The sequence below is a fragment of the Roseateles sp. FW301-B2 genome (assembly GCF_058788955.1).
This window is the reverse complement of sequence record NZ_JBYTBE010000004.1, coordinates 1-53,785: the sequence shown is the minus strand read 5'-3', so window position 1 is coordinate 53,785 and position 53,785 is coordinate 1. Positions and strand designations below refer to the sequence as shown.

Genomic DNA, 53,785 nt, shown 5'->3' with positions numbered 1-53,785 from the left:
TCAACACCGCCGCATCGGCCGGCATCAGGCTGTAGGCGGCATAGCCGCAGGCCGAGTCCAGCGCCGTGGACACGATGCCGGCATGCAGGAAGCCGTGCTGCTGGCACAACTCGGGCTTGTGCGCCATGGTGATCAACACCCTGCCAGCCTCCACCGCGCCCAACTCCGCGCCCAGCGTCTTCATCACCGCCTGCAGGGCGAAGGAATCGCGCACCCGCTGGGCGTAATGCTGATCCGCTGCTTGCATGGGTCGGCTCCTGCTTGGGTTGACTTACGTTTACGTAAACGTCAATTGTAAGGGCTCAGCAGCGTCCGGCGCCCCCTGCAGAATTACCTAAGCACTTATCAGAGGAAGCGTTCCAGCAGCTTCTTGGAGCCACGATCCAGCGCGAAGCGATCCTGCACCATGAACTGCAGGCCGTGGCTGGTGGTGATGAGCAGACGCCCCTCGCCCAGGCGGCGGATGTCTTCCTCGGTCTTGAGGATGAAGCTGGCCTCGCCGCGGTCGGTCTCCACCGTCCAGAGGCTGGGGGTGGAGAAGGTCGAGACCTTTTTCAGCCGCGTCACCGTGGGGGTGAACTCACGGGCGGCAAATTCGCTCTCCAGCAGCTCGCGCTCGGGCCTGGGCAGGGCCGAGAGTCGGTCAATCCAGGCCAGCTCATGGCCGTCCGGCCCGACCAGGGAGACGCCCTCGTCGGGCGCCGAGATCGGGTGGGCGCGCACCGGGTTCACGCCCACATGCTCGACACCCTCGGCATCGATCAGCACCAGGCGCCCATAGGCGTTGCGGGCGAGTTGCTGGTAAGGGGGAGTCGTCGTCATGCTCATGCGGCCTCCGCCGTGTGGGCGCTGGGGTTGGGCAGGGTGATAGGCTCGGGCTCGCCCTCGTCCATGCGGCGCGCCTGTGCCTCGTAGAGGCGCCAGTAGGCACCCTGCTTGGCCATCAACTCGTCGTGCGGGCCCACTTCCACCACCTGGCCGCGGTCCATCACCACCAGGCGATCGGCCTTGCGCAGCGTCGAGAGGCGGTGGGCAATGGCGATGGTGGTGCGGCCCTGCACCAGATTGTCCAGCGCCTTCTGGATCTCCTTCTCGGTCTCGGTGTCCACCGAGGAGGTGGCTTCGTCGAGGATCAGCAGGCGCGGGTTGATCAGCAGCGCGCGCGCAATCGAGATGCGCTGGCGCTCGCCGCCCGAGAGGCCCTGGCCGCGCTCGCCCACCAGCGAGTCGTAGCCCTGCGGCAGGCGCAGGATGAATTCATGCGCATGGGCAGCGCGCGCCGCGGCCACGATCTCCTCGCGCGTGGCCTCGGGCTTGCCGTAGGCGATGTTCTCGGCAATCGTGCCGAAGAACAGGAAGGGCTCCTGCAGCACCAGGCCGATGTGCTGGCGGTAGTCGGCCACGCCGATGCGGCGCAGGTCCACGCCGTCCACCTTGATGGAACCCTCGGTGACGTCGTAGAAGCGGCAGATCAGGTTCACCAGCGTGCTCTTGCCCGAGCCGCTGTGGCCCACCAGGCCGATCATCTCGCCGGGCTGGATGTCCAGGCTCAGGCCGCGGATGACGGCACGGTTGCCATAGCGGAAACCGATGTCCTGCATCTGGATGCCGCCCCTGACCTGCTCCAGCTTGGTCGGGTTGACGGGCTCCGGCACATTCGATTGATGGTCGAGGATGTCGAAGATGCGCTTGGCGCCGGCGGCGGCCTTCTGCGTCACCGAGACGATGCGGCTCATCGAATCCATGCGGCCATAGAAGCGGCCGATATAGGCCAGGAAGGAGGTCAGCACACCGACCGTGATGTCCTGCTTGGAGACCAGGTAGATGCCGAAGGCCCAGACCACCAGCAGGCCCATCTCGGTGAGCAGCGAGACGGTGGGGCCGAACAGGCTCCAGGTCTTGTTGAGCCGGTCATTGACCTGCAGATTGTTCTGGTTGGCGTCCTTGAAGCGCTTGGCCTCGCGCCGCTCCTGGGCAAAGGCCTTGACCACGCGGATGCCGGGAATGGTGTCGGCCAGCACGCTGGTGACCTCGCCCCAGACCCGATCGATCTTCTCGAAGCCGGTGCGCAGGCGGTCGCGCACCAGGTGGATCATCCAGGCGATGAAGGGCAGCGGCACCAGGGTGGCCAGCGCCAACCAATGGTTGATGGAGAACAGGATGATGGCCGTCATCGCCAGCATCAGCACGTCGGTGATGAAGTCCAGCGCATGCAGGGAGAGGAACACGCTGATGCGGTCGGTCTCGGAGCCGATACGCGACATCAGGTCGCCGGTGCGCTTGTTGCTGAAGTACTCCAGCGAGAGGCTCAGCAGGTGCTCGAAGGTGTTGGTGCGCAGATCGGCGGCGATGCGCTCGGAGACCAGCGCCAGGATATAGGTCTTGGCCCAGCCCAGGATCCAGGACACCAGGCCCGCGCCCAGCAGGCCGCTCAGGTACAGGGCCACCAGCCAGGGGTCGATCTTGTGGCCCTGCTGGAAGGGGATCAGCACCTCGTCCATCAGCGGCCGGTACAGATAGGGGCCGACCAGGGTGGCGCCGGTGGCGCCCAGCATGAGCAGAAAACCCAGCAAGAGCTGACCCTGGTAGGGGCGCGCAAAGCGCCACAGGCGCAGCAACACCCAGGTGGAGGGCGGCGTATGCAGCTCGCGCGCGCAGGTGGGGCATTCCTCGTTGTCGGGCGGCGGCGGCAAGGGGGCGTGGCAGCTGGGGCAGAACTCCAGCTCCTCGGCCTGGGCGCGCTCGGGCTCGTCGCGGCGCTCGAAGGCCTCCTGCCAGCGCTGCGCCTGCAAATTGATCTGCAAGGTGAAGCGCCACTGGGCCAGGCGTTGCGTTTGATCCACAAGTTCCAGGCAACCGACCCCGGCATGGTCCGAAATCTTCATCGCCAGGCCCGGATGCAGCGCCCATTCCGACCATTGCCGCGTGCCCGCATCCCAGGCCAGCAGGCGTTTGTTGGTGAGCACCAACAAGCTGCGCGCAAAGCGCAGCTGCGCGTCCAGGTCAACCTCCAGCGGGGCTACAACGTTCTCGTCTCTCGTGAGACGCGCCTGCAAGGTAGCCAATTCCGGATGCTGGTCCGGCGCGCCGTCGGGATGGTGATGCTGCATTTTGTGTTGTGCCAACTTCGCCCCGAGAGGGCCATGTTGCTGTGTTTGAGCGCTGATTTTCACTCAGAAGGACGCCGGCCAGCACCGGCGCGTATCAGAAGCAGGCGCTAACACCCCCGCCGCCAAACTCACCCCCGGTTGAGCGCACAATTACGCCTTGCCTTTTTCCCAGCCCTTGCAAAGACCCGACCCAGGCCCCTCACCCATGAGCAGACACGACGACATCAAGCTTTTGCGCGTCAACTATTTGCGGGGTCCCAATATGTGGACCTACCGCCCGGTCCTCGAAGTCTGGTTGGATCTGGGCAAGCTGGAGGACTTCCCCTCCAACCTGCTGCCGGGTTTCAACGATCGCCTCACCCATCAGCTGCCGGCCCTGATCGAGCACCATTGCGGCGTGGGCGAGCGCGGCGGCTTCATGCAGCGCCTCACCGAGGGCACCTGGATGGGCCATGTGCTGGAGCATGTGGTGATCGAGTTGCTGAACCTGTCGGGCATGCCCACCGGCTTCGGCCAGACCCGCAGCACCTCCGCCACCGGCGTCTACCGCATGGTGTTCCGCGCCCGCGACGAGCAGGTGGCGCGTGCCGCCCTGGCCGAGGGCCATGCGCTGCTGATGGCCGCCATCAACGCCGAGGCCTTTGACGTGAGCGCCGCTGTCGCCCGCGTGCGCGACAAGGTGGACGATTGCTACCTCGGCCCCAGCACCGCGGCGATCGTCGCTGCGGCGACGGATCGCCGCATCCCCCATATCCGCCTGAACGACGGCAACCTCGTGCAGCTGGGCCATGGCGCGCGCCAGCGCCGCATCTGGACGGCCGAGACCGACATGACCAGCGCGATCGCCGAAGGCATTGCGCGCGACAAGGACCTCACCAAGAGCCTGCTCAAGTCGGTGGGCGTGCCGGTGCCCGAGGGCCAGGCGGTGAAGAACGCCGACGAGGCCTGGGAAGCCGCCCAGGACCTGGGTCTGCCGGTGGTGGTGAAGCCCTCCGACGGCAACCACGGCCGCGGCGTCACCCTGGACCTGAAACGCGAGGCCGATGTGCGCGCCGCCTTCGAGCTGGCCGAGCGCAATGGCTCCGAGGTGCTGGTGGAGCGCAACATCCCCGGCAACGAGCACCGCCTGTTGGTGGTGGGCGGATCGGTGGTGGCCGCCGCGCGCGGCGACGAGGCCTGGATCACCGGCGACGGCAAGCACACGGTCGTGCAACTGGTGGATCAGCAGATCAACACCGACCCGCGCCGTGGCCTCACCGAAGACTTCCCGCTGAATCGCATCGACGTGCCCGAAGACGCCGTCATCCTGCTGGATCTGCAGCGTCAAGACCTGACCCCCGATGCCGTGCCGGCGGCCGGACAGCGCGTGCTGATCCAGCGCAACGGCAATGTGGCGATCGACTGCACCGCCCAGGTCCACCCCGAGGTGGCCCATGTGGTCTCGCTGGCCGCGCGCACCATCGGGCTGGACATCGCCGGCGTCGATCTGGTGAGCGAAGACATCTCCAGGCCGCTCTCGGAAACCGGCGGCGCCATCGTCGAGGTGAACGCCGGCCCCGGCCTCCTGATGCACCTGAAGCCCGCCGAGGGCATGCCCCAGCCGGTCGGTCAGGCCATCATCGACCACCTCTTCGCCGAGGACGAGAACGGTCGCATCCCCATCGTCGGCGTAACCGCCTCTGCAGGCGGCCAGCACATTACCCGCCTGGTGGCCTGGCTGCTGCACCTGAACGGCCGCCATGTGGGCCTGGCCTGCAACGACGGCCTCTTCCTCGGCACCCGCCGGGTCGAGAAGAAGCCCAGCGCGCGCTGGGATGCCGCGCACCGCCTGCTGATGAACCGCGGCGTGGACGCCGTGGTGGTGCAGAACAGCGCCGCCACCATCCTCACCGACGGCCTCGCCTATGACCGCTGCCAGGTCGGCGTGGTGACCGACACCGCCGCGCTGGGCCAGCTGGACGAGCACGACATCCGCACCCACGACCAGCTCTTCAAGGTGTTGCGCACCCAGATCGACGTGGTGCTGTCCGACGGCGCCGCGGTGCTGAATGCCGCCGACCCGCAGCTGGTGGAAATGGCCGAGCTCTGCGATGGCGAGGTGGTGTTCTACGCGCTCGACAGCGACGCCCTTGCCGCCCACCGCGACAAGGGCGGCCGCGCGGTCTTCCTGCAGGGCGGCGCCGCGGTGCTGGCGCAGGGCGCTTCCGAAACCTCGGGCGCCAATATCGAGGCCCTGATGAAGCGCTTCGCCGCTGCCGGCCAGGCCACCGATGCGGCCACCCTGCTGGCCGCGGTGGCCACCGCCTGGGCCCTCAACATCTCCCCCGAACTGATCTCGGCCGGCCTGGACACCTTCGTGCCCGAACTCGCCCAATAAGCAACCCACATAGAAGACCGAGCACCATGGAAGTCTCTCGCACCCGAGCCCTGCGTGGCCCCAATATGTGGAGCCGTCACACCGCCATCGAGGCGGTGGTGATGTGCAACGAAGCCGAACGCTCCATCACCGACATGGCCGGCTTCGAGGCCCGCCTGCGCGCCCTCTTCCCCAGCATCGGCGCCCTGCGGCCGGCCAGCGCCCAGCGCGTCGCGATCTCGCTGGCCCATGTGCTGGAGCAGGCCACCCTGGCCCTGCAGGCCCAAGCCGGCTGCCCGGTGACCTTCAGCCACACCCATGTGACCTCGGAAGAGGGCACCTACCAGGTGGTGGTCGAGTACAGCGAGGAAGACGTGGGCCGCCTGGCCTTCGAGCAGGCCGTGCGCCTGGTCAGCGCCGCCATGGACGGCGGCACGTTTGACAGCGAGGCCGTGCTGGCCAAGCTGCGCGAGCTGGACGAAGACGTGCGCCTGGGCCCTTCCACCGGCTCCATCGTCGATGCCGCGGTGAAGCGCGGCGTGCCCTTCCGCCGCCTCACCCAGGGCAGCCTGGTGCAGTTCGGCTGGGGCGCCAAGCAGCGCCGCATCTGGGCCGCCGAGGTCGACGCCACCAGCGCGGTGAGCGAGTCGATCGCCCAGGACAAGGATCTCTCCAAGCGCCTGCTGCAATCCGCCGGCGTGCCGGTTCCCATCGGTGCGCCGGTGGACACGCCCGACGAGGCCTGGGCCGTGGCCGAAGAGATCGGCCTGCCGGTGGTGGTGAAGCCGGTGGACGGCAACCAGGGCAAGGGCGTGACCGTCAACGTGACGACGCGCCAGCAACTGGATGAGGCCTACAAGGCCGCCGACGAGATCGGCCAGGTGATGGTGGAGAAGTTCCTGCCCGGCAGCGACTACCGCCTGCTGGTGATCGGCGACAAGTTGATCGCCGCCGCGCGCCGCGATCCCCCGCATGTGATCGGCGACGGCGTGCACACTGTCAAGCAGCTGGTCGACAAGGTCAACGCCGACCCCAAGCGCGGCGACGGCCATGCCACCTCGCTCACCAAGATCCGCTTCGACGACATCGCCGTGGCGCGCCTGGTGCAGCAAGACCTGACCCCGGAATCGGTGCCCGAGAAGGGCCGCCGCGTGATCCTGCGCAACAACGCCAACCTCTCCACCGGCGGCACCGCCACCGATGTGACGGACGATGTGCATCCCGATGTGGCGGCACGCGCCGTGGCCGCCGCCCAGGTGGTGGGCCTGCATGTCTGCGGCGTCGACGTGGTGGCCGAGAGCGTGCTGCGCCCGCTGGAAGAGCAGAGCGGCGGTATCGTCGAGGTGAACGCCGCGCCCGGCCTGCGCATGCATCTCTCGCCCAGCTATGGCAAGGGCCGCAATGTCGGCGAGGCCATCATCAGCCACCTCTACGGCCATGGCCAGAAGAGCGAAGACGGCCGCATCCCGGTGGTGGCCGTCACCGGCACCAATGGCAAGACCACCACCTCGCGCCTGATCGCCCATCTGTTCGCCACCATGGGCCTGCGCGTGGGCATGACGAATACCGACGGCGTCTATGTGGACGGCCGCCAGATCGACAGCGGCGATTGCTCGGGCCCCAAGAGCGCGCGCAATGTGCTGATGCACCCCGATGTGGAAGCGGCCGTGTTCGAGACCGCGCGCGGCGGCGTGCTGCGCGAGGGCCTGGGTTTTGACCGCTGCCAGGTGGCCGTGGTCACCAACCTCGGCGAGGGCGACCACCTCGGCATGAACTTCCTCAACACCGTGGAAGAGCTGGCCCTGGTGAAGCGCGTGATCGTGCAGAACGTGGCGCCCAGCGGCTATGCGGTGCTGAACGCCGCCGACCCGGTGGTGGCCAATATGGCCAGCGTGTGCCCGGGCCAGATCATCTATTTCGCGGCCGACCGCCACCACCCGCTGATGGCCACCCACCGTGCCCAGGGCAAGCGCTGCGTCTATGTGGACGGCGACCAGCTGGTGGCCGCGCAAGGCTCCTGGCGCGAAAGCATCCCGCTGCGCGACATCCCCATCACCCGCCACGGCAGCATCGGCTTCCAGGTCGAGAACGCCATGGCCTCGGTGGCGGCGGCCTGGGGCGTGGGCTTGGACTGGGACACCATCCGCCGCGGCGTCGGCAGCTTTGCCAATGATGCCGACAACGCGCCCGGCCGCTTCAATGTGATGGACTACCGCGGCGCCACCGTGATCGCCGACTACGGCCACAACGGCGATGCGATGCGCGCCCTGGTCGCCGCCGTGCAGGCCATGCCGGCCAAGAAGCGCTCGGTGGTGATCTCGGGTGCCGGCGACCGCCGCGACGAGGACATCCGCATCCAGACCCAGATCCTCGGCGATGCCTTCGACGACGTGCTGCTGTTCCAGGATGCCTGCCAGCGCGGCCGCGAGGACGGCGAGGTGCTGGCGCTGCTGCGCCAGGGCCTGGAAGGCGCCAAGCGCGTGAGCCACGTCGACGAGATCCGCGGCGAGTTCATCGCCATCGACACCGCGCTGGCGCGCCTGCAGCCGGGCGACCTCTGCCTGGTGCTGGTGGACCAGGTGGAAGAGGCGCTGGCGCATCTGGCGCAGCGCATCAGCGCGGGCTGAGCAGGTCCAGGTCCAGGCTGCGCTCCAGCAGCCAGACCAGGGCCAGCAGGGCAATCAGCAGCGAGCCGCCGCCCAGCACCCAACGCGGGTAGCCGGGCCGGCGCCGCAGGCCCCATACCAGGCCCATGAAGCCCGCCACCACAGCGAGCTGGCCGAGTTCCACGCCCAGGTTGAACATCAGCAACGGCCCGGCCAGGGCCTCGCGCTGCAGGCCCAGCTCCCTGAGCGCGCTGGCGAAGCCGAAGCCGTGCACCAGGCCGAAGGCAAAGGTCAGGCGCCAACGGCCATGCAACAGCAGCGGCCAGAGATTGTTCAGCGCCGCCAGCAGCACCGAGGCGGCGATCAGCGACTCGACCCAGCGCGAGGGCGGGCTCAGGATCTCGAAGGCGGCCAGCGCCAGCGTGATGCTGTGCGCCAGCGTGAAGGCGCTCACCACCCCCAGCACATCCAGCAGCACGGGCCGCAGCGGCGTAGCGGGCCGCCAATGATTCCCCTCCCGCACCAGCACCGCCGGCAGCAGCAGCGCGAGCAGGAAGAGGATGTGGTCCAGGCCGATCCAGATATGGTGCACGCCATCGCGCAGCACGCTCAGCAGGCTGTGCGCTGCACCCAGGCGCAGCGGCGTGGCGTGGCCATCGGGGGCCAGCACCAGGGTCTGCGCCGCCCCGGCGGGCCCGCGCAGGATCAGCACGCCACGGTGCGTGGGGTCGCTGGCGGCAAAGAGGCGGTAGCTGAGGGTCAGGTCTTGCGCGGGGGCGCGGCATTGCCAGCGCCGCTGCAGCACCGCGTAGCGGCCATCGCTGCGGGTTTCGATCTGCAGCGGGGCCAGGGCTTGCGGCACGCAGCGGCCGCCATCGGCATCCGTCAGCGTCATGTCCAGGCCCTGCCGGGCCAGCTGGTCGATCTCCCCGGCGCGCGCCCTCAGCTCGCCCCAGCTCAGCTGGCCGTTGTCATCCGCGTCCAGCTGCAGCTCGCGGTCCAGATCGCGCAGCGCGATGTCGACGCGCTCGCTGAGCCCCGTGGCATCGGCCTCCAAGATCAGATAGGCATCGCTGGCCTTGTGGGCCTGGGCAGCGCCGGCGCACAGCAGCAGCAACCACACCATCAGCGCCCGCTTCATGAGGCAGCGCTCCAGCGCGCATCCTGCATGCCGCTCTCGCGCCGGAACTGCTCGAACGCCTGCCGCGCCTGCGCCACCAATGGCTTGGGCGCGGCCGGCAACTGCGCCGCGCGCCGCAGCAGCCAGGCATCGGCCGGCTCGCGCTGCAGAGCCCAGTTGGCGATCGCCTGTTGCAGGGCTGCGCCGGCATCGGGCCGCACATCGAGGGCGTAGCGCGCCCGCTCGCGCGCATGGGCGCTGCCGTCGCCGCGCAGGGCGGCGGCCTCGAAGCGCTCTTGGAGCTGCGCGGCCGCCTCGCTGGCGCGCGCATCGCCGCCGGCACGCCAGGCAATCGCCAGGCGCAGCAGCAGGGCATCGGGCAGGCGCATCAGCTCGGCCTGGTCGGACTGGTGGGCCAGCACCAGCGCGGCGGCCTCGGCCCAGCGCTTGCGCGCCAGCAGCCAGTCGGCCAGCGCGGCGCGCGTGTAGATGGAAGGTTCGGCCTGCAGGGCCTGGCGGTACAGCGCCTCCGCTTCGGCCAGGCCACGGCGCTCGGCCAGTTCGGCGCGCAACAAAAGGATCCAGGCCGCGGGCGCCTGCGGGTAGCGGGCCAGTTGGGCCAGGGCCGCGGCAGCGCTCTCGTTGCGGCCTTGCAGGCTGTCCAGCTCGGCCAGGCAGGCGCGGCCATGCACCTGCACAGCTGCGCCCAGGGCCGCATAGCTGAGCCCGGCCAGGCGCGTGCAGGCGCTGCGCGCCTCGGGCCAACGGCCGCGCAGCTGCAGCAGGGCGGCGCGCGTCAGCTCGGCCTGGGCCCGCAGCGCCAGCGGCGTGGAAGCACTCGCCAGCAGCGCATCCAGATCCTGCAGGGCGGCATCGAAGCGATGTTGGGTCTGCAGCATGCTGGCACGCAGCAGGCGCACCGCCGGCGGCGGCGCGGGCAGGTGCCACCAGGGTGCCAGCAGCGCCTGGGCCCGGCCCAGTTCGCGCGGGTCGCCCTCCTGCCGCGCGCGCTGCAGGGCGGCCTGCGCCAGGCCCAGCGCCTGCGGCAGCGCCAGGCCCTGGCGCGGCACGGCCGCCAGGCGCCGCGGCAACTGCTCCAGCACCTCCTCATCCGCCTGCGGCGTGTAGGGGCTGGCCAGGCCGCGCAGACTGAGAAGCAGCAGGACGAGGAGGCTCGGCAGTCTGCGCATCGCCACCTCAGCTGACCGTCAGGGGTTCGTCGCTTTCGCTGGCGGGCGGCATGCTCAGCTTGTCGGTCGTCAGCGGCTCATCGCTCTCGCTCGCCGCCTGGCTCTGGCCCAGCGTGAACTGGGTGTAGGCGCCGGGGGAGACCAGCGCGCTCTCAGGCACCTCGGTGAGCAGCACCGGTGGCGGCGGTGGGGGCGGCGGTGCTGCCGCTTCGTCGCTGCCGCCACAGGCGGCCAGCAGGCCGCTTGCGAGCAGGGCCAGGGCGTGAATGGATTGCTGCTTCATGGCGCCCTCCTCAGTTGGTGCCGCCAACCGGCGTGTAGAGGTAGGGGAAGCTGCCCAGCAGCGGCACCGTGGCCTGGTCCACCGCATCGTGCAGCTTCAGCGAGGTTGCGCCCAGCGGCACATTGGCAGGTTTGCAGCTGGCGCCGAAGCCGAGCGCATCGTTGTCGCCATTGGCCATGCAGAGCCCACCCATCACCGCCACCAGGGCCACGTCCACCACATCGTCCTTGGGGCGGCGGCCGTTCGGGAAGCCGGCGTTGTCCTTGCCGCCGGCCAGGAGGTTGCCGACGATGCCCAACCGGTTCTGCTGCGCGAACGGCACCGGCGCGATCTGGGTGTTGAGGCGCAGCATCTCCGAGGCCACCACATGGGCGGGCTGGTTGACGCCCTTGATGCCGGTGAGGAAGGCCGTCACCAGATCGGTACGCGGTAGGTTCTTGGGCGCCGTGCCGGGGATGGCGAGCACCGTCTCGATCAGGGCCGACAGGGTCGGGTTGGTAACGTAATTGGCGAACTGCGCGTCATCTTTGGGCTTGGAGCTGTTGAAGCGGTCCTTGTCCGGCAGGCCGATCACCACCTCGTTCACCAGGGGCATGCCCAGCCGCGAGACCTGCACCCAGGCGCCGCCGGCCTTGTCGGTGTTCTGGTGGCCGGGCTTGGGCGCGGGGTCGAGCACGCGTGCCTGGCGCAGGCTGGCGGTGGTCCAGCCGCCGATCACCGGCTCGTTGGCGCTGGCCAAACAGCTCTTGTGCACTTCCAGGGCCAGGGTGGTGACGTTCTTGTCGTCCAGCTGGTTGGGCACCGCGCCGATCAGGGTCGGGTCGGTGATCACCGAGACCGGCGCATTCACCAGGTCGAAGATGGTGCCGAGGTTGACGGCGAAAGGATCCTTGCGCTGGCCCACGAAGACCTTGCCGGGCATGGCGCAGCCGGGGATGTTGACGCTGTAAATGTGCTTGGCCGCATAGGCCTCGTAGTTGGCGATGGTCTTCTTGCCGATGTTGTCCACCGGCTTGTCGAAGCTGCTCGCGCCGCTGCTGGCATTGGTGACCGACTGGCGCTGGCCGCTGCGACGGTCGCCACGCACGATGTCCAGCGTGAAGCTCTCGTTCACGTTCAGCGCCGCGGCACGCGGCTCGCTGATGGTGCCGGCCTGTATCAGCGGGATCGCCACGCTCTTGTCGCCAATCGTCAGCGCGATGCTGTTGAGCTTGTTCTTGAAGCGGAACTGGAAGGTGATGTCTTCCTTGGCGTCGCCATTGGTGTCGAGATGGATCTCGTAGAGCGCGTTCGGGTCCAGCGAGAAGTAGTTGGGGCCGCCATAGGCATCCTGCAGCGGCAGGTAGTTGGCGATCAGGGTCACGTAGTCGCCACGGCCCTGTTCATAGCTCATGAACATATAGAAATCGCTGGCATCCACCTTGGGCACGGTGGTGATGAAGGGCGCCTCGCGGTGGCTGGAGGCCAGGGCCGCGGTGGCGGCCAGCATGGCGGCGCTGAAGCTCAGCAAACGCAGGGTGGGAAGTGCTTGTTGCATCTGGGTCTCCTTGATGGGGTGGGCGACTGCTTCGCCCACTGCAGGCCTTTACGCCGGCGCTGCCCGAGCGGACGCAGCCCACCCTGCGCATTGGTCGGGCTTGCATCCAAGTGGCGCCGGCCTGCGTAGCCCATTCCATGAGCACCACCACCCCCACCGCGCGCAGCCAGGAGCTTGCCGCCCTGCTCGCCCGCATCGCCCTGGGCGACCGCGCCGCCTTCGAGGCCCTCTACCGCGCCACCAGCGGCCCGCTGTTCGGCGTGGTGCTGCGCGTCAACAGCGACCGCGGCCAGGCCGAGGAGGTGTTGCAGGAGGTCTATGTGAACATCTGGCGCGCCGCCGCGGGCTACCAGGCCCAGCAAAGCCAGCCGCTCACCTGGCTCACCAGCATCGCGCGCAACCGCGCCATCGACAGCCTGCGCCGCCGCGCCACTGAGCCCGCCACCGTGAGCCGCTACGGCAGCCCGGGCACGGGCGATGAGGGCGACGAAGCAGAGGATCTGCTGGAGAAGCTGGCCTCGGAGCAGGCCGGCCCGCTGGACCTGCTGGAGCAGGCCACGCGCTCGCATGCGCTGGAGCGCTGCATGCAGGGGCTCAGCGGCGAGCAACGCTCCAGCCTGGCGCTGGCCTATTACCAGGGCTTCAGCCATGCCGAGGTGGCCGAGCATCTGGCCCAGCCCCTGGGCACGGTGAAGAGCTGGGTACGCCGCGGCCTGCAAAGCCTCAAGCTGTGCCTGGACCGCGCTGCCGGCTTGCTCGGCACGGGTGCCGCCGGGGAGTCCGCCTGATGGATTACAGCCGCCCCCGCCTGGCCGAGAAGCTCGCCGCCGAATACGCGCTGGGCACGCTGCGCGGCCCCGCACGCCGCCGTTTCGAACAGCTGTTGCCGGCCCACCCCGCGCTGGCCCGCGAAGTGGCGCGCTGGCAGCTGCGCCTGCAGGCCCTGGCCAGCCCGGTGGCCGCGGTGCAGCCGCCCGCGCATCTCTGGCCCGCCATCCAGCGCCGCCTGTTTGGCGCGCCGCAACCCGCGCCGCGCTGGTGGCAGCGCCTGAGCCTGTGGCAGGGCTTCAGCGGCGCCGCCAGCGCGCTGGCGCTCACCGCCCTGCTGTTGCTGAACCAGCCCCAGCCGGTACAGCCGCCGCTGGTGATCGTGATGAACAGCACCGCCGAGGGGGCGGCGCTGGTGAAGGCCGGCTTCGTGGCCATTGTCAGCGCCGATGGCCGGGCCCTGGTGCTCAAGCCGCTGGGCCCGCTCACGCTCGCGCAGGGCCGCGCGCTGGAACTCTGGGCCGTGCCGGCGCAGGGCGCACCGCGCTCGCTGGGCCTGGTGGCCGACGACCGCGCCACCACCGTGCTGCGCGCCAAGCTGCTGCAGAACACCGCCGCCTTTGCCGTCAGCCTGGAGCCCGGCGGTGGCTCGCCCACCGGCGCGCCCACCGGGCCCATCGTCTCGGCGGGCAGGGTCTGAGCCTCAGCGCCCGACCTTGCCGGGCAGGCTCAGCTGCCCCGACGCCACCTTGAACACATCCACCACGCACAGCAGCGGGTTGTGCACGCTGGCGTTCACGCGCAGCGCCGCCGTCACACCGTCGAAGCCGGCGGACTCCAGCACGCCGATGTCGTCGAAGGGCACACGCACCTCCAGGCTCTGCCCCTTGAAGATCGGGCTCCAGCCCGGGCTGTCGATCAGGATGGGCAGGCCGGGCCAGGTCTTGGGCAGGCGCGGCTTGGCGCCTGCGGGAATGTCCACCACCTTCAGCGCGCCCTCCTGGCCACAGGCGGCGTCGGGCTGCAGCACCACCCAATGCGAATGCCACAGCCTGCCATCGTTGCCGGCCTTGCCATCGCCGTCCTCATCGAAGAGTGGCGTGTCATCGAAATCGGGGTGCGCGGTCACCGCCAGGGCCAGGATGCCCGCCTTGGGCTCGAAGCCCACCAGCGCCGGGTCGAGCGTGGTGGGCCAGACATAGGAGAACACCGTGCTGCCGGCCAGCTTGCCGCTGGCGGCGGGTTTGCTGGCGCCCGCCCGGCCGGACACGGCCATATGAAACACCGCCACCCGACCCTCGGTTGTGATTCGGGTGTGGACGATGTCGAAGCTCGGCTTGACGGCCGGGCCGGGCTCGCTCCGGATGCCACCGGCATGCGTGTCGTCATGCGCCATGACATGGGCGGCCGCCACGGTGAGGGACAGGGCGAGGCTGAGGGCGGGGAAGCGCTGCATATGGAAGTTCCTTTTGAGTTCGGCCTTGTGGGATGCCCCTGCATCCCGGCACCCGCCCAGTGTCTCGGCCCAAACGCTACGATGCGTATCGCAAAATCTTCAAAACAAACCTAATCGTCCAGATGAATGAAGCCATCGACCGCCTCTCAGCCCTGCTGGAACGCTTCAGGGTGCGCGCCCATCTGTTCCACAACGGCCCCTTGTGCGGCGTGACGCACTTCGCCGCCGAGCCGGGGCGAGGCTTTCTGCATGTGATGCGGCGCGGCGAGATGGTGGTGACGCACCGCCGCGGCAGCGGGGCGCCGGCAAGGCTGCGGCTGCGCGAGCCCAGCCTGCTGTTCTATCCGCGCCCGCTGGCGCATGACTTTCATAACGCGCCCATGGAGGGTGCGGATTTCGTCTGCGCCACGCTGGATTTCGAGGGCGGCGAATCGCATCCGCTGGTGCGCGCCCTGCCCGCCTGCATCGCCCTGCCGCTGGCCGGCGTCGACGGGCTGGAGCACACCCTGGCCCTGCTGTTTGCCGAGACCGAGCGGCTGCGCTGCGGCCAGCGCCTGCTGGCCGACCGCTTGTTCGAGGTGCTGCTGCTGCAGCTGCTGCGCTGGCTGCTGGACCACCCCGAGCAGGGGGGCATCTCGCTGGGTCTGCTCAGCGGCCTGGCCGAGCCACGCCTGGCGCGCGCCCTCACCGCCCTGCACGAGGCACCCGGCCAGGCCTGGTCGCTCGAGCGCATGGCGCAGCAGGCCGGCATGTCGCGCAGCGCCTTTGCCCTGCGCTTCAAGGCGGTGGTGGGCGAGGCGCCGGCCGAGTACCTGGCCCACTGGCGGCTCGGCATTGCCCAGGCGCAGCTCCGGCAGGGCCGCTCGATCAAGGCGATCGCGGCCGAGCTGGGCTACGCCAACGCCTCGGCACTCTCGCGCCTGTTTGCACAAAAGACCGGCCAGGCACCGCGCGCCTGGCTGCAGGCTCAGGCTTGATCGAGCGACGAGGGCAGCGCCCCGAGGCCGACGCGCACACGCAGCCAGGCCCAAAACCGCGCGAGCAGGCCCGCCGGCGGTGCTGCCGGCACGGGCAGCACCGGCAACTGCGGCTGCCGCGCCTGCAACGCCCGCTCCAGGCGCGCAAAGAAGTCGCCGATGATCTTCTGCGCCGCGGCGTCCACCACGCGCGAGCCGATCTGGGCCAGCTTGCCGCCGATCTGCACATCGGCGCTGTAGTGCAGCAGGCAGCGCTGCTCGTCGATGACGCTCAGCCTCACCTGGGCCAGGCCCTTGCCGAAGCCGGCCACGCCGCCCTGCCCCTCGAAGCGCATGGCGTAGGACACCGGCGCCACCACGTCCTGCATCTGCAGCTGGCCCTTGAAGCGCGCACGCACCGGCCCCACCGCGGCCATCACCAGCAGCTGCAGCTGCTCGCCCTCGCGCGTGAGCGATTCGCAGCCGGGGATACAGGCCTGCAGCATGGCCTCGTCGTTGAGCGCCGCCCAGGCTTCGGCCTGCGAGCAGGGCAGCTCGCGTTGATTCTCGATCTTCATGCTCAGGCCTCCGGTGTGGCAGGCAACGGCGCCACCGGCACGGCGGCATGGCCATGCTTGGCCGCCAGCACCGCGTGCCAGTCGCGCCAGGCCCGGCCCGGATGCACCTCGCCGCAGTTGGTGCAGCGGCGCTCGGCCTCGGGGCTGGCGTAGAACCGCTTGTACAGCGGCGGCAGGTCGCCCACGATGCTTTGCAGCTGCACCTCGTGGCGCTGGATCAGCGTGCCGCAATGGGCGCAGTACCACTGGAAGGCATCGGTCACGCCGGCGGCGCGCTGGCGTTCGATCACGGTGCACAGGCTGCCCGGCTCGGGGCGCTGCGGCGAATGCTGCACATGGGCGGGCAGCAGAAAGATGTCGCCCTCGCGCAGGTCCACGCGCTCGAACTGGCCGCGGTCCCACAGGATCAGGTGGGCATTGCCCTTGAGCTGGTGGAAGAACTCCTCGTGCGGGTCGTCGTGGAAATCGCTGCGGTGGTTGGGGCCGCCCACCACGGTGCAGATGAAATCGGCGTTCTGCCAGATCTGCTGGTTGCCTACCGGCGGCTTGAGATCGGCGGCATGGTCGGCGATCCATTGGGCGAAGTTGAGGGGGCGTCCGTAGCTCAGCATGATGATGGTGATCTTTCTAGGCTGGGGTGATTGTGGTGGGTAAGATGCGGCCGCCCATGACCAAGAAGCCGAGCGATCCGCAGGATGAGTTGCTGATGAAGCTGCCGCGCCGCAGCGCGCGGCCGGTGAACGTGTCGCTGAAGCAGCTGCGCGGCTTCGATGCGGTGGCGCGCGAGGGCAGCTTCACGCGTGCGGCGCAGCAGCTGTTCCTGAGCCAGTCGGCGCTTTCGGCGCTGATCCGCGCGCTGGAGAGCGAGCTGGGCCTGCGCCTGCTGGACCGCACCACACGCCGCAGCGAACTCACCGAGGCCGGCCGCGAGCTGATGCCCGCGGTGCAGCGCCTGCTGGCCGATCTGGACCGCGTGGCTGGTGATCTGCGCGATGTGGCGGAACGCCGCCGCGGCCGTGTGCGCCTGGGCACCACGCCGCTGCTGGCGGCCAGCCTGATGCCGGGCCTGCTGCGCAGCTTTGCCGAGCGCTACCCCGAGATCGAGCTGAGCCTGCTGGACGCCAGCGCCGACCAGTTGCTGACCCAGCTGCGCCTGGGCGAGCTGGACCTGGCCCTGGCCACCTTCGACGCCGCCGAGCCCGACATCACGGCCGAGCCGCTGCTGCGCGACGCGATGGTGGCGATCTGCAATCGCGAGCACCCGCTGGCCGCTGCCAAGGCCTTGCGCTGGAAGGATCTGCTGGACCAGCCGCTGCTGCTGCTGCGCGAGGGCAGCGGCCTGCGCGCCCTGGTGGAGCGCCATTTCGCACCGCTGGGCGGTTGCCCCAAGCCGGCGCAGGAGGTGACGCACATCGCCACCGCCATGGCCATGGCCGCCGCCGGCCTGGGCGTGGCCATCCTGCCGGCCTATGCGCTCAAGGTCTCGGCCCTGGCCGAGTTGGTGGGCGTGCCGCTGAAGGAGCCCGCCGTGGCCCGCGAAGTCTCGTTGGCACAGCTGCAGCAGCGCTCGCTCTCGCCCGCCGCGCGCGCGATGGCCGAGCATCTGCGCGAGCACCTGAGCGTGGCCGAAGCGGCGCATGGCAAGCGGCCTAAACGCTCAGCACGGCGCGCCGCGCCATGATGCTGCGCATCACGCTGTAGGGCGTGACCAGCGAGGTCTTGGGGTTGTCGGGCGAGGCGGTGTTGCGCAGCGTCAGGTGCAGCTCGCCCACCGCGCCGCTGGCCTCGATCTCATGCTCGTTGCCGCTGATGGTCGGGTCGGCCACCAGCTCCACCAGGGTCTCGTCCAGCCCCAAGGTGCACAGGGCCAGGGTGGCGGCCACATTGGCATTCTTGGGATAGCTGCGCGCGGCATCGCGCCCGCTGCCGCGGAAGAACACCACCGGCTCGCTGAGCTTGGCCAGATCGAGCAGCAGCTCGGCCGGTGTGTCGCGCCAGGCCAGCGGTGGCTTGCGCGAACGCAGGCAGACACGGTTCAGCCCCGCCAGCTTGGCGGCCTGCAGATAGTCCAGGCCCGCCAGCGCGCCGGAGGGCAGCAGCAGCTGGCGGCCCGAGGCGCGTGCCGCCGCTTCCAGCTCGGCCAGCAGCGCCGCATCGGAGAGCACGCCCACGGAGACCAGCAGCAGATCGCGCCCCGCGCGCAGCACCTCGGGCCCGTAGGCCTTGACCGCACCATGGCCGGCCGCCTCCACCACCAGATCGGGTTGCAAGGCCAGCAAGGCCGCCAACGTGGTGACGACCGGCAAGCCCAGCCCGGCGCCCTCGCTCTCGTGCTGGCACAGCGCACCCAGCAGCTGCACGCCCTCGCCCTGGCGGGCCAGCAGCTCCTTGGCGATCACGCGGCCGATGGCGCCCAGTCCGATCAGGGCCACGCGCAGTGGCGCAGCGGTTTCATGTGTCGTGTGTACGGTCATGTCGATTCCAAAGTCAAAGCGTCTTGCACCACCCGGGCAGCGAGCACGCCGGCCAGGTGGGCGCGGTAGTCGGCCTCGCCATGCACATCGCTGGACATCAGCGCGGCATCGACCTTGAGGCCTTGCAAGGCCTCGGCGGCAAAGCGCCGGCCCAGGGCCTGCTCGAAGGCAGGCAGGCGCTGCACGCCGTGCGCGCCGCCGGTGAGCGCCACGCGCACCGCACCGTCGTCGAACTGCGCCAGCGCCACGCCCACCAGGGCAAAGCGCGAGGCCGCCTGCTCGAACTTGCGGTAGGCAAAGCGGCGCGGGCGGCGCAGGCGCACGCTGCACAGCAGCTCGTCGGCCTCCAGCGCGGTGCTGAAGAAGCCGGTGAAGAACTCGTCGGCCGGCAGCTCGCGGCGGTCGGTCACCAGGGTGGCGCCCAGCGCCAGCATGCCGGCCGGCCAGCAGGCGGCCGGGTCGGCATTCGCCAGCGAGCCGCCCAAGGTGCCCTGGCTGCGCACCTGCTCGTCGGCAATGTGCGAGGCCAGCCGGGCAAGACCTGGCACCAGGCCGCGCAGCAGCGCATGGCGCGCCAGGCTGGCATGGCTTTGCATGGCGCCCAGCTGCAACTCGCCCCCCGCGGTGGCGGCGCAGCCGCGCAGCTCGGCCAGCCCTTGCAGATCGATCAGGCGCTCGGGCGCCATCAGGCCCAGCTTCATCGCCCCCAAGAGGCTCTGGCCGCCGGCCAGCAGCTTGCTGTCCGTGCCATCGCGCAGCCAGCGCAAGACCTCGTCCACCGAGCGGGCGCGGCAGTATTCGAACTCACGCATGCTGTGAGCCCAGCCATTCGCAGATCGCCGCCACGATGCCTTCGTAGCCGGTGCAGCGGCAGAGATTGCCGGCCAGGGCCTGGCGCACCGCCGCGGGCTCGGCCGGCACGCCCTCGGCCTTCATGACCACGGCACGCATCAGCATGCCGGGCGTGCAGAAGCCGCATTGCAGGGCATGGTGGCGCGAGAAGGCGAGCTGCAGCGCATGCCATTCGCCCGGCGCCGCCAGGCCTTCGATGGTGGTGACCTCCGCACCCTCGGCCTGGCGCGCCAGCACATTGCAGCTCTTCACCGCGCGGCCGTTCAGCAGCACGGTGCAGGCGCCGCATTGCGCGGTGTCGCAGCCCTGATGGGTGCCGGTGAGCCCGAGTGGCTCGCGCAGCGCGTCCACCAGCAGGCTGGCATTGCCGAGCTCGAGCTGGCAGGGGCGGCCGTTGATGCGAAGTTGCACCATGATCAGCCCAGCTTCAAGCCGCTCTTGGCGAACTGCTCACGCGTGAGCGCCTTCTCGGCCTCGCTGAGTTGCAGCAGCGGGCGGCGCACCGGGCCGCCCACCTGCCCCAGCAGCTCCAGCCAGTACTTGCTGTGGGCCTGCGGCTTGCCCTTGGGGCGGCTGAGGCGGAAGGCGTCGCGCGCCGGCTCCAGGCTGTCGCGCACGCGGCGGGCCTCGCTGAAGCGGCCTTCGAAGGCCAGGCGCGTGTACTCGTTGATGCGCTGGTCGGCCGCGGTCTGCAGCAGCAGCGGCGGCGTGGAGCAGAGGTAGAGGCGCCAGCCCAGTTCCTCGATATTGTCCAGCCACTCTTCCTCGCTGGCGGTGCTGACCTGGATCTTGTCGCCCACCAGGCGGCTGAGCTCGCTGTACATGGGGCGCGGCACGCTGTACTTGATGGCCACGATATTGGGCAGCTCGGCGATGCGGGCGCACAGCTCAGGGCTCATCAGGTAGCCGCAATCGGGGTGGTTCCACATCGCGATACCAATGTCCAGCTGCTCGCTGATGTGGCGGTAGTACTCATAGATGGTCTCGTCGGTGTCGGCGCCGAAATGCAGCACCGGGCTGTGCACCACGATCCAGTCGGCGCCCACGGCCTGGGCGTAGCGGCCGAGTTCCAGCACGGTGTCGAGGTTGGTGTCGGAGCAGGACATCACGGTGCGCGAGCCGCAGGCCTTGGCGACCTCGGCGGCCAGCTCAAAGCTGCGCTTGCGCTCGGCCAGCGACATCGAGAAGAACTCGCCCTGCTTGCCGCACACGAACAGGCCGCCCAGCTTCAGCGTGCCGCACCAATGCGCGAGGTTGGCCTGAAAGCCGGCTTCGTCCACCGAGCCATCGGCGTTGAAGGGCGTGAGCGTGGCGGCCCAGACGCCGGTGAAATGCGCCTTGGCATAGGCCTTGGCGTCTTGCTTGCTGTAGTCCATGGGGATTGATCTCGGTTCGGTCAAGAAGAAAAAGAAGAGGTGGAGGAATTCATCGCGCGCCAGAGCGCGGCGGCGCTCAAGGGGAAGTCCAGATGCCTCACCCCCAGCGGCGCGAGCGCGTCATGCGCGGCGTTGAGCAGGGCCGCCGGCAGGCCGATGCAGCCGGCCTCGCCCACGCCCTTGGCGCCCAGCCCGTTGGCGGCGCTGCGGGTGGGCAGGCTCTCCAGGGTGATGCGCGGCGGCATGTCCTCGGCGCGCGGCAGGGCGTAGTCCATCAGCGAGCCGGTGAGCAACTGGCCGTTGGCGTCATAGACGATGCGCTCCATCAGCGCCTGGCCCAGGCCCTGCGCCAGGCCGCCCACCAGCTGGCCATGCACCAGCTCGGGCGAGACCAGCACGCCGGCGTCGTCCACCCACACCAGCTCGGTGATGCGCGGCTGGCCGGTGGCGCGTGCTATCTGCAGCTCCAGCATCACGCAGCCCGAGGCCCAGGCCTCCTCGGCCGTGTGGTGGAAGAGCTCCACCGTGCAGGGCAAGGCCGCGCCCTCGGCCAGGCGTTGCTGCAATTGCTCGGCCGCCTTCAGCACCGCCGAGCCGCCGATGGCGGTGCTGCGGCTGGCCAGGGCTCCGATGCCGGCCGGGCAGCGCGCGGTGTCGCCATGCAGCACCTCGATCTGTGCGGGCGCGCAGCCCAGCGCCCCGGCCAGCAATTTGGCGTAGCTGGTCTCGCGGCCCTGGCCTTGTGCGGTGGCGCCGGTGGCAAGCTGGTAGCGCCCATCGGCCAGGGCGGTGAGGCGCGCGCTCTCGCCGCCCTGCCCGCAGGGTTCCACATACAGGGCCATGCCGATGCCGGTGAGGAATTCGCCGTCCGACGCCTGGCGCTGCCGGGCGCGGCGCTGCGCGTAGTCGAACAGCGTGGCGGCGCGCTTCAGCAAGGCCGGCAGGTCACAGCGGTCCAGCCACACCTCGCTGGCCAGGCGGCGCGGCAGCGCATCGGCCGGCCAGACATTGGCCAGGCGCAGGGCGAGCGGATCGATGCCCTGCTGCCGCGCGGCCTCGTCCACCAGGCGCTCCATCAGGATGCAGGCCTCGGGCCGGCCGGCACCGCGGTAGATGCCCACCGCGGCCGCATGGCTCAGGCGGCCCTCGCCCTGCACCTGCCAACTGGGCAAGCGGTAGGGGCCGGGCAGGATGCGGCAGGTATTGCGCAGCGGCGCGGCGGCGCTGAAGGGCAGCCAATGGCCCAGCGCGAACTCCAGCTGCGCGTCCAGCGCCTGCATCCGGCCCTCGGCGTCCAGCCAGAGGCGGCCCTGCAGGCGAGAGGCGCGACCATGGGTGCCGGCGAGCAGGTCTTCGCCGCGCGTGGCCAGCCAGCGCAGTGGCCGCTGCAGGCGGCGCGCGGCCTCGGCCAGCAAGAGGTCTTCGGCGAACACCGAGGCCTTGCCGCCAAAGGCGCCGCCCACATCGGTGGCGATCACCTGCACCTGCTCGGGCGCGATGCCAAGCGCATGCGCCAGGTCTTCGCGCGCTCGGCTGGGCGTCTGGGTGGACAGCCAGGCCTGCAGGGTTTGCGTGGCCTCGTCCCAGCGCATCAAAGCCGCACGTGGCTCCAGCGGCGCGGCGGCCACACGCGGCAACTCGATCTGCGCGGCACTGCTGGCCTCCCCAGCAGGCAGGCTGCCCACGCGGGTCTCGCTGCGCAGCGCCACATTGCCGGGCACCTCGGCGTAGAGGTCGGCGCCGGCGCGATCGAAGTCCGCCACCGGGGGCAGGTCTTGATAGTCGACCCAGATCAGGTCGGCCGCGTCCTGGGCCTGCTGGCGCGTCTCGGCCAGCACCAGGGCCACCGGCGCACCCACGGCGAGCACGCGGTCCACGGGCATCAGGGCCGCCTGCGGCAGCTTCATGCCGGGCAGCAGGCCGTTCACGCGCGGCTGCCGCAGCCCCGCGAAGTCCGCCGGCCCCAGCACCGCCAGCACGCCGGGCTCGGCGCGTGCCGCATCCAGCTCCATGCCGAGGATGCTCGCATGGGCATGCGGGCTGCGCAGGAACACCGCATGGGCCAGGCCCGCCATCTGCGCTGTGGGCTGGTTGGCGACAAAACCGCCCTGCCCGCGCAGCAAGCGGGCGTCTTCACGGCGCAGCAGGTCGGGCTGCGGCTCGGTGTGGGGGTCTGTGTGGATCTCTGTGCTTGCCATGGGCGCCATTGGAGCCATGGCCACGAATGAATGCAAACGCAAAGAATTGATTGATTGTGCTGTTCTATTTCTAAATGAAGGATTGCATGCGGCATTTGCAGGGGAGTCACGACTTTCACGCAATGAATTCACAATTCGTATTGTGTATACATACAATCTTTTCCAAATACACAAGGAAGCATCATGCGCCGCTCGGTTTTCTCTGGCCTGGCCCTGGCAACTGCCCTGCTCACCATCAACGCGGCCCATGCACAAGCGCCCGCACCCGGCGCCAGCGTCAGCCTCTACGGCTTTCTGAAGGCCGACGTCGAGCAAGTCAGCGCGAGCGGCCTGCACGGGCCGCTGCGGCGCCTGTCCAACAACCTCTCGGTGCTGGGCTTCCGCGCCAGCGAAGACCTGGGCGCAGGCTGGAGCGCCTGGGCCCAGATCGAGACGAATGTGAAGGTCGATACCGGCGAGGGCCCCTGGGGCGGCCGCAACACCGGCGTGGGCCTGCGCGGGCCCTGGGGCGAGCTGCTGCTGGGGCAATGGGAGACGCCGCTGCGCTTTGTGTCGGTCTACGCCATCGACCCCTTCACCGCCGGCATCTTTGCCTCCAACAGCATCCTGGGCAATGGCTTTGCCACCGCTGCCAACGGCCTCGCGCCCGCCTCCTTCGATCGCCGCCAGCCCAATCTTGTGCAATACAGCAGCCCGATGCTGCAGGGCTTCAACGCACGCCTGGCCTACGCCATGCCCGAGGAGAAGACCGCCACGCTGGCGCCCGATCTGATCTCCGCGCTGCTCAGCTACAACGAGGGGCCGCTCTATCTCGCCTGGGGCCATGAGCGGCATCGTGACTACCTGGCCGCCGGCAGCCTCGACACCGCCCATCGTCTGGGCGCCGCCCTCACCCTGGGCAACACGCGCTTGCGCGCTACCTGGGAGCGCCTGCACTACGAACCCGCACCGGGCCGGGTGCTGAACCGCCATGCCTGGCAACTGGCGCTCACGCACGAGATGGGTACCGGCCAGTGGCGTGCCAGCCTGGTGCGCGGCCAGGCCGCCAGCGGCAACGCCAGCCAGGGCCTGGGCGGCATCGGCGCGCCAGGCACCGACTCGGGCGCGCGCCAGCTCTCACTGGGCTATGGCCACAGCCTCTCCAGGCGCAGCGAACTCTGGGCCGCCTGGACCTCGCTGCACAACGGCGCCACGGCCGCCTACAAGCTCTCCGCCAACCCGATCGACGGCCTCAAACCCGGCAGCAGCCAGCGCGGGCTGGGCCTGGGCCTCACCCACAAGTTCTGAACAGCACCACCATGCAGCTCACCGTCTCTCGCAAACTCTGGCTTGCCAGCCTGGCCGCCCTGAGCCTCATGATGGCCGCCGCCATGCTGAGCCAGCGCTCGGCAGCAAGGGCGATGCAAAACGCCATGGATGAAGTGGCCGTCTTCGAGGAGCGCATCGCCCTCTCCACCCGCTGGGCCGGCGCGCTGGAAGCGAATGTGCAGCGCGTCATCGCGATGGCCTTGAGCCAGGAGCCGCTGCTGACCCAGACCTTCGGCCGGGGCCGCAAGCAGGCCACCGGGCTGATCAACGAGTTGCAGGAGCGCATCGCCAAGGAAGCCGGCACGCCGCGCGAGCGCGAAGCGCTGGCGCGCATCGCCGATCGGCGCCAGCCGGTGGTGGCCTTGATGAAGCAGGTGGACGCCTTGAAGCAGCGCGGCGAATCCGCCGGCGCGCTGGTTGAAAAGGACTTGCTGCCTGCCGTGGCCAATTACCTCGCGGCGCTTGAACAGCTGGTGGAGGTGCAGAGCCAGTTGCGCGACGAGGCCAAGGCCGGCGCCCTGCTGGCCAGCGAACGCGCGCAATGCCTGGGACTGCTGATGATGGGCCTGGTGTACGCGTTCGCCCTCGCCGGGGTGGCGCTGCTGGTGCGCGCCATCAGCGCGCCGCTGCGCCAGGCGGTGCAGTTGGCCGAGCGCATCGCCGAGGGCGACCTCAGACAGCCACCAGCGCTCGGCGACCGCCAGGACGAATTCGGCCAGCTCATGCAGGCCATGGAGGCGATGGCGCGGCGCCTGCGTGCGCTGGTGGCCGAGGTGCTGAAGGGCGTGGACTCAGTGAGCACGGCCTCCAGCGAGATCGCCGAGGGCAACCAGGATCTGAGCATGCGCACCGAGCAGGCAGCGGCCAATTTGCAGCAGACCGCCAGCTCGATGGAGCAACTCACCGGCACGCTGCGGCAGTCCGCTGACACCGCGCGCCAGGCCAATCAGCTGGCCGCCGGCGCGGCCCAGGCGGCCGGCCGCGGCGGCCAGGTGGTGAACGAGGTGGTCGGCACCATGGCGCAGATCAGCCAGAGCTCGGCGCGCATGGCCGACATCATCGGCGTGATCGACGGCATTGCGTTCCAGACCAATATCCTCGCCCTCAATGCGGCGGTGGAAGCGGCGCGCGCCGGCGAGCAGGGCCGCGGCTTCGCGGTGGTGGCCGCCGAGGTGCGCAGCTTGGCGCAGCGTTCGGCCGCGGCCGCCAAGGAGATCAAGGGCCTGATACAGGCCAGCAGCAACACGGTGGCCTCGGGCGCCCAGCTGGTGGATCAGACCGGCAGCTCCATGCAGCACATCGTGGCCAGCGTGCACCAGGTGGCGGCCCTCCTCCATGAGATCGCCGTCGGCGCCAGCGAACAGGGTGAGGGCATTGCGCAGGTGAACCAGGCGGTGGCCCGGCTGGATCAGATGACCCAGCAGAACGCCGCGTTGGTGGAGCAATCCGCCGCCGCTGCAAGCTCGCTGCGCGACCAGGCCCGGCGCCTGCGCAGCGTGGTGGGCATATTCAAGCTCGACGCTTGAGCGCGGCCTTGGCCGCAGGCTTGGCGGGCAACTTGCCAGCCGTCTTCGGCGCGCTCTTGCTGCGCGCCTTCGGCGCGGCCGGCGCGTCCGCCGCGGTACGCGCTGCCGCGTCGCCACCCTGCTGCGCCTTCAGCAGGTCCAGCACATTGATGCTCAGCCGCGCGGTGTGGTTGCGCATGGCCTCGTAGGAGGCTTCGGCGTCCGAGGCCAGGATGGCGTTGAGGATGGCCTGGTGCTCGTCGTGCGAGACCGGCAGGCGCCGCTCCACATGGGTCTGCGCGGCGCGGAAGGGCGCCAGGCGCTCGCGCAGATTGCTCAGCATCGCCGCCAGGCTGCGGTTCTGCGCGCCAGCGCTGATGAGCTGGTGAAACTGGTGGTTCAGCTGCAGATAGCCGGCCTCGTCGCCGCGCGCCACGCAGTCCTCGCTCTGCTGCTGCACCATCTGCAGCTGCTTCTTCTGCACCGCGCTCATGCGCTCGGCGCTGATGCGGCAGCACAGCGCGTCCAGCTCGACCATCGCCTCCAGCATGTCGGAAAGATCGTCCAGCCCGATGCTGCGCACGATGCCGCCCTTGCGCGGCTGCAGATCGATCAGGCCGCGCGCATGTAGCTCGCGCAGCGCCTCGCGGATGGGCGTGCGCGAGACCTGAAAGCGCTCGGCCAGCACCAGCTCCTCCAGCTTCTGCCCGGGCGGCAGCTTGCCGCTGACGATGTCTTCGGTGAGGCTGCGGCAGATGCTGGCGGAAGCGTTACCCATGGGTGATCCAGGCAGGAAAGTGGCAGGTTGGGGCGATTCTAGCGATGGCGTGCACAACTGCATTGCGGTTCCGCCTCTTTGCATGCGCAATACTTTTCATGTATACATATGAATGTTTTTGGATTCATTGAATCCTGAGCCGATCCATCTACCTCTGGAGACCCCCATGGCTGGCAAGCTGCGTCACATCGCTATTTCCGTTCCCGATCCCTGGGCCGTCGCGCCCTTCTACGAGCAATCCTTCGGCATGACCAAGGTCGGCGAGACCGATTCCTCGCTGGCGCGTGGCGTCTACCTCAGCGATGGCGTGATGTGCCTGGCGCTGCTCAACTTCAAGAACGATGCCCATGCCGGGCCGCTGGGCCGCGCGCATGTCGGCCTGCACCACATCGGTTTCTGGGTGGACGACATCGCCGCCTCGCGCCAGGACTGCGAGGCCGCCGGCGGCACCTACTTCCTCGGCGAGGTGCCGGTGAAGGGCAACAGCTTCTACGAGGTGAAGTACTTCGACCCCAACGGCGTGATGATAGACATGACCGACCGCGGCTGGGGCGGCGCCGCCAAGGACGTGGTGGGCGTGTCGGAGGCGCCGGCATTGCGCCACCCCGACCTCAAGGCCGCGCGCTGAAGCTCAGCCCGGCACCGGGTTGGGCAAGGCCCGCCCGGCGCAGAAGGCCTGCAGGTTCTCCAGCAGGCAGGCCAGCTGGGCACGCTGGGCTTCGGGCGAGCGGCCCGAGATATGCGGCGTGAGCAGCACCTGGTCCAGGCGGCGCAGTTCGGCCGGCACGGCGGGCTCGTCTTCCAGCACGTCCAGGCCCGCGCCGGCAATCTCGCCGGCCTGCAGCGCGGCGATCAGATCGCCGCTGTGCAGCACGCTGCCGCGCGCCACATTCACCACGAAGCCGCTCGGCCCCAGCGCGCGCAGAACCTCGCGATTCACCAGATGGCGTGTGGCCGGCCCGCCCGGGCAGGCCAGCACCAGATAGTCGCTGGCCGTGGCCAGGCTCAGCACCGAGGCGTGGTGTTGATAGGGCAGCTCGGGCCGGGGCTGGCGTGTGCAGTAGGCCACGCTCATCTCGAAGCCGAGCGCGCGGCGTGCGATTTGCTGGCCTATGTTGCCCATGCCCAGCAGGCCGAGCCGGCGCCGGTGCAAGGTCGGCCGCTCGGCGCGGCTGTGCTGCCACAGGCCCGCCTTGACCGCGCGGTCCAGCGGCGCCAGGCCGCGCGCCAGCGCCAGCATCAGGGCCAGCGCGTGGTCGGCCACGGTGGCGTTGTTGACGCCGGGCGCATGCGTGACGGCGATGCCCAGCTCGCGTGCCGCCGCCAGATCGATGGCTTCGAAGCCCGCACCGAAGGCACACACCAGGCCCAGGCCGGGCAGGGCCTGCATCTGCGCGCGGCTGAGCCCGGTCGTGCCATTGGTGAGCACCGCGCGCACGCCGCGCCGCGCCATGGCGGGCCAGTCCAGGCCCGCCGGGCCCTGCGGTTCGTAGCTGAGCTCGCAGTGCTCGCCCAGCACCTGCACAAGGGCGGGCTGCAGCGGGATCAGCGCCAGCAGCGATGGTCGGATTTCGTTCATGTCTTGGACCCGGTGGCAACAAACATCAAACACAGGGAATTACCCTGCATCACTTGTCATGTATACATAGCGATGTTATTGTATTCACATATTTCAGCGCGCTGCATCGGAACGACAAGCAAAGGACAACCCGTGATCTGGTACGCACTCGCCTCTTACGACAACGGCCACGGCCCCCGCCCCGCCCTGGTGCTGGACGACCAGCTCTATGACGCCGCCGCCGCGGCACGCGCCTGCGGCATGGAGCAGCAGCCGCAGTTGGCCGCCTTCCTGAACAGCACCCAGCTGGCGATCGCCGACTGGCCGCACAGCGCCGGCGCGATCGCCGCACTGGCCCGGCAAGTGCAGGAGCTGGCCGCCGCCGGCGCGCTGCATGCGCTGCCCGCTCAAAGCTACCGGCTGTGCACGCCCTACCGCCCGGGCCGCATCTTCGGCGCCGCCTCCAACTACGTGGAGCACGCCAAGGAGATGGGCACCAAGCTGGCGCCGCGCACCGAGAGCGCCCCCTATGTCTTCATGAAGGCCGACACCAGCGTGCTGGCCACCGAGGAGGATGTGGTCAAACCCGCCCACACCGCCAAGCTGGACTGGGAGGTCGAGCTGGGCGTGGTGATCGGCCGTGAATGCCGCAACGTCGGTGTCGAAGAGGCCTATGAGGTGATCGCCGGCTACACCGTGTTCAACGACATCAGTGCGCGCGACCTGAACCGCCGCAGCGATTACCCCTTCACGCACGACTGGTTCCGCGGCAAGAGCTTTGACACCTTCGGCCCCATGGGCCCCTGGGTGGTGCCGCGCGACTGCATTGCCGCGCCGCAGAATCTGCGCATGCGCCTCACCGTCAACGACGAGACCATGCAGGACGACACGACCGAGGGCATGATCTTCAATATCGCCGAGCAGATCGCCTACCTCTCCAGCATGCTCACCCTCAAGCCCGGCGATCTGATCGCCACCGGCACGCCCACCGGCGTGGGCATGGCGCGTGGACGCTTTCTCCAGCCCGGTGATGTGATGATGGCCAGCATCGAGCAGATCGGCAGCATCCGCAACCGCGTGGTCGCGGGCTGATCCACACCCAACACGTCCGAGGAAGCCCCATGTCCATACGCCGCCAACTCTGGGCTCTTGCCATCGCCACGCTGAGCTGCAGCGCCGCCCAGGCCCTGGACAAGGTGAAATTCAACCTCGCCTGGCTGCCCCAGGGCAGCACCGGCGGGGTGCTGGTAGCGGCAGCCAAGGGCTTTTATGCCGAGGCCGGGCTGGAGGTGCAGACGCAGCGTGGCTACGGCGGCCAGCGCACCGTCAACGAGATCGACCAGGGCCTGTTCGAGTTCGGCTACGGCGATCCGATCAGCGTGATGCTCAACCGTGCGAATGGCGGCAAGACGGTGATGGTGGGCGCCATCAACACGCAATGGCCCGGCGCGCTCTGCTATATGCCGAGCAAGCTGGGTAAGGCACCGAAGCTGGCGGAACTCAAGGGCATGAGCGTGGGCGGCGGCGCGGCCTCGCCGCTGCAGAACCTGGTGCCCGCCTGGCTGCAGGCCAACGGCCTGCCAGCCAACCATCTCAAGCTGCTGCGCCTGGACCCGGCCGTCATCAACCCCAGCTTCCTCGAGGGCAAGGTGGACCTGGCCGAATGCTGGGAAGGCGCCAACAAGCCCCTGCTGGAGGCCCTGGTGCAGCGCGAGGGCAAGCAGCTCGCCGCCCTGCGCTACCGCGACTACAACCTCAACATCTACGGCAACGGCATCGTCGCCAGCGAGGCCCTGGTGCAGGCCAGGCCCGAACTGGTGAAGCGCTTCGTCACCGCCACCTACCGCGGCTACGACTACATGCGCAAGAACCCGGATGAGGCTGCGGACCTCATCGTCGCCAGCAACAAGCTGCTGAGCAAACCCATCCTGATGCAGCAGATCAAGGAAACGCTGGACATCATCAGCGACCCCGGTGCCGACAACAAAAAGCTTGGCTACATCCGCGCCGACCGCATGCACGCCACCATCGAATTCGCCAAGAAGGCCTTCAAGGTCACCGCCGATGTGCGCGGCGGCGAGGTCTACACCAACCGTTTCATCGTCGACTGAGACGCCCCACCATGACTACACCCGGCAAGATCAAACCCCGCAAGCTCGGCCATCTGGTGCTGATGGTGCGCGACATCCACAAGTCCGTGCACTTCTACACCGAGATCCTGGGCCTGGAAGTGTCTGACTGGATCAGCGACCAGATGGTGTTCCTGCGCGCCGGCAGCGATCATCACGACCTGGCCCTGGCCCAGATCCCCGCCGACTCGCCCGAGCGCGAGGAACTGCCGCGTTATGGCCGCCCCGGCCTGGAGCATTTCTCCTACCTGGTGGACGACCTGGCCGAGATGGAGCGCGCGGTGCAGCTGCTGCAAGCCCATGGCGTGGAGATCGTGCGCGGCATTGGCAAGCATGGCCCGGGCGAGAACCTCTTCCTGGTCTTCAAGGACCCGGATGGCAACAACGTCGAGCTCTACTGCGAGATGACCCAGATCACTCCGGCGCAGCCCTACGAGGCCAAGGTCTGGGAGCGCAATATCGACTCCTTCGACCAATGGCGTTTTGCCCGCTTCGTGGTGCCTCCGCTGGCCGCCGTGGTGGCCGCCAAGCAGGGCAAGCCCAAGGACGAGGCCTGAGATGAGACGCGCGCTGGAATCGCTGATCTTCTGGGGCCTGCTGGCCGCGCTGTGGGAATACGGCGTGGGCGCTTTAGGCATACGCCGCTACCTGCTGCCGCCGCTGTCGGCGGTGCTGGCGGCGGGCTGGGAGGCGCGCGAGATGCTGCTGAGTGAGACCTGGGTCACCACCACCGAGGTGCTGATGGGCTTTGGCCTGGCGGTGGTGGGCGGCATCCTCTTCGGGGTGTTGATACACCTGAGCCCGTTGGCGCGCCGCACGCTCTACCCGCTCATCACCGCGCTGCAGAGCATGCCCAAGATCGCGCTGGCGCCGCTGATGATCGTGTGGTTCGGCTACGGCCTGGGCTCCAAGGTGGCGGCCACCTTTCTGTTCGCCTTCTTCCCCGTGGTGGTGGCCACCCTGGGCGGCATGCAGAACGTACCCATCAACCTGGACGAACACTTCCATGCCCTGGGCGCCTCGCGCTGGGACCGCTTCTGGCGCCTGCAGATGCCCTCGGCCCTGCCCGCCTTCGTGGACGGCATCAAGATCGCCATGCCGCTGGCGGTGATCGGCGCCATCGTGGGCGAGTTCATCGGCGCCGAGCAGGGCCTGGGCCATCTGATGACGCTGGCCACCGCGAACGCGCAGACCGATCTGATGTTCGCCGCCATCCTGGTGATCACCGCCCTGGCCGTGTTCCTCTATGCCCTGGTCGAACGCCTTGCGCGTGCGGTCTGGTGGCGCGGCATTTCCTACTGAAGAAACCATTCATGTCCCAGCATCCGTCCAAGCCGGTGATCGAAGTTCGCCAGGTGCTCAAGACCTTTGCCGGCAAGCGCGAGGTGAAGGCACTGGAAGCGGTGGACCTTGCCATCGGCGCCCATGAGTTCGTCTCCATCCTCGGCCCCAGCGGCTGTGGCAAGAGCACGCTGCTGCGCATCGTCGCCGGGCTCACGCCCTACCAGGGCGGCGAGGTGAGTGTGAACGGCCGCGCGGTGATGGGCCCCAGCCCCGAGATCGGCGTGGTGTTCCAGAGCAGCAATATGCTGCCCTGGCTGACGGTGCGCGAGAACATGGCCCTGGGTGCCAGGCTGCGCAAGCTGCCCGAATCCGTCTGGGCACCCAAGCTCGAGCAGCTGATGGGCATGCTGGGGCTGAAGGGCTTCGAGCAGCATCACCCGCACCAGCTCTCGGGCGGCATGCGCCAGCGCGCGGCGATCGGCCAGATCCTGGCGCTGGACCCGCAGATCCTCTTGATGGACGAGCCCTTTGGCGCCCTCGACGCGCTGACGCGCGACCGCCTCAATGTGGAGCTGCTGCGCATCTGGCAGGAGCAGCGCCAGACCGTGCTGCTGGTGACCCATTCGATCGCCGAGGCGGTGTTCCTCTCGGACCGCGTGCTGGTGATGTCGGGCCGCCCCGGGCGCGTGGTGCAGGAGATCACGATCGACCTGCCACGCCCGCGCCGGCCCGAATCCATCAAGGAGAACCCGCGCTATGGCGAGTACATCGCCGAGCTGTCATCGCTGATGGGGGTGTTCAAGGATGAACACTGAGGCTGAGCTGCGCGCCCTGCTGCGCGAGATCGGCCCGCGCTGGGCCGAGGACATCAACACCCACCGCGACCAGGTGCTGCGCGCCTACACCCCGCTGCTGGCCGCGCACCCGCTGCCCGGCCTGCAGATCGAGCGCGCCATCCCCTACGGCGCCCATGCGCGCCAGGTGCTGGATGTCTACCTGCCACCCGGCACTGCTGCGGCAGCGCCCAGGCCTATCGCCGTGTTCGTGCATGGCGGCGCCTTTGTGCGCGGGCAGATGAATGCCAACGAGCAGGTCTACGGCAATGTGCTGCGCTTCTTCGCCCGCCACGGCTTCGTGGGCGTGAACGTGGAGTACCGGCTCGCGCCCGAGGCGCCCTTCCCCGGCGGCGCCGAGGACGTGGCCGCGGCGCTGCGCCATGTCCAGGCCCATGCCGCCGGCTGGGGCGGCGACGCCACGCGCATCCTGCTGATCGGCCATTCGGCCGGCGGCGCCCATGTGGCCTCGCTGCTGTGCGACCCACGCCTGCAGGCCCAGCGTCCGGCCGTGGCGGCGGCAGTATTGATCAGCGCCCGGCTGCGTGCCGATCTGCGCGCCGACAACCCCAATGCCGGCGGCGTGCGCGCCTACTTCGGCGAAGACACCGCGCGGCTGGACGCCGATTCACCGGTGCAGCATGCGCAGCACCTCAACGTGCCCACCCTGCTGGCCGTGGCCGAGCATGAGAACCCCTGGCTGGACGTGTACGCCGCCGAGTTCTGCCACCGCGTGGGCCAGGCGCAGGGGCGCATCCCGCGCCTGATCTGCGTGCCCGAGCACAACCACACCTCCATCGTTGCCCACCTCGACAGCGGCCATAGCGGGGACAGCGACACGGTGTTTGGCGAGCAGCTGCTGGCCTTTGCCCAGTTGCTGCGTCCGCCCATTCCTTCCTAGCGCAGTCATCGCGCCGAGGCCACCGGCCTCCATCCCATCATCACTTTCAGGAGTCACCCATGGTCACCACCGGACTGACCGGGGCGTTTGCGCCCGTCGTCACCCCCTTCGCCGCCGATGGCAGCCCCGACGTGCAGCGCTTCATCGCCCATGCGCGCTGGCTCGTGCAGCAAGGCGCCGGGCTCGCGCCCTTTGGCACCAACAGCGAGGCCAACTCGCTCACCCTGGACGAGCGCCGCCATCTGCTCGAGGCGCTGCTGGAAGCCGGCATCCCCGCCGCAAAGCTGCTGCCTGGCACCGGCGCCTGCTCGGCCGGCGAGGCCGCGCAATTGAGCCGCCATGCGGTGCAAGCCGGTTGTGCCGGTGTGCTGATGCTGCCGCCCTTCTTCTACAAGGGCCTCAGCGACGAAGGCCTGTACGCCTGGTATGCCGAGGTGATTGCGCGCATCGCCGATCCGCGGCTCAAGCTCTACCTGTATCACATCCCGGCGCTGAGCGGCGTGCCCATCAGCCATGCCGTGATCGAGCGCCTGCTGCGCGACTTCCCTGGCACCGTGGTGGGCATCAAGGACAGCTCGGGCGATTGGGACAACCTCGCCGCCATGCTGGCGCGCTTCCCGACGCTGGAGATCTTCCCTGCCTCGGAGAGCTTTATCTCGCGCACCCGGCCGCTGGGCGCGCGCGGCTGCATCTCGGCCACCGTCAACATCAACCCCGGCCGCATCAGCCGACTGGTGAGCGAGTGGAACAGCGAACAGGGCCCGGCCCTGCAGGCCGAGGTGGACCAGCTGCGCCAGATCGTGCAGGCCTATCCCATGATTGCCGCGCTCAAGGAGGTGCTGGCCACCGAGCTGCACGACGCGCAATGGCGCCGCGTGCGAGCGCCGCTGACGGCACTCAGCGCCAGCCAGTCCGTGGCCCTGCACGCCGCGCTGCAAGCCATCGATTTCCAACTGGCATGACGGCGCAGGCGCTTGCCCCGCTGGGGGCTTATCCCATGCTGCGGCGCCGCGGTGCCTGGGTGTTCGTCTCGGGCATGAGCGCGCGCCAGGCCGATGGCAGCTGCGCGGGCATGACAAGGCTGGCCGGCGGCGAGCTGCAGATCGATGTGGCCGAGCAGACCCGCGTGGTGCTCGCCAAGATCCGCGCCGCGCTGCAAAGCCAGGGCGGCGAGCTGGGCGACTGCGTCAGCCTGAGCTGCTACCTCACCGACATGCGCGACTTCGCCGCCTACAACCGCGCCTACGCCGAGTTCTTCGACGCCGAGACCGGCCCGGCGCGCACCACCGTCGCGGTGCACCAGCTGCCCCATCCGCAGATGCGCATCGAGATCACGGCCACCGCCTGCCTCGGGGAGCCACGATGAGCCGCCCGCCTCGACTTGACGACAGCGCCTTCGACCAGCTGCTGCGCCGCGCGCGCAGCCAGAACCGCTGGCTGGACCGGCCGGTGGCACCCGAGCTGCTGCGTGAACTCTACGAGCTCATGAAGATGGGCCCCACCAGCATGAACTGCGCGCCGGCCCGGCTGATCTTCGTGTGCAGCGCGGCGGCGCGCGCGCGCCTGCTGCCGCTGGTCTCGCCCGGCAATGCGGAGAAGGTGCGCAGCGCGCCGGTCACGGTGCTGATCGGCACCGCACGGCGCTTCCAGGAGCGCCTGCCCCAGCTGTTTCCACACCGGCCCGAGGCGCGTCGTCAATTCGACGACAACGCCGCACTGGCGGAGAGCACGGCGCTGCGCAACGCCACGCTGCAGGGCGCCTACCTGATGCTGGCCGCGCGCGGTCTGGGGCTGGACGTTGGGCCGCTCTCGGGCTTCGATGCGCCGGCCGTGACGGCCGAGTTCTTCACCCCGGAACCGACCTTTGCCGGCGAGGCGGTGGAAGCCAACTTCCTCTGCAACCTCGGCTATGGCGACCCGGCAGGCTTGTTCGAACGCCTGCCGCGCCTGCGTTTCGAGCAAGCCTGCAAGCTGCTGTGATGGGGATGGAGTTGATCGCCTACATCGGCCTGGGTGCCGCCACCGGGGTGCTGGCCGGCCTGCTGGGCGTGGGCGGCGGCATCGTGATCGTGCCTCTGCTGGTGCTGATGTTCGGCACCCTGCCCTGGGGGCCGGCGCAAGCGCCGCATATCGCCCATCTGGCCCTGGGCACCTCGCTGGCCAGCATCGTGTTTACCTCGCTCGCCAGCGTGCGTGCCCACCACCGCCGCGGCGCGGTGGACTGGGGGCTGGTGAAGCGCCTCAGCCCCGGCCTGGTGTTGGGCACCCTGGCCGGCAAGGCCTTGGCAGCGGCGCTTTCCACACCGGCATTGAAGGCCTTGTTCGTCTGCTTCGCCTGGATCGTGGGCGTGCAGATGCTCCTGAACCTGCGCCCCGCCGCAGCGCGGCCGCTGCCCCGACCGGCCGGCCTGCATCTGGCCGGCGCCGGCATCGGTGTGTTCTCCAGCCTGGTGGGCATCGGCGGCGGCTCGGTGTCGGTGCCCTTCATGAGCTGGTGCAGCGTGCCCCTGCACCGCGCCATCGCCACCTCGGCGGCGCTGGGTTTCCCGATCGCGCTGGCCGGCAGCCTGGGCTTCATCGCCAATGGCCTGCAGGCCGAGGCACGGGGTCAGGTCTTGCCTGCGCTGTGCCTGGGCTATGTCTATCTGCCGGCGCTGGCCGGCATCGCCCTGGGCTCGGTGCTCACCGCGCCGCTGGGCGCTCGGCTGGCACATGCACTGCCGGTCGCACGGCTCAAGCAGCTGTTTGCGCTGCTGCTGCTGGTGCTGGGCACGCGCATGGCCTGGGGCCTGATCAAGCCTTGGCTGTGGGCATAGCCGGTATCGGCAGCCCGTCCAGGCCCTTCACCTCCTGCATGGAAAAGCTGGTGCGCACCATCTTCACCCCCGGCAAGCGGCGCAGCTTCTGCTGCATCAGCGCGGAGTACCCGTCCAGGTCCTGGGCCACCACCACGAGTACGAAGTCCTCCGGGCCGGAGACGCCATGACACATCACCACCTCGGGGATGTCGCGCACCGCACGCTCGAAGTCCAGCGAATGGTCTTCGTCCTGGCTGTCGATGCTGATGGTCACAAAGGCCATCACGCCATAGCCCAGCGCGCGGCGGTCCAGCCGGGCCTGGTAGCCGGTGATCAGCCCGGCCTCTTCCAGGCGCTTGATGCGCCGCCAGCAGGGCGATTGGGACATGCCCGTGAGCTGTGCCAGCTCGCCCGTGGTCAGGCGCGCGTCCTTTTGCAGCGCGTCCAGCAACACCCGGTCGGTTGCGTCGATCTCAACCTGCATTTGAATTTCTCCGAATTGACTGTTTCAGGAAACTTTAACCCCAAACAACAGCATGTAGGGTTATCGATTGGTCACATTCGTATTTTGCTGCATAGACTGGCCTTCATGTATACATGTGCAGTCAAACAAATACAGGCTTCCCGACCATGAGTTCCCACCACCCCACCGAATCCCAAGCCCTGGCCCAGGCCGATTTGCTGAGCCGCGAGCACTGCCTACAGCTGGACGCCCAGGACCCGCTGGCCGCCTGCCGCGAGCGCTTCACGCTGCCGGCCGGCGTGATCTACCTGGACGGCAACTCGCTGGGCGCCATGCCTGCGGCCGTGCCGGCGCGCATGCAGCAGGCGATTGAGCAGGAATGGGCCGTGGGCCTGATCCGCTCCTGGAACGATGCCGACTGGTACCCGGCGCCGCAGCGCGTGGGCGCCCGCATCGCCGAACTGATCGGCGCCGCCGGCAGCGAGGTGATCGTGGCGGATTCCACCTCGGTGAATCTCTTCAAACTGCTGGTGGCGGCACTGCGCATGCGGCCGGGCCGCCAGACCATCCTGGGCGAGAACGGCAACTTCCCCACCGACGCCTACGTGGCCGCCGGTGTGGCCGAACTCACCGGCGTGCAACACCGCGCCGTGGCGCCCGACGAGGTGCTGGCAGCGCTGAACGAGGACGTGGCCGTGCTCACCCTCACCCATGTGAACTACAAGAGCGGCCAGGTCTACGACATGGCGGCCATCACGCGCCGTGCGCACGAGGTGGGCGCCCTGGTGATCTGGGACCTGGCCCACACCGCCGGCGCCATGCCTTGCGAGCTGAACGCCTGCGAAGCCGACTTCGCGGTGGGCTGCGGCTACAAATACCTGAACGGCGGCCCGGGCGCGCCCTCCTTCGCCTTCGTGGCCACGCGCCACCAGGACGCGCTGCGCCAGCCCATCACCGGCTGGCATGGCCACGCCACGCCTTTTGCCTTCGGCCAGAGCTACACGCCCGCCCCCGGCATCGACCGCATGCTGGTGGGCACCGCGCCGCAGATGGGCCTCTTCTCGCTGGAGGCGGCGCTCAGCGCCTTCGACGGCGTGGACCTGCAGCAGCTGCGCGCCAAGAGCCTCTCGCTCACCAGCCTCTTCATCGCCCTGGTGGACCAGCAGCTGAGCGGCCACGGCTTCGGCCTGGCCACGCCGCGCGAACCCGCCCTGCGTGGCAGCCAGGTCTCGCTCACGCACGAGCAGGGCTACGCCATCGTGCAGGCCCTGATCGCGCGCGGCGTGATCGGCGACTTCCGCGCCCCCGACATCCTGCGCTTCGGCTTTGCCGCGCTCTACCTCAGCCATGCCGATGTCTGGGACGCTGTGGCCACGCTCAAGGACGTGATGGACCAGCGCAGCTGGGCCACGCCCGAGTTCATGGCCAAGAAGGCCGTGACCTGAGCATCCCGGATCGAGTTTCTTCCCTCCCCTCCACTCCGCTCCCCCGGAATCCACCCCACCCCGCCATCCCGAGGAGATTTCCGTGCAAACCAAACTGTCCATCAGCCTGCTTGCCGCTGCAGCAGCCATGGCCGCCGGCCCCGTCCAGGCCCAGGTCACCATTTCAGGCTATGTCGACGCCGCCATCGAGCGCATCAGCTCGGGCGGCAAGACGCTCAACCGCCTCACCTCCGGTGGCCTCACCACCTCGCGCCTGGAGTTCACCGCCAAGGAAGACCTGGGCGGCGGCCTCTCGGCCAAGGCGCGCCACGAGATGATCTTCAAGTCCGACACCGGCGCGATGGACACCAACTCGCGCGAGACCTATGTGCAGCTGGCCCACAAGGACTGGGGCGACATCAACCTCGGCCGCCTGAACCTCTCGTCCTACCATCTCTACGGTTATGCCGACCCGAGCTTCGGCTCTGGCTACAGCCCGGTGAACAACATGATGGTGTTCTACGCGCCCTGGCGCGAGTCGAATGCCATCTCCGTCAACTCGGCCCGCATCAACGGCTTCCAGTTCCGCGCCACGCTGACCGCCGGCAAGGAGGAAAGCGACAACAAGAAGAACGGCCGCGTGCTGAGCCTGGCCGCCGCCTACTCGGACGGCCCGCTCTATATCGGCATCGCCACCGACACGCAGGACAAGACCAATATCTGGGACAAGACGAAGAGCCGCAACGAGCGCTCGCGCGACAGCTATCTGGCGGCCATCTACCGCATCGGTGGCGTGGAGCTGACCGGCATCCTGCACGACTACCGCGGCTACTACGCCTACCCGCCCTATGTGGACTTCGACACCCATGGCCGCAGCGTTCAGCTGGGCACCCGCATCGACCTGGGCAATGGCGTGCGCCTGTTCGGCAGCGTGGTGCGCCGCGATGACGCCACCGGTGCGCTGGCCGATGCCACCGGCGTCGCGGTGGGCGCGCTCTACAACTTCTCCAAGCGCACCACCGTCTATGCCACCTACGGCACGGTGCGCAACGGCAGCCCCGGCAGCGCCGGCGCCGAATACCCGATCGACTGGGGTCTGAGCCCCAAGGCCGGCGAGAACCCGTCGGGCCTGCAGATCGGCCTGCGCCACGCCTTCTGAGTCAACGCCTCCACCACATCAGGACAGCACCATGAACCGTTCCCTGCTCAGCAGCCTGCTGCTCGCCGTCCTGGCGAGCAGCGCCACGGCCCAGACCATCGTGCCCGGCCCCGTCGGCCAGGCCCCCATCCCGGTCAAGGAAGACCTCAGCGAACCCAAGCGCGTGCCCGGCGAGCCGGCGCATGTCAGCGAGCCCGACTACGGCATGGACGCCAAGACCGGCAAGTTCAAGCACCCCGCCGAAGTGCCGGCCATTCCCGGCACCCGCCCCTTCAAGGGCAGCCTGGACTACCTGGACCAGAACACCTACCTGCACAACACCAAGGTCGAGGCCTACCAGGCCGAGATGCTGATCAGCCCCTACCACTCGTGGCAGACCACGCTGGACCTGGACGGCCGGCGCTACATGATTCACCACGAGAAGAACGTCTACAAGGTCTACGACATCACCGATCCGCGCGAGATCAAGGTGATCGCCTCGAAGAACTGGGGCTGGAGCAATGAGTTCGGCCCGCTGACCATCCAGTGGAACGCCAAGCTGCAGAAGAACGTAGCGGTGCAGTGCTATGAGGTCACCCGCTTCGGCATCCTGAAGAACAAGTACCTGCCCGAAGAGGCGGAGAACGTGGCCAAGATCCGCAACCAAAAGATCTTCCGCGGCTTCCGCGTCTTCGAGGTGAACAACCCCGATCCGGCGCAGTGGAAGAAGATCTCCGAACTGCCGCTGGACCCCTACAGCCCGCCCGACAAATTCCCGCAGCAGGGCTCGGGCTGCGGCGAGGTGCCGGTGTACTGGGGCGGCAAATACCTGTTCGTCTCGGGCGCGCCGGACGACACCTTTGCCAACCAGGAATACGCCAACTTCCTCTACAACGAGGCGCAGATGGCCTTCGACCTGAGCGACCCCTACCACCCCAAGCGCCTGGCCACCTGGTGGGTGCCCGGCGCCCGCCTGGGCGAGGAGGAGGAATACCGCAAGAACCCGCGCGTCGGCAAGAAGACCGCCTGGATGGGCGCGCGCATGCCGCTCAACATCCCGCGCGATCCCGAGAAGGGCGGCAAGTATGGCTACGCGGCAATGGGCGGCATGGGCTTCCACGTGCTCGACGTTTCCGACCCGGCGCGCATGAAACCGGTGGGCAAGCTCGACATGCCGGTCAGCCAAGCCGGTACCGAGGGCGACAACATCGACATCAGCAAGGTGGAGAAGAGCGGCGTCGTCTACTACAGCGGCTACCCGCTCAACGACGACTGCTACGAGCCCTACAAGGAGATCTACTCGATCGACGTGAAGGACCCAGCCAACCCGAAGATCCTCAACACCCTGCCCCGCCCCACCCCGCCCAAGGGCGCGCCCATCACCGACTACTGCCAGCGCCGCGGCAGCTTCGGCCCGAAGCGCAGCGGCTACTGGCACCAGCCTGGCACGCCCAGCGACAAGTATCTGGTCTACGCCTTCTACAACGCCGGCGCCCAGATCTATGACGTGAGCAACCCGGCCGAACCCAAGATCGCCGGCTACTTCGTGCCCAAGACGGTGGACCCCAAGGTCAACCTCAGCTTCGGTGACCAGACCCACGGCGTCTTCATCGAGTGGGACCGCAACCTGATCTGGGTCTTCACCAACCACGGTGCCTACGCGGTCTCGACCCCGCTGCTGGGTGCCCCCAAGTTCGACCTCAAGCGCTGAGCGCAATCCCCGAAAGGAAACCCATGAAAAACGCTCTCTCCCCTACCCTCCTGGCCGGCCTGCTGGCCAGCCTGCTGGCCGCCCCCGCCTTTGCCCAGGACGTGGTGCGCATCGGCCACGTCGGCCCCACCAGCGGCGCCATCGCCCACCTGGGCAAGGACAACGAACTCGGCGCCCGCCTGGCCGTGGATGAACTCAACGCCAAGGGTGTGGTGATCGCCGGCAAGAAGGTCAAGCTCGAATTGCTGGGCGAAGACGATGCCGGCGACCCCAAGCAAGGCACGCAAGCCGCGCAGAAGCTGGTGGACTCCAAGGTCAACGGCGTGGTCGGCCACCTGAACTCGGGTACCTCCATCCCCGCGTCCAAGGTCTATGCCGACGCCGGCGTGCCGCAGATCTCGCCCTCCTCCACCAACCCCAAGTTCACCCGCAACGGCTACAAGACCACCTTCCGCGTGGTAGCCGATGACGTGCATCTGGGCGGCACGCTGGGGCGTTATGCCGCCAAGGACCTGAAGGGCCAGGCCATCGCCGTGATCGACGACCGCACCGCCTACGGCCAGGGCGTGGCGGATGAATTCGAGAAAGGCGTGAAGGGCGCCGGCGGCAAGATCGTCGGCCGCGAATTCACCAACGACAAGGCCACGGACTTCACCGCCATCCTGACCACCTTGAAGGCCAAGAAGCCCGACGTGATCTTCTTCGGCGGCATGGACGCCGTGGCCGGCCCCATCCTGCGCCAGATGAAGCAGCTGGGCATGAACGCCAAGCTGGTGGGCGGCGACGGCATCTGCACCGCCGAACTGCCCAAGCTGGCCGCCGGCACGATGGGCGACAGCCAGGTCTTCTGCGCCGAAGCCGGCGGTGTGGACGCCGGACAGAAGCAGGCGATGGAAGACTTCCGCGCCCGCTTCAAAGCCGCCACCAAGCTGGAGGTGCAGGTCTATGCGCCCTATTCGTACGACGCGGTGGGCGTGTTGGTCGCCGCCATGGTCAAGGCCGGCTCCGCCGACCCTGCCAAGTACCTGCCGGTGCTGGCCAAGACCGAGAACTACAAGGGCGTGACCGGCAATATCAGCTTCGATGCCAAAGGCGACATCAAGAACGGCGCGCTGACCCTCTACACCTACAAGGCAGGCAACCGCGAATCGCTGGCGGTGATCCGCTGAGCATGCCGGCCGGCGGCAGCGCTGCCGGCCTTTCCGGGTCCCGGGCCCGACCCGGCCTGCATGGGGAGAGCGTGCAGGCCGTGGTCGGTGCCTTGGGGCCTTTTTTCTCGCCGCCCAATGAAGGGCAGCGGTGACAATCCGCCCATGGCACAAGGCAAGCGAATTTCGGCGGAGATCGGCGGCGACGCGCTCCAGACCATCAAGGACATCGGGGCGGCCGCCAAGCAGGCGCGCCTGCGCGCGGGCGAGGGTCAGGCCGTGGCGGCGGCGCGGCTGGGCGTGCATGTGCAGACCATCGCCCGCATCGAGTCCGGCGAACCCGGGGTCGCGATCGGCCATGTGGTGGGACTGCTGGCGCTCTACGGCATCTCCGCTGCGCTGATAATCGCCGCCCCCTCAGGGGAATTTCTTCCCTGAGGTAGCCAATGGAACTCTGATGAATAAAAGTGAACTGATCGAAAGCATCGCCACCAAGAGTGGCGTCACCCGCGCGGCCGCCGCCACCATGCTGGACGCCGCCCTGGGCACGATCACCGAAGCCCTGGTCGCTGGCGACGCGGTTGCCATCCTCGGCTTCGGCAATTTCAAGGTCAGCGCCCGCGCTGCCCGCACCGGCAAGAACCCCGCCACCGGCGAAGCGCTGGAGATCCCGGCCTCGAACGTCCCCAAGTTCACGCCCGGCAAGGCACTCAAGGACGCGGTGAACAGCAAGTAACAAGCAGCGCCTTCGCCGCCTCGATGCGCAGCGCCAGCGCCACGCTCTCGTCGTTCATGACCGCGAGCAGAAAACGCCTGGCCTGCTGCATCGGGGCGTCCGTAGCCGCATCGCCAGGCACTGGCACCGCCACCGACATCACCGCGGCCGGCACGCCGCCCAGCCGCTCCAGCGCCACGCCCAGATCGGCGCTCTGGATGCTTTCAAGCCGCATCAGCAGATCCGCCTGGCCCTCCATGCCGGGCGCGGTGTCTAGCCAGGGTTCCTCGGCAAACACCGGCGCCAGGTCCGGGGCCACAAAGGCCGACCAGCGCTCGGGCGTCAGCTGCTGCGGCGGCAGCGTCAGCGCGTCCGCTCGGTCGGCTTCGGCGCGGGCCGGCAGACAAGCCAGCCGCCCGGCGGCCAGATCCCCCAGATAGCGCAGGCGCAAGGCCTCGAGAAACGCCGCGGCCCGCGATGCCGGCAGCGGCTGCGCAAACGAGAACCAGAGCTGGTAGCCATTGCGCCCGGACACCGCGATGGCGGGGGCCGGCAGACCCAGATCGGCCTGCACGCCACGCCACAGCTGGCCCATCGCCTGCCAGTCGGCCGGAGCGGAGAGTTCCAGCGCCGCGGCGCGCAGGCCGCCGTTCGCATTCGCGTCGGCATCGCTGGGCGGGGTCTGCGAAAAACCATAGAGGCGCTGCAGTTCGGCCTGAAGTCTTGTCATGGGCATAGCAAGTCGGGATGGGGCGCGCAAACGAGCGGCCCAGAAACGGCGATGCCCGGCCGTCTGAAGCCGGGCATGCCGTGATGCTATTCGTTTTGCATCATCACATCACATGGGGGTGATGTCTGTCGGCAACTGCGTGCCGATGGTGGGGGAGGTCTTTAGGAACGGCTTCTCGATCGGTCTACCCTCCTTCCAGCGTGCTTGGAATGACGCGTCTGTCGCAGTGGCGGGCCACGATCCGGCCCCCTCTGCAGCCCTAGTAAGCGCCTTTCCGGCCGCTGCGTCAAGGCCCATGGCGCGGTGCGCGCGCGGTCATTTGCGCTGGATCAGCCTTGCTAGCCTCGCCTGCCACCCAGCAGCAGCAAGGCGCCGCCGGCCGCGATGGCCGCCACGCCCAGCCACACCGGCACATTGACGGTCTGCTTTTCCTTCACGGACAACTCGATCGGCCCCAGCTTCACGTCGTGGGTCTCCTTGGTATAGCTGAAGCTGCCATACAGCAGCCCCAGCACGCCCGCGATCAACAGCGCGATACCAGCGATCTTCCAGGTGTTCATGACGGCTCCCTTGCAGGTTTCAGATGCGCCGGCCCTGCACCACGCGGACGATGAGCACCACCACCGCCACGACCAGCAACAGGTGGATCATGCCACCCATGGTGTAGGAGCTGACCAGGCCCAGCAGCCACAGCACCACCAGAATGACGATCAGTGATTCAAGCATGTCGTTCTCCTCGAATTGGGATCCTGCCCCACCACCCAGGTGTGGCAGCCAGCCAAGCCCAATCTACGCATGCGGGCCGCGCTTTTCCGTGCGCTATCGAACACAGCGGCCGGCCCCGGCCCGCAGCTGATGGGCGCCAACACCCTGCTGGGCAACGACGTCTACAACAAGGACGACGAGGACCTGGGCCAGCGGCATCCACAAGTTCTACGGCACGCCGTACAGCGCCGACTGACGCGCCGGTTCAGCGCGGCAGCAGATGCCGCGCAAAGAAGTCCACGATGCGCCGATCGACCTCGGCCATCTCGGCGCGATCGAAACCGGGCGGATCGTTGAGCAGCTCGCCCAACAGCCCATCCAGGCCGGCCGGCAGCGGCGACAGCAGGGCGCCGTGCCCGGCCTGCGGCAGCTCGGCCAGGCGCTCGCAGGCCTCGCAGGCGGCGAGCACGCGCTCGCTGTGGAAGCGCGGAATCAACCAGCGATCCTGGCCGGCCGTGATGAGCGCCAGCGGCGCGCGCGGATGGGCCAGCGATGCCATGTCGAAGTCGGCGGCGGCCGGCACGCCCGCCACCACCGCGGCCACGCGCGGGTCCTCATGGCTGCGCGGGCGCTCATCGTCGAAGCGCAGCCCTATCACCAGCAGCGCCAGCGCCTTCTTGAGGCCGTCCAGGAAGTTGCCGCGCAGCTGCGTGATCAGACCCACGCAGCTCTGGAAGTCCTCGGCCAGATGCGCCTCGCAGTGGCGCTTGAAACCCGCCGGCGACCAGCGCCCGCCCGCCATGCTGAGCGCCGTGTGGCCGCCGGCCGACATGCCGTACACGCCCACCTTGTCCAGCCGCAGCAGGGGCGCAAAACGGGCGTCGGCGGCCACCGCGTCGATGGCGCGCGAGACCTCGGCGGGGCGCTGGCTCCAGCTCTCGGGGCCGGGCCGGCTGGGGTCCTTGTAGTTGTCGGCCTGGTGCTCGGGCAGGGCCACCACGAAGCCGGCCTCCACCAGGGCGCTGGCCAGGTCCGCATGCACCCAGGGCGAGCCGCCCGAGCCATGCGAGATCAGCACCAGCCGCCCATTGCCGGCCACCGGCGCGGCATCCGGCGCCACCTGCAAGCGCATCTGCCGGCCCTTGTCGAGGCGCTGCGGCGCTGCCGCGCTGGGGTAGTAAAGGGTCACCGGGCCATCCTGGCCGGAGGCCGGGATCTGGCTCAGGCCCACCGAGGCGCAGGCCAGGCCGTGCAACAGCGCGCACAGCGGCGCGCCCATCCATCTCTGCCATCGCATCGTTTCCTCCACATCGAGGGCCCCTGCCCTCGGTGCGCGCACGATGCCGGCGCCGCGCCGCCGCGTCTCGCCGAAAGCCGCCATGCGCGCTTTCGGCTGGCCGATTGCAGGAATCGGCCAGCGCCTGCCGGCCATCAGCTCACCAGCAAGCCCTGCTGGCCCGCGCGCAGCCGCAGCATTTCCGCCGCCACGGCCCCAAAGCATTCGCAGGCCCGGGACTCCAGGCCGATGCGGTCGAGCACGCAGAGGTGGCCGCGCCGGTAGCGGATATAGCCCTGCTCCTGCAGCCGGCAGGCCGCCTCGCTGATGCTCTCGCGGCGCACGCCCAGCAGGCCGGCCACCAGCGACTGCGTCATCACCATGTCGCCCGCGGGCACGCGGTCGAAGGTGGCCAGCAGCCAGCGGCTGAGCTGTTGCTCGACCGTGTGGTGGCGGTAGCAGACGGCGGTCTGGCAGATCTGCGTGATGAGGGCCTGCGTGTATTGCAGCAGCACCTGGCGCAACGGGCCGTCGCGCTCGAAGGCCTGCAGCAAGCGCTGCGGCTCCAGGCGGTAGCCATGACCGCCGGACTGCACGATGGCCGAGCTGGGCATGCTGAGCCCGCCCATGAACGCCGACACGCCGACCATGCCCTCGTAGCCCACGCCGCAGGTCTCGGCGCAGTCGCCCGAGGCCAGCGCGCCGTAGAGCGACACCACCGCGGTGGTCGGAAAGTAGACGTGGCGCAGCGGCTGGCCCGCCTCGTAGATGGGCTCGCCCACCAGCATGGGCACCAGCCTCAGGTGCACGCCCAGCGCCTGGCGCTCGGGCTCGGGCAGTGCGGCCAGCAGCTGGTTCTGCAGGAGGCTGTGGGCGGCATGCATGAGCGGCTGCTGGAGCGTCTAGCCCGCGCCTACTTGCCGGCCGTCACTTCGACGCCGATGCCGCGGTAGCCGATGAGCCGGCAGCCCTGGTCGAACATGGGTTCGCCGCTGACGCGGAACTGGCGCCTCGTGCCGGTCGCCGCGTCGACATGGTGAAACAGCATGTCGATGAAGGGCCGGCGTGCCGCGATATTGCCCTGCAGGGCCTGGCGCTCGCCCTCGTCCCAGCCCTCCGCGAGCGCATGGCCGCCCTGCCCGTCCAGACCCGCGACGCGCAGCCCCAGCATCTCCAGCACCGGGCCACAGACCTTGGTGAACTCGCCCGCCTCGTCCTGCTCCCAGTACCAGTCGGAGGCCAGCTCGGTGAGGCTGCGGTAGCGCGCCTCGCTCTCGCGCAGCTCGGCCGTGCGCTCGTGCACCGCCTGCTCCAGGGCCTTGTTGTAGCTTTCCAGCTTGCGGTAAAGCAGGCGCACCTCCAGCATGTTGTGGATGCGGGTCTTCACCTCCACCAGGTCGAAGGGCTTGCTGATGAAGTCCTTGGCGCCGGCCTGCAGGGCGCGCAGCTTGTGCCCCGGCTGGGCGGTCAGCACGATGACGGGCAGGTAGCCGTCGTCGTCATTCGTCTTGAGCCCCTCCATCACGGCGAAGCCGTCCATCAGCGGCATCTGCAGGTCGAGCAGGATCAGGTCGAAGGCCTGGTCGCGATGGAGGGCGCACACCTCGGCCGGGTTCATGGTGGACGCAACCCGGGTGTAGCCCGCATCGGCCAGCAGCCGGCTGAGCAGGCGCACATTGGCAAGCTGATCGTCCACGATCAGGATGCTGGCCTGAAGAATGTCGCGCTTGTCGAGCATCACACGATCTCCTGCAGCAAGGCTTCGCCGGCGCCGTCGCGCGCGCACGCCAGCGCCAGGTCCAGCGTGTCCATGAATTCCTTCACCTTGATCGGCTTGGTGAGATAGCGGAAGAACCCGGCTTCCAGGCCCTTGGCAATATCGCGCGGCATCGCGTTGGCGCTCATCGCGATGACCGGGATATGCGCGGTGGCGGGGTTGTCCAGCAGGATCTTCAGCGCGGTGAGCCCGCTGATGCCGGGCAGGTTGATGTCCATCAGGATGACATCGGGCTGCGCCGAATGCGCAAGCTCGACGCCGCGGCGCCCATCCCTGGCACTGAGCAGGCGCAGGTCGGAGCGGCGCGCCAGCAGGCGTGCCACCAGGGTGAGATTGGCAGGGTTGTCCTCCACGCACAGCACGCTGCGCTGCGGCACGCCCGGCAGTGTCTCGGCGCTGGCATGGGCCGTCGGCGTCGGCAGGGCCTCGACCAACTGCGGCGCTGCGGCGGCCTGCAGCTCGACCCAGAACAGGCTTCCCGCGCCCTCGGTACTTTCGACACCGATGACCCCGCCCATCAATTCAACCAGTTGCTTGCTCACCGCCAGGCCGATGCCGGTGCCCTCCTCGACGCCGCCCTCCTGGCCGAGCCGGTTGAAGGGCTGGAACAGCTGCGCCAGCTTCTCGGCGGAAAGTCCCCCGCCGGTGTCCTGGAACGCGATGCGCACCCGCCCACCGGCGCGGGCGCTGCAACGCACCTCCACGCTGCCGCCGACGCGGTTGTACTTGATGGCGTTGGACAGCAGGTTGACGAACACCTGCTTGACCCGGGTGCGGTCGGCCCTGACGAAGATCGGCGCCTCGGCCGCGATGAAGTTCAGGCGGATGCCGCTCTGGCGCGCCTGCGGCTCGATCATGGCCTGGCAATCGGCGAGCACCTCGTCCAGCAACATCGGCTCCGGCGACAGCGAGAGCTTGCCGGACTCAATCAGCGCGAGGTCCAGGATCTCGTTGATCAGTTCCAGCAGATACCAGCCGGCCTGGAGAATCTGGTCCAGGCTGTCCTGCTGCGCCGGCGTGGGCGAAGGACTGCCGGAATCGATCAGCTGCGCGAACCCCAGGATGGCATTGAGGGGCGAGCGCAGCTCATGGCTCATATTGGAGAGGAACTCCGACTTGGCCAGGTTGGCGCGGTCCGCCGCGGTCTTGGCCTCCTGCAGCGCCAGGTTGGTGTCGCGCAGCGACTGGTCCAGGCGTTCCTGCTCGGCCTCGACGCGCTTGCGCGCCCGGTTGTCCGTGCCGATCAGCAGGTAGCCGATGATGTCGTGCTGCAGGTTGCGCAGCGCCGTGACCGACACCACCGCCGGCAGGCGGGTGCCGTCCTTGCACACATAGGTGAGCTCGTAGATGTCCTCGATGCCGCGCCGGGCCTTGAACACCAGGGCCTCGAAGCCCGGGGCGATGGTGGTGGCGAACTCCGCGCTCAGGGCGCGGGCGCGCTCGACGATTTCCTGGGGGTCCGAAATATCGGCCGGCGTGACGCAGTTCAGCACATCAGCCGGCGCATAACCCAGCATGTGCTGGGCACCTATATTGAAGACCTGGATCACCCCCTGCTCGTCGGTGGCGATGCTGGAGAACTTGGCGCTGTTCAGGATCGCATCCTGCAAGGCGCCGGTCTTCAGCAAGGCCTTGCGGCGGCGCGCTTCGAGCGTGCTGCGAGCGCGCCCCGCGTTCAGGAGCTGAGGCTGGAGCTTTTGCATGTGCGGACCTTCGCTTGGGTCGGTCGGATCCGAACCGCGGACTGCGGGTTTCGGCTGCGCGGCGCCCGGCAAGACCGAGCCGCGACACCAGCCGAGGCAAGCTATGTTCGCTGGGTCACACAGCCGCGGTCTGTGCGGCAGCGTACGAAAACACGGTACCGGAGGCGCTAGCGGGCCCCGCGTATCGCCTTGCCGTCCACGGAACGCGTGATCGGGCAGTTGACGACGATGTTGGTGATCGCCATCGACAGTTCCCCGGACTCCACGGCACTCAGGATCTGCTCCTCGGATTTCAGCTCGCGTGCCAGCGACGGCTTGTGCCAGCGCAGCAGCACCATGCGCCAGAGCGGGCTGTAGGACGCGTCCGCGTTGCCCGGCCCCGTCGGCGCAGGCGCCGACTGGAACACGGTGATCTGTGAATCGTCCACGAACTTGTAGACCCGCTCGACCAGCGACGGCCGGCCCGGCGCCGCGACGGCCTCGGCCAGCCGGGGCACGAGATTGACGCCAAGCGCCTGGGCCATGGTCGGGTCGGAAATGTCGGTGGTGACGTACTCGACCTTGCGCCCGTCCACCCAGGCGAAGTTCAGCGGCAAGGTAACGAGCGGCGTCCGCCCCGGATCGGGCAGGGCCGCGCAGGCGCACAGCAGCGGCGCTGCAAGGGCGGCGATCAAGAAGCGAAGCTGGCGCATGGTTCGATGCTCCCGAAGTCTTGGACGGCCGTCGAATTCCCGGTTCTCGCTGCCCTAGCGCTGCCGCAAGCCATCCAGCTGGGCCACCGCAGCATGCAGCAGGTCTTCGACCATGCCGAGCACGCGACGCCGCTCGGCCGCGATGGGCGCGCGCTGCGCATCGAGCTGGCCCGGGTCGGAGAGCTCGGCGCTCAGCAGCAGATGGAACGGCAGCCTCAGCGGCAAGCCGTCCATCAGGCCGCGCGGCCCGTCCGGCAGGCCGCCGGCGGGCGTGGCCGGGCGGCCGGTCAGGTCGATCATGGTGCCGACCATGCGCTGCACACGCCCCTCGGCGCTGCGCTCGATGGCGCGGCCGCGGGAATGCATCACGCGGTAGCCCGAGCCATTGCTGCGCAGGCGGAACGTGGCCTCGTAGCCGGGCTGGGCGCCGCGCGCATGTGCGCGCATCGCCGCCAGCATCATTTCAAGGTCATCGGGGTGGACGCGGCAGCGCCAGAAATGCGCGCTGTCGGCGCCATGCGGCGCCGGAAATCCCAGCCGCTGCTTCCACTGCGGCGAGTGATGGACGGTCTCGAGTTCGGGGCGCAGATCCCAGACCCCGAGCTCGCCCGCTTCGATCGCCTGGCGCCAACGAAAGTCCATCGATTGCTGCATGTCCATGGCAGCGATTGTCATCGCAGTGCCGCCAGCCGTTGCCGCCGGAACTCGCTCGGGGTCAGACCCGTCGCCGCCTTGAAGGCTCGGTTGAAGGGGCCGATGGACTGGAACCCCGCCTCCAGCGCAATGCTCAGCACCGGCTGCTCGCGGCACGCCGGGTCGGCCAGCGCGGCCGAGGCGGCCTCGAGGCGCAGGCCGTTGACGAAGGCATTGAAGTTGCGATGGCCCAGCTGCTGGTTGATGAGGCGGCGCAGGCGGTATTCGGGCAGGCCCAGGCGCGCGGCCAGGCTGGCCAGGCTCAAGTCCTCGGCCTGGTAGAGGCGCTCGGCGCGCACGCGGGCCTGCAGCGCCAGGGCCTGGGCGCGCTCGGCCATGTCGACCTCGGCGACCTCAGCGACCTCGGCGGGGGCAGCGGGCGCATCAGCTGGGCCGCCCGGCGGCGCGGCCGGCGGCGGCAGCAGCTCGAGCGGGCGCAGGCCCAGCAGCGCGCTGGCCAGGGCCGCCAGTATCAGCAGCAGCCAGGCCGCATCCAGCAGCGCCGCCGCGCCCGACAGCCGGCCCTGCGGCGAGGCCTGGCGCAGCGCCAGCATCGTCAGGGCATACAAGCCGCCCGCCACCACCACGAAGACGCGCAAGCGGCGCCGGCGCTCGACCAGATCGCCACGCCAATGCGCCGCCGCGGCAGCGGCCGACAGCGCGGTGAACACCAGCGGCATGGCGCGCTGCAGGCCGTGCGTATAGGGCAGCAGGGGCGAGGCGGCCCCGCTGGCGGCGAGCAGGCAGTTCAGTAGGCTCACGCCCGCGGCGCCGCACCAGAGCAGCACATGCAGGGGCCGCAGCCGGAATTCGTCGTTGAAGAGGGTCTGCACAAACACCCAGAACAGCACCGCATTGCCCACCGAGACGGCGATCAGCGGCGCCTGCCAGCGCAGGCTCACCTCGGCCTCGAACAGCGGCGTGGAGCTGATGAGCTGCACGCCCAGGCCCAGGCACAGCAGGGCGGCCGCGCGCGCCGCCGCCAGGTCGGGGCGGGCGTGCAGCAGGCGCGCGCCCAGCAGGGTGAGCAGGGCCAGCGCCGCGCCGCGCAGGGCGGCATCGATGAGGGCAAGCGGGAGGGCGTCGGCGGGCATGGCGGCCGCAAGATAGCATGCGGGCCATGCCTCACCACACCACCACCCAACGCCTCGTCCTCGGCTGCATGGGCCTGGGCGGCGGCTGGGACGCCAATCCCATCGGCGAAGCCGACATCGCGCGCGCCCATGCCGCCGTGGAAGCCGCGCTCGATGCCGGCATCCGCCGCTTCGACCATGCCGACATCTACACCCTGGGCAAGGCCGAGCAATGCTTTGGCGAGCTGTTCCGCCGCCAGCCGGCGCTGCGCGGGCGCCTGCAGCTGCAGAGCAAGTGCGGCATCCGCTTTGCCGATGCCGGCGCGCCCAAGCGCTACGACCTGAGTGCGGCGCACATCCTGGCCAGCGTGGACGCCAGCCTGGCGCGCCTGCACACCGATCACCTCGAGCTGCTGATGCTGCACCGGCCCGATCCGCTGCTGGAGGCAGACGAGCTGGCCGAGGCCTGGCAGCGCCTCAAGGCCAGCGGCAAGGTGGGCCGGCTGGGGGTGTCGAACATGCATGGGGCGCAGATGCGCGCGATCGAGCGCGCCATCGGTACGCCGCTGGCGGCCAACCAGCTCGAGATGAGCCTGCTCAAGCGCGACTGGCTGGACAGCGGCGCCTGCTTCAACGACGCCCAGGCGCCGGCCGCTGCGTCTGCCTGGGGCGACACCCTGGCGCATTGCCAGCTGCAGGGTGTGGAGCTGCAGGCCTGGGGGGCGCTGGCGCGCGGCTGGTACAGCGGCGCCGCGCCGGGCCATGCGCCGGCCGCCGTGCATGCCACGGCCGGCCTGGTGCGCAAGCTTGCCGAGGAACTTGCCACCAGCCCCGAGGCGGTGGTGCTGGCCTGGCTGCTGCGCCACCCGGCGCGCATCAGCGCGGTGATCGGCAGCAGCGACCCGGCGCGCATCCGTGCCTGCACCCAGGCGCAAGACCTGACCCTGAGCCGCGAACATTGGTACCGGCTTTACGAAAGTGCCCGCGGGCAGGAACTGCCCTGAACCCTGAGCCCCCAGCCATGAACTTGTTGATCAAGACAGTGCCGGCCCGGTTGGCCGCCGTAATGGCCGCCGTAATGGCCGCCTTCCTGGCCGCCTGCGCCCAGGCCCCGCTTCAAAGCATTGACGACCAGGCCTGGGTGCAGGCCGCGGCCGGCGGTTGGATGGTGCGCGCCAACACCGCCGCGGCCAGCTGCCCCACCCTCAGCTGGGAGGGCGGCGCGCTGCCGATGCGCCTGCGCGCCGGGCCCGCCAGCGTGCCGGCCAGCCAGGCGGGCGCCAAGCCTGCGGTGTTCACGCAGCGCAGCTGCGAACTGGAGCTGCCCGCGGGCGCGCGCCAGCTGCGCGTGGGTGGCCTGGAGCTGGCCGCCCCGGTGGTCGAGCCGCGCCGCCTGCTGCTGCTGGGCGACACCGGCTGCCGCATGAAGGCCTCCGAAAACGCTTTTCAGGACTGCAACGACCCCGCCGCCTGGCCCTATGCGGCGGTGGTGCGCCGGGCCGCCGCGATGCAGCCCGAGCTGGTGATCCATGTGGGCGACATGCATTACCGCGAAAGCCCCTGCCCCGCCGACCGCGCCGGCTGTGCCGGCAGCCCCTGGGGCTATGGCGACGATACCTGGCAGGCCGATTTCTTTGCGCCCTCGGCGCCCTTGCTGAAGGTCGCCCCCTGGGTGATGGTGCGGGGCAATCACGAGAGCTGCGCGCGTGCCGGCCTGGGCTGGTTCCGCTATCTCGATGCCCATGCCTGGCAGGGCCCCGAGGCCTGCGAGGACTTCACCGCGCCGTTCGCGCTGCCGCTGGATTCCCAGACCCAGCTGATCGTGTTCGACTCCTCGGCGGTCGTGAACCGCGCCTACCCGTCAGGTGACGCGGCCCTGCAGCGCTACCAGGCGCAGCTGCGCCAGGTCGAGCAGCTGAGCGCCGCGCGCCCGCACAACTTCCTGCTGCACCACCACCCGGTGCTGGGCTTCAGCAGCAGCGCCGATGGCACCCCCCGGCCGGGCTCAGCGGGCCTGCGCTCGGCCATGGCCGGCCTGCATCCGCAGCGCTATTACCCGCCCGGCGTGAACCTGGTGATGAACGGGCACGAGCACCTGTTCGAGGCCATCGGCTTTGCCAGCGATCATCCCGGCACCCTGGTGCTGGGCAACTCCGGCTCGGCGAATGGCTGGACGGTGGACGAGGCCAAGGCCTTGCAGGCGCAGCCCGCGCCAGGCGCGGTGGTGCAGAGCGTGGCCACCTATGGCGGCTATGGCTTTGCCACCCTGGACCGGCAGGGCGAGGGCTGGCTGCTCACCGAATGGAGCGTGGACGGCAAGGCGCTGAAGCGCTGCGACATCGTGGGGAGCAAGGCGAGTTGCCGAGACGTGCCTTGAGAGGTGGGCAGGATTTCGGCCCGCGCGAGTGGTCGGAGCTGAGTCCTCGTTTTTTTAGATCCCCGTAGGCGACGTGGGACGACAGGCAGCTTGGCAGGGCGGATTCAATCGGTCGACGCAACACACTAGGGGCCGATCAGGCCGAAGGAGTGTTGGACATGAGGCAGCGACCGCGGATCTACTACTCGGATAGCCAGAAGGCGCTG

Annotated in this window: 55 protein-coding genes (1 of these 55 cut by a window edge); 27 read left to right on the top strand and 28 right to left on the bottom strand. The window is 69.1% G+C overall.

All coding sequences use genetic code 11. The features are described from left to right. The 3 genes from AC3WQY_RS04485 to AC3WQY_RS04475 form a co-directional block, all read right to left on the bottom strand. Positions 1 to 247: the 5' portion of a PaaI family thioesterase gene (locus tag AC3WQY_RS04485; RefSeq protein WP_492706157.1), read on the bottom strand. 203 nt of this gene lie to the left of the window's left edge; only the first 247 of its 450 coding nucleotides appear in the window; its start codon is at positions 245 to 247; the stop codon falls past the left edge of the window. Between the two features lie 98 nt (positions 248 to 345). After that, positions 346 to 822 carry a cyanophycin metabolism-associated DUF1854 family protein gene (locus tag AC3WQY_RS04480; protein WP_492706155.1) on the bottom strand — a complete coding sequence of 159 codons (477 nt, stop codon included), beginning with the start codon at positions 820 to 822 and terminating at the stop codon, positions 346 to 348. A gap of 2 nt (positions 823 to 824) precedes the next feature. After that, on the bottom strand, positions 825 to 3,110 hold the full coding sequence (locus tag AC3WQY_RS04475) for a cyanophycin metabolism-associated ABC transporter (RefSeq protein ID WP_285235500.1): 2,286 nt from the start codon (positions 3,108 to 3,110) through the stop codon (positions 825 to 827). Between the two features lie 205 nt (positions 3,111 to 3,315). Between AC3WQY_RS04475 and AC3WQY_RS04470 the strand changes: the two genes are divergently transcribed. Both AC3WQY_RS04470 and cphA read left to right on the top strand, forming a co-directional pair. Continuing rightward, positions 3,316 to 5,487, top strand: a complete 2,172-nt coding sequence (locus AC3WQY_RS04470; RefSeq protein ID WP_492706153.1) for a cyanophycin synthetase — start codon at positions 3,316 to 3,318, stop codon at positions 5,485 to 5,487. 26 nt (positions 5,488 to 5,513) lie between these two features. After that, the gene (gene cphA / locus AC3WQY_RS04465) at positions 5,514 to 8,093 is read left to right on the top strand and encodes a cyanophycin synthetase (RefSeq protein WP_285235498.1); all 2,580 of its coding nucleotides are present in this window, start codon (positions 5,514 to 5,516) and stop codon (positions 8,091 to 8,093) included. Here the strand turns inward: cphA and AC3WQY_RS04460 are convergent. The 4 genes from AC3WQY_RS04460 to AC3WQY_RS04445 are packed head-to-tail and all read right to left on the bottom strand — an operon-like array spanning position 8,080 to position 12,202. Continuing rightward, a complete protein-coding gene (locus AC3WQY_RS04460) occupies positions 8,080 to 9,213 on the bottom strand; it encodes a HupE/UreJ family protein (RefSeq protein WP_492706151.1) in 1,134 nt (377 codons plus the stop codon). The genes cphA and AC3WQY_RS04460 overlap by 14 nt on opposite strands. Continuing rightward, on the bottom strand, positions 9,210 to 10,382 hold the full coding sequence (locus tag AC3WQY_RS04455) for a hypothetical protein (protein WP_492706149.1): 1,173 nt from the start codon (positions 10,380 to 10,382) through the stop codon (positions 9,210 to 9,212). The genes AC3WQY_RS04460 and AC3WQY_RS04455 overlap by 4 nt, the downstream gene beginning before the upstream one ends. Before the next feature lie 7 nt (positions 10,383 to 10,389). Continuing rightward, on the bottom strand, positions 10,390 to 10,665 hold the full coding sequence (locus AC3WQY_RS04450; RefSeq protein ID WP_492706147.1) for a hypothetical protein: 276 nt from the start codon (positions 10,663 to 10,665) through the stop codon (positions 10,390 to 10,392). 10 nt (positions 10,666 to 10,675) lie between these two features. Continuing rightward, the gene (locus AC3WQY_RS04445; RefSeq protein WP_492706145.1) at positions 10,676 to 12,202 is read right to left on the bottom strand and encodes a DUF4331 domain-containing protein; all 1,527 of its coding nucleotides are present in this window, start codon (positions 12,200 to 12,202) and stop codon (positions 10,676 to 10,678) included. Between the two features lie 137 nt (positions 12,203 to 12,339). On the opposite strand from AC3WQY_RS04445, the gene AC3WQY_RS04440 reads away from it, so the two are divergent. Next, positions 12,340 to 12,990 (top strand): sigma-70 family RNA polymerase sigma factor, encoded by a 651-nt coding sequence (locus tag AC3WQY_RS04440; protein WP_492706143.1) that lies wholly within the window; start codon positions 12,340 to 12,342, stop codon positions 12,988 to 12,990. Next, a complete protein-coding gene (locus AC3WQY_RS04435) occupies positions 12,990 to 13,670 on the top strand; it encodes an anti-sigma factor (protein WP_492706141.1) in 681 nt (226 codons plus the stop codon). The genes AC3WQY_RS04440 and AC3WQY_RS04435 overlap by 1 nt, the downstream gene beginning before the upstream one ends. A 3-nt stretch (positions 13,671 to 13,673) precedes the next feature. On the opposite strand, the gene AC3WQY_RS04430 is transcribed toward AC3WQY_RS04435, so the two are convergent. Continuing rightward, positions 13,674 to 14,426 (bottom strand): hypothetical protein, encoded by a 753-nt coding sequence (locus tag AC3WQY_RS04430; RefSeq protein WP_492706139.1) that lies wholly within the window; start codon positions 14,424 to 14,426, stop codon positions 13,674 to 13,676. A gap of 122 nt (positions 14,427 to 14,548) precedes the next feature. Here AC3WQY_RS04430 and AC3WQY_RS04425 point away from each other — a divergent pair, with 122 nt between their 5' ends. Then, positions 14,549 to 15,403, top strand: coding sequence for an AraC family transcriptional regulator (locus AC3WQY_RS04425; RefSeq protein ID WP_285235488.1), 855 nt, complete (start codon positions 14,549 to 14,551; stop codon positions 15,401 to 15,403). Here AC3WQY_RS04425 and AC3WQY_RS04420 read toward each other — a convergent pair. Then, positions 15,394 to 15,960 carry an SRPBCC family protein gene (locus AC3WQY_RS04420; RefSeq protein ID WP_492706137.1) on the bottom strand — a complete coding sequence of 189 codons (567 nt, stop codon included), beginning with the start codon at positions 15,958 to 15,960 and terminating at the stop codon, positions 15,394 to 15,396. The genes AC3WQY_RS04425 and AC3WQY_RS04420 overlap by 10 nt on opposite strands. Before the next feature lie 2 nt (positions 15,961 to 15,962). Next, positions 15,963 to 16,571: a 3-hydroxyanthranilate 3,4-dioxygenase gene (locus tag AC3WQY_RS04415; protein ID WP_492706135.1), complete on the bottom strand. Its 609-nt coding sequence runs from the start codon at positions 16,569 to 16,571 to the stop codon at positions 15,963 to 15,965. A 56-nt stretch (positions 16,572 to 16,627) separates the two neighbouring features. Here AC3WQY_RS04415 and AC3WQY_RS04410 point away from each other — a divergent pair, with 56 nt between their 5' ends. Then, a complete protein-coding gene (locus AC3WQY_RS04410; RefSeq protein ID WP_492706133.1) occupies positions 16,628 to 17,641 on the top strand; it encodes a LysR family transcriptional regulator in 1,014 nt (337 codons plus the stop codon). Here the strand turns inward: AC3WQY_RS04410 and AC3WQY_RS04405 are convergent. From AC3WQY_RS04405 to AC3WQY_RS04385, 5 genes are read right to left on the bottom strand one after another with little or no spacing between them, the layout of a single operon-like run. Continuing rightward, positions 17,610 to 18,434, bottom strand: coding sequence for an aspartate dehydrogenase (locus tag AC3WQY_RS04405; RefSeq protein WP_492706131.1), 825 nt, complete (start codon positions 18,432 to 18,434; stop codon positions 17,610 to 17,612). The two genes, AC3WQY_RS04410 and AC3WQY_RS04405, sit on opposite strands and share 32 nt — an antisense overlap. Continuing rightward, positions 18,431 to 19,246 (bottom strand): FAD binding domain-containing protein, encoded by an 816-nt coding sequence (locus AC3WQY_RS04400; protein WP_492706129.1) that lies wholly within the window; start codon positions 19,244 to 19,246, stop codon positions 18,431 to 18,433. The genes AC3WQY_RS04405 and AC3WQY_RS04400 overlap by 4 nt, the downstream gene beginning before the upstream one ends. Next, the gene (locus AC3WQY_RS04395; protein ID WP_492706127.1) at positions 19,239 to 19,700 is read right to left on the bottom strand and encodes a (2Fe-2S)-binding protein; all 462 of its coding nucleotides are present in this window, start codon (positions 19,698 to 19,700) and stop codon (positions 19,239 to 19,241) included. Before AC3WQY_RS04395 ends, AC3WQY_RS04400 begins: the two co-directional genes overlap by 8 nt. A gap of 2 nt (positions 19,701 to 19,702) precedes the next feature. After that, positions 19,703 to 20,662: a dihydrodipicolinate synthase family protein gene (locus tag AC3WQY_RS04390; protein ID WP_492706125.1), complete on the bottom strand. Its 960-nt coding sequence runs from the start codon at positions 20,660 to 20,662 to the stop codon at positions 19,703 to 19,705. A gap of 20 nt (positions 20,663 to 20,682) precedes the next feature. Next, positions 20,683 to 22,860, bottom strand: a complete 2,178-nt coding sequence (locus tag AC3WQY_RS04385) for a xanthine dehydrogenase family protein molybdopterin-binding subunit (RefSeq protein WP_492706124.1) — start codon at positions 22,858 to 22,860, stop codon at positions 20,683 to 20,685. A 183-nt stretch (positions 22,861 to 23,043) separates the two neighbouring features. On the opposite strand from AC3WQY_RS04385, the gene AC3WQY_RS04380 reads away from it, so the two are divergent. Then, positions 23,044 to 24,147, top strand: a complete 1,104-nt coding sequence (locus AC3WQY_RS04380; RefSeq protein ID WP_492706122.1) for a porin — start codon at positions 23,044 to 23,046, stop codon at positions 24,145 to 24,147. An 11-nt stretch (positions 24,148 to 24,158) separates the two neighbouring features. Beyond that, entirely contained in the window at positions 24,159 to 25,694 is a 1,536-nt protein-coding gene (locus AC3WQY_RS04375) for a methyl-accepting chemotaxis protein (RefSeq protein ID WP_492706120.1), read from the top strand. Here the strand turns inward: AC3WQY_RS04375 and AC3WQY_RS04370 are convergent. Further along, a complete protein-coding gene (locus AC3WQY_RS04370) occupies positions 25,678 to 26,451 on the bottom strand; it encodes a GntR family transcriptional regulator (protein ID WP_492706118.1) in 774 nt (257 codons plus the stop codon). The two genes, AC3WQY_RS04375 and AC3WQY_RS04370, sit on opposite strands and share 17 nt — an antisense overlap. 166 nt (positions 26,452 to 26,617) lie before the next feature. On the opposite strand from AC3WQY_RS04370, the gene AC3WQY_RS04365 reads away from it, so the two are divergent. After that, complete coding sequence (locus AC3WQY_RS04365; RefSeq protein ID WP_492706116.1) at positions 26,618 to 27,079, top strand: VOC family protein; 462 nt, start codon at positions 26,618 to 26,620, stop codon at positions 27,077 to 27,079. A gap of 3 nt (positions 27,080 to 27,082) precedes the next feature. On the opposite strand, the gene AC3WQY_RS04360 is transcribed toward AC3WQY_RS04365, so the two are convergent. After that, positions 27,083 to 28,030 carry a 2-hydroxyacid dehydrogenase gene (locus AC3WQY_RS04360; protein ID WP_492706114.1) on the bottom strand — a complete coding sequence of 316 codons (948 nt, stop codon included), beginning with the start codon at positions 28,028 to 28,030 and terminating at the stop codon, positions 27,083 to 27,085. Positions 28,031 to 28,162: 132 nt separating this feature from the next. Here AC3WQY_RS04360 and AC3WQY_RS04355 point away from each other — a divergent pair, with 132 nt between their 5' ends. Genes AC3WQY_RS04355 through AC3WQY_RS04310 form a run of 10 tightly spaced genes read left to right on the top strand, consistent with a single transcriptional unit; the run spans position 28,163 to position 35,972 of the window. Next, entirely contained in the window at positions 28,163 to 29,101 is a 939-nt protein-coding gene (locus tag AC3WQY_RS04355) for a fumarylacetoacetate hydrolase family protein (protein WP_492706112.1), read from the top strand. Between the two features lie 29 nt (positions 29,102 to 29,130). Next, positions 29,131 to 30,120 (top strand): ABC transporter substrate-binding protein, encoded by a 990-nt coding sequence (locus AC3WQY_RS04350; RefSeq protein ID WP_492706110.1) that lies wholly within the window; start codon positions 29,131 to 29,133, stop codon positions 30,118 to 30,120. 11 nt (positions 30,121 to 30,131) lie between these two features. Beyond that, complete coding sequence (locus AC3WQY_RS04345; protein WP_492706108.1) at positions 30,132 to 30,695, top strand: VOC family protein; 564 nt, start codon at positions 30,132 to 30,134, stop codon at positions 30,693 to 30,695. Position 30,696: 1 nt separating this feature from the next. Then, the gene (locus tag AC3WQY_RS04340; RefSeq protein WP_492706106.1) at positions 30,697 to 31,440 is read left to right on the top strand and encodes an ABC transporter permease; all 744 of its coding nucleotides are present in this window, start codon (positions 30,697 to 30,699) and stop codon (positions 31,438 to 31,440) included. Between the two features lie 11 nt (positions 31,441 to 31,451). Continuing rightward, entirely contained in the window at positions 31,452 to 32,237 is a 786-nt protein-coding gene (locus AC3WQY_RS04335; RefSeq protein ID WP_492706104.1) for an ABC transporter ATP-binding protein, read from the top strand. Next, complete coding sequence (locus AC3WQY_RS04330) at positions 32,227 to 33,156, top strand: alpha/beta hydrolase (RefSeq protein WP_492706102.1); 930 nt, start codon at positions 32,227 to 32,229, stop codon at positions 33,154 to 33,156. The genes AC3WQY_RS04335 and AC3WQY_RS04330 overlap by 11 nt, the downstream gene beginning before the upstream one ends. Before the next feature lie 59 nt (positions 33,157 to 33,215). Further along, positions 33,216 to 34,118 (top strand): dihydrodipicolinate synthase family protein, encoded by a 903-nt coding sequence (locus tag AC3WQY_RS04325; RefSeq protein ID WP_492706100.1) that lies wholly within the window; start codon positions 33,216 to 33,218, stop codon positions 34,116 to 34,118. Next, positions 34,115 to 34,522 carry a RidA family protein gene (locus AC3WQY_RS04320; RefSeq protein WP_492706098.1) on the top strand — a complete coding sequence of 136 codons (408 nt, stop codon included), beginning with the start codon at positions 34,115 to 34,117 and terminating at the stop codon, positions 34,520 to 34,522. The genes AC3WQY_RS04325 and AC3WQY_RS04320 overlap by 4 nt, the downstream gene beginning before the upstream one ends. Further along, the gene (locus AC3WQY_RS04315; RefSeq protein WP_492706096.1) at positions 34,519 to 35,136 is read left to right on the top strand and encodes a malonic semialdehyde reductase; all 618 of its coding nucleotides are present in this window, start codon (positions 34,519 to 34,521) and stop codon (positions 35,134 to 35,136) included. Before AC3WQY_RS04320 ends, AC3WQY_RS04315 begins: the two co-directional genes overlap by 4 nt. After that, on the top strand, positions 35,136 to 35,972 hold the full coding sequence (locus tag AC3WQY_RS04310) for a sulfite exporter TauE/SafE family protein (RefSeq protein ID WP_492706094.1): 837 nt from the start codon (positions 35,136 to 35,138) through the stop codon (positions 35,970 to 35,972). The genes AC3WQY_RS04315 and AC3WQY_RS04310 overlap by 1 nt, the downstream gene beginning before the upstream one ends. On the opposite strand, the gene AC3WQY_RS04305 is transcribed toward AC3WQY_RS04310, so the two are convergent. After that, on the bottom strand, positions 35,950 to 36,438 hold the full coding sequence (locus AC3WQY_RS04305; protein ID WP_492706092.1) for an Lrp/AsnC family transcriptional regulator: 489 nt from the start codon (positions 36,436 to 36,438) through the stop codon (positions 35,950 to 35,952). The two genes, AC3WQY_RS04310 and AC3WQY_RS04305, sit on opposite strands and share 23 nt — an antisense overlap. 194 nt (positions 36,439 to 36,632) lie before the next feature. Here AC3WQY_RS04305 and kynU point away from each other — a divergent pair, with 194 nt between their 5' ends. The 6 genes from kynU (at position 36,633) to AC3WQY_RS04275 (ending at position 42,574) form a co-directional block, all read left to right on the top strand. Continuing rightward, a complete protein-coding gene (gene kynU / locus AC3WQY_RS04300; protein ID WP_492706347.1) occupies positions 36,633 to 37,862 on the top strand; it encodes a kynureninase in 1,230 nt (409 codons plus the stop codon). A gap of 82 nt (positions 37,863 to 37,944) precedes the next feature. Next, a complete protein-coding gene (locus tag AC3WQY_RS04295; protein WP_492706090.1) occupies positions 37,945 to 39,000 on the top strand; it encodes a porin in 1,056 nt (351 codons plus the stop codon). Between the two features lie 31 nt (positions 39,001 to 39,031). Next, complete coding sequence (locus AC3WQY_RS04290) at positions 39,032 to 40,690, top strand: LVIVD repeat-containing protein (protein WP_492706088.1); 1,659 nt, start codon at positions 39,032 to 39,034, stop codon at positions 40,688 to 40,690. 23 nt (positions 40,691 to 40,713) lie between these two features. Then, on the top strand, positions 40,714 to 41,859 hold the full coding sequence (locus AC3WQY_RS04285) for a branched-chain amino acid ABC transporter substrate-binding protein (protein ID WP_285235459.1): 1,146 nt from the start codon (positions 40,714 to 40,716) through the stop codon (positions 41,857 to 41,859). A gap of 144 nt (positions 41,860 to 42,003) precedes the next feature. Beyond that, entirely contained in the window at positions 42,004 to 42,276 is a 273-nt protein-coding gene (locus AC3WQY_RS04280) for a helix-turn-helix domain-containing protein (RefSeq protein ID WP_492706085.1), read from the top strand. Positions 42,277 to 42,295: 19 nt separating this feature from the next. Next, complete coding sequence (locus AC3WQY_RS04275; RefSeq protein ID WP_492706083.1) at positions 42,296 to 42,574, top strand: HU family DNA-binding protein; 279 nt, start codon at positions 42,296 to 42,298, stop codon at positions 42,572 to 42,574. On the opposite strand, the gene AC3WQY_RS04270 is transcribed toward AC3WQY_RS04275, so the two are convergent. The 10 genes from AC3WQY_RS04270 to AC3WQY_RS04225 form a co-directional block, all read right to left on the bottom strand. Further along, on the bottom strand, positions 42,549 to 43,283 hold the full coding sequence (locus AC3WQY_RS04270; protein WP_492706081.1) for a hypothetical protein: 735 nt from the start codon (positions 43,281 to 43,283) through the stop codon (positions 42,549 to 42,551). The two genes, AC3WQY_RS04275 and AC3WQY_RS04270, sit on opposite strands and share 26 nt — an antisense overlap. Positions 43,284 to 43,621: 338 nt before the next feature. Further along, positions 43,622 to 43,843: a hypothetical protein gene (locus tag AC3WQY_RS04265; protein ID WP_285235455.1), complete on the bottom strand. Its 222-nt coding sequence runs from the start codon at positions 43,841 to 43,843 to the stop codon at positions 43,622 to 43,624. A 19-nt stretch (positions 43,844 to 43,862) separates the two neighbouring features. Beyond that, on the bottom strand, positions 43,863 to 44,009 hold the full coding sequence (locus tag AC3WQY_RS04260; protein WP_285235454.1) for a lmo0937 family membrane protein: 147 nt from the start codon (positions 44,007 to 44,009) through the stop codon (positions 43,863 to 43,865). Between the two features lie 244 nt (positions 44,010 to 44,253). Next, on the bottom strand, positions 44,254 to 45,285 hold the full coding sequence (locus AC3WQY_RS04255) for an alpha/beta hydrolase family protein (protein ID WP_492706078.1): 1,032 nt from the start codon (positions 45,283 to 45,285) through the stop codon (positions 44,254 to 44,256). A gap of 134 nt (positions 45,286 to 45,419) precedes the next feature. Then, positions 45,420 to 46,148 (bottom strand): Crp/Fnr family transcriptional regulator, encoded by a 729-nt coding sequence (locus AC3WQY_RS04250; protein WP_492706076.1) that lies wholly within the window; start codon positions 46,146 to 46,148, stop codon positions 45,420 to 45,422. A 29-nt stretch (positions 46,149 to 46,177) separates the two neighbouring features. Beyond that, the gene (locus AC3WQY_RS04245; RefSeq protein WP_492706074.1) at positions 46,178 to 47,002 is read right to left on the bottom strand and encodes a response regulator; all 825 of its coding nucleotides are present in this window, start codon (positions 47,000 to 47,002) and stop codon (positions 46,178 to 46,180) included. Further along, positions 47,002 to 48,744, bottom strand: a complete 1,743-nt coding sequence (locus tag AC3WQY_RS04240; protein ID WP_492706072.1) for a PAS domain-containing hybrid sensor histidine kinase/response regulator — start codon at positions 48,742 to 48,744, stop codon at positions 47,002 to 47,004. The genes AC3WQY_RS04245 and AC3WQY_RS04240 overlap by 1 nt, the downstream gene beginning before the upstream one ends. A gap of 167 nt (positions 48,745 to 48,911) precedes the next feature. Beyond that, positions 48,912 to 49,436 carry a DUF7482 domain-containing protein gene (locus tag AC3WQY_RS04235; RefSeq protein WP_492706070.1) on the bottom strand — a complete coding sequence of 175 codons (525 nt, stop codon included), beginning with the start codon at positions 49,434 to 49,436 and terminating at the stop codon, positions 48,912 to 48,914. A gap of 54 nt (positions 49,437 to 49,490) precedes the next feature. Next, on the bottom strand, positions 49,491 to 50,111 hold the full coding sequence (locus tag AC3WQY_RS04230) for a PAS domain-containing protein (protein ID WP_492706068.1): 621 nt from the start codon (positions 50,109 to 50,111) through the stop codon (positions 49,491 to 49,493). Further along, positions 50,108 to 51,223: an AraC family transcriptional regulator gene (locus AC3WQY_RS04225; protein WP_492706066.1), complete on the bottom strand. Its 1,116-nt coding sequence runs from the start codon at positions 51,221 to 51,223 to the stop codon at positions 50,108 to 50,110. Before AC3WQY_RS04225 ends, AC3WQY_RS04230 begins: the two co-directional genes overlap by 4 nt. A 26-nt stretch (positions 51,224 to 51,249) precedes the next feature. Here AC3WQY_RS04225 and AC3WQY_RS04220 point away from each other — a divergent pair, with 26 nt between their 5' ends. After that, entirely contained in the window at positions 51,250 to 52,206 is a 957-nt protein-coding gene (locus AC3WQY_RS04220; RefSeq protein WP_492706064.1) for an aldo/keto reductase, read from the top strand. A 17-nt stretch (positions 52,207 to 52,223) separates the two neighbouring features. Then, positions 52,224 to 53,579, top strand: a complete 1,356-nt coding sequence (locus AC3WQY_RS04215) for a metallophosphoesterase family protein (protein WP_492706062.1) — start codon at positions 52,224 to 52,226, stop codon at positions 53,577 to 53,579. Positions 53,580 to 53,785: the final 206 nt, after the last annotated feature.

What these genes read in the sequence shown, in the direction of transcription:
- AC3WQY_RS04255 (WP_492706078.1), bottom strand. Translation starts at nt 45,285, where the DNA reads ATGCGATGGCAGAGATGGATGGGCGCGCCGCTGTGCGCGCTGTTGCAC.
- AC3WQY_RS04325 (WP_492706100.1), top strand. Translation starts at nt 33,216, where the DNA reads ATGGTCACCACCGGACTGACCGGGGCGTTTGCGCCCGTCGTCACCCCC.
- AC3WQY_RS04340 (WP_492706106.1), top strand. Translation starts at nt 30,697, where the DNA reads ATGAGACGCGCGCTGGAATCGCTGATCTTCTGGGGCCTGCTGGCCGCG.
- AC3WQY_RS04310 (WP_492706094.1), top strand. Translation starts at nt 35,136, where the DNA reads ATGGGGATGGAGTTGATCGCCTACATCGGCCTGGGTGCCGCCACCGGG.
- AC3WQY_RS04425 (WP_285235488.1), top strand. Translation starts at nt 14,549, where the DNA reads ATGAATGAAGCCATCGACCGCCTCTCAGCCCTGCTGGAACGCTTCAGG.
- AC3WQY_RS04215 (WP_492706062.1), top strand. Translation starts at nt 52,224, where the DNA reads ATGAACTTGTTGATCAAGACAGTGCCGGCCCGGTTGGCCGCCGTAATG.
- AC3WQY_RS04435 (WP_492706141.1), top strand. Translation starts at nt 12,990, where the DNA reads ATGGATTACAGCCGCCCCCGCCTGGCCGAGAAGCTCGCCGCCGAATAC.
- AC3WQY_RS04345 (WP_492706108.1), top strand. Translation starts at nt 30,132, where the DNA reads ATGACTACACCCGGCAAGATCAAACCCCGCAAGCTCGGCCATCTGGTG.
- AC3WQY_RS04400 (WP_492706129.1), bottom strand. Translation starts at nt 19,246, where the DNA reads ATGCGTGAGTTCGAATACTGCCGCGCCCGCTCGGTGGACGAGGTCTTG.
- AC3WQY_RS04470 (WP_492706153.1), top strand. Translation starts at nt 3,316, where the DNA reads ATGAGCAGACACGACGACATCAAGCTTTTGCGCGTCAACTATTTGCGG.
- AC3WQY_RS04220 (WP_492706064.1), top strand. Translation starts at nt 51,250, where the DNA reads ATGCCTCACCACACCACCACCCAACGCCTCGTCCTCGGCTGCATGGGC.
- AC3WQY_RS04450 (WP_492706147.1), bottom strand. Translation starts at nt 10,665, where the DNA reads ATGAAGCAGCAATCCATTCACGCCCTGGCCCTGCTCGCAAGCGGCCTG.
- AC3WQY_RS04475 (WP_285235500.1), bottom strand. Translation starts at nt 3,110, where the DNA reads ATGCAGCATCACCATCCCGACGGCGCGCCGGACCAGCATCCGGAATTG.
- AC3WQY_RS04270 (WP_492706081.1), bottom strand. Translation starts at nt 43,283, where the DNA reads ATGACAAGACTTCAGGCCGAACTGCAGCGCCTCTATGGTTTTTCGCAG.
- AC3WQY_RS04415 (WP_492706135.1), bottom strand. Translation starts at nt 16,571, where the DNA reads ATGCTGAGCTACGGACGCCCCCTCAACTTCGCCCAATGGATCGCCGAC.
- AC3WQY_RS04265 (WP_285235455.1), bottom strand. Translation starts at nt 43,843, where the DNA reads ATGAACACCTGGAAGATCGCTGGTATCGCGCTGTTGATCGCGGGCGTG.
- AC3WQY_RS04375 (WP_492706120.1), top strand. Translation starts at nt 24,159, where the DNA reads ATGCAGCTCACCGTCTCTCGCAAACTCTGGCTTGCCAGCCTGGCCGCC.
- AC3WQY_RS04380 (WP_492706122.1), top strand. Translation starts at nt 23,044, where the DNA reads ATGCGCCGCTCGGTTTTCTCTGGCCTGGCCCTGGCAACTGCCCTGCTC.
- AC3WQY_RS04290 (WP_492706088.1), top strand. Translation starts at nt 39,032, where the DNA reads ATGAACCGTTCCCTGCTCAGCAGCCTGCTGCTCGCCGTCCTGGCGAGC.
- AC3WQY_RS04235 (WP_492706070.1), bottom strand. Translation starts at nt 49,436, where the DNA reads ATGCGCCAGCTTCGCTTCTTGATCGCCGCCCTTGCAGCGCCGCTGCTG.
- AC3WQY_RS04275 (WP_492706083.1), top strand. Translation starts at nt 42,296, where the DNA reads ATGAATAAAAGTGAACTGATCGAAAGCATCGCCACCAAGAGTGGCGTC.
- AC3WQY_RS04280 (WP_492706085.1), top strand. Translation starts at nt 42,004, where the DNA reads ATGGCACAAGGCAAGCGAATTTCGGCGGAGATCGGCGGCGACGCGCTC.
- AC3WQY_RS04480 (WP_492706155.1), bottom strand. Translation starts at nt 822, where the DNA reads ATGACGACGACTCCCCCTTACCAGCAACTCGCCCGCAACGCCTATGGG.
- AC3WQY_RS04320 (WP_492706098.1), top strand. Translation starts at nt 34,115, where the DNA reads ATGACGGCGCAGGCGCTTGCCCCGCTGGGGGCTTATCCCATGCTGCGG.
- AC3WQY_RS04390 (WP_492706125.1), bottom strand. Translation starts at nt 20,662, where the DNA reads ATGGACTACAGCAAGCAAGACGCCAAGGCCTATGCCAAGGCGCATTTC.
- AC3WQY_RS04440 (WP_492706143.1), top strand. Translation starts at nt 12,340, where the DNA reads ATGAGCACCACCACCCCCACCGCGCGCAGCCAGGAGCTTGCCGCCCTG.
- AC3WQY_RS04260 (WP_285235454.1), bottom strand. Translation starts at nt 44,009, where the DNA reads ATGCTTGAATCACTGATCGTCATTCTGGTGGTGCTGTGGCTGCTGGGC.
- AC3WQY_RS04405 (WP_492706131.1), bottom strand. Translation starts at nt 18,434, where the DNA reads ATGACCGTACACACGACACATGAAACCGCTGCGCCACTGCGCGTGGCC.
- AC3WQY_RS04420 (WP_492706137.1), bottom strand. Translation starts at nt 15,960, where the DNA reads ATGAAGATCGAGAATCAACGCGAGCTGCCCTGCTCGCAGGCCGAAGCC.
- AC3WQY_RS04360 (WP_492706114.1), bottom strand. Translation starts at nt 28,030, where the DNA reads ATGAACGAAATCCGACCATCGCTGCTGGCGCTGATCCCGCTGCAGCCC.
- AC3WQY_RS04330 (WP_492706102.1), top strand. Translation starts at nt 32,227, where the DNA reads ATGAACACTGAGGCTGAGCTGCGCGCCCTGCTGCGCGAGATCGGCCCG.
- AC3WQY_RS04240 (WP_492706072.1), bottom strand. Translation starts at nt 48,744, where the DNA reads ATGCAAAAGCTCCAGCCTCAGCTCCTGAACGCGGGGCGCGCTCGCAGC.
- AC3WQY_RS04370 (WP_492706118.1), bottom strand. Translation starts at nt 26,451, where the DNA reads ATGGGTAACGCTTCCGCCAGCATCTGCCGCAGCCTCACCGAAGACATC.
- AC3WQY_RS04335 (WP_492706104.1), top strand. Translation starts at nt 31,452, where the DNA reads ATGTCCCAGCATCCGTCCAAGCCGGTGATCGAAGTTCGCCAGGTGCTC.
- AC3WQY_RS04460 (WP_492706151.1), bottom strand. Translation starts at nt 9,213, where the DNA reads ATGAAGCGGGCGCTGATGGTGTGGTTGCTGCTGCTGTGCGCCGGCGCT.
- AC3WQY_RS04315 (WP_492706096.1), top strand. Translation starts at nt 34,519, where the DNA reads ATGAGCCGCCCGCCTCGACTTGACGACAGCGCCTTCGACCAGCTGCTG.
- AC3WQY_RS04410 (WP_492706133.1), top strand. Translation starts at nt 16,628, where the DNA reads ATGACCAAGAAGCCGAGCGATCCGCAGGATGAGTTGCTGATGAAGCTG.
- AC3WQY_RS04445 (WP_492706145.1), bottom strand. Translation starts at nt 12,202, where the DNA reads ATGCAACAAGCACTTCCCACCCTGCGTTTGCTGAGCTTCAGCGCCGCC.
- AC3WQY_RS04245 (WP_492706074.1), bottom strand. Translation starts at nt 47,002, where the DNA reads ATGCTCGACAAGCGCGACATTCTTCAGGCCAGCATCCTGATCGTGGAC.
- cphA (WP_285235498.1), top strand. Translation starts at nt 5,514, where the DNA reads ATGGAAGTCTCTCGCACCCGAGCCCTGCGTGGCCCCAATATGTGGAGC.
- AC3WQY_RS04395 (WP_492706127.1), bottom strand. Translation starts at nt 19,700, where the DNA reads ATGGTGCAACTTCGCATCAACGGCCGCCCCTGCCAGCTCGAGCTCGGC.
- AC3WQY_RS04430 (WP_492706139.1), bottom strand. Translation starts at nt 14,426, where the DNA reads ATGCAGCGCTTCCCCGCCCTCAGCCTCGCCCTGTCCCTCACCGTGGCG.
- AC3WQY_RS04305 (WP_492706092.1), bottom strand. Translation starts at nt 36,438, where the DNA reads ATGCAGGTTGAGATCGACGCAACCGACCGGGTGTTGCTGGACGCGCTG.
- AC3WQY_RS04250 (WP_492706076.1), bottom strand. Translation starts at nt 46,148, where the DNA reads ATGCATGCCGCCCACAGCCTCCTGCAGAACCAGCTGCTGGCCGCACTG.
- AC3WQY_RS04365 (WP_492706116.1), top strand. Translation starts at nt 26,618, where the DNA reads ATGGCTGGCAAGCTGCGTCACATCGCTATTTCCGTTCCCGATCCCTGG.
- AC3WQY_RS04230 (WP_492706068.1), bottom strand. Translation starts at nt 50,111, where the DNA reads ATGACAATCGCTGCCATGGACATGCAGCAATCGATGGACTTTCGTTGG.
- AC3WQY_RS04455 (WP_492706149.1), bottom strand. Translation starts at nt 10,382, where the DNA reads ATGCGCAGACTGCCGAGCCTCCTCGTCCTGCTGCTTCTCAGTCTGCGC.
- AC3WQY_RS04225 (WP_492706066.1), bottom strand. Translation starts at nt 51,223, where the DNA reads ATGCCCGCCGACGCCCTCCCGCTTGCCCTCATCGATGCCGCCCTGCGC.
- AC3WQY_RS04285 (WP_285235459.1), top strand. Translation starts at nt 40,714, where the DNA reads ATGAAAAACGCTCTCTCCCCTACCCTCCTGGCCGGCCTGCTGGCCAGC.
- AC3WQY_RS04350 (WP_492706110.1), top strand. Translation starts at nt 29,131, where the DNA reads ATGTCCATACGCCGCCAACTCTGGGCTCTTGCCATCGCCACGCTGAGC.
- AC3WQY_RS04385 (WP_492706124.1), bottom strand. Translation starts at nt 22,860, where the DNA reads ATGGCAAGCACAGAGATCCACACAGACCCCCACACCGAGCCGCAGCCC.